The 54,468-nt window shown below is 69.4% G+C and carries 50 protein-coding genes and 3 pseudogenes (1 of these 53 cut by a window edge); 30 read left to right on the forward strand and 23 right to left on the reverse strand.

What is annotated here, in order from left to right; genetic code table 11:
• The 4 genes in view from dgoD to manD are tightly spaced (at most 14 nt apart) and all read left to right on the forward strand, a layout consistent with a single transcriptional unit that may run on beyond the window.
• Nucleotides 1-302, forward strand: partial view of a galactonate dehydratase gene (gene dgoD / locus ACX80F_RS08055; RefSeq protein WP_459335862.1) — the 3' end only. 844 nt of this gene lie to the left of the window's left edge; 302 of the gene's 1,146 nt are visible here — the last part of the coding sequence; its start codon lies beyond the left edge, outside the window; its stop codon occupies nucleotides 300-302.
• Between the two features lie 14 nt (nucleotides 303-316).
• A complete protein-coding gene (locus tag ACX80F_RS08060) occupies nucleotides 317-955 on the forward strand; it encodes a bifunctional 4-hydroxy-2-oxoglutarate aldolase/2-dehydro-3-deoxy-phosphogluconate aldolase (protein WP_459335863.1) in 639 nt (212 codons plus the stop codon).
• The gene (locus tag ACX80F_RS08065) at nucleotides 952-1,923 is read left to right on the forward strand and encodes a sugar kinase (RefSeq protein WP_459335864.1); all 972 of its coding nucleotides are present in this window, start codon (nucleotides 952-954) and stop codon (nucleotides 1,921-1,923) included. The genes ACX80F_RS08060 and ACX80F_RS08065 overlap by 4 nt, the downstream gene beginning before the upstream one ends.
• A gap of 14 nt (nucleotides 1,924-1,937) precedes the next feature.
• The gene (gene manD, locus ACX80F_RS08070; protein ID WP_459335865.1) at nucleotides 1,938-3,167 is read left to right on the forward strand and encodes a D-mannonate dehydratase ManD; all 1,230 of its coding nucleotides are present in this window, start codon (nucleotides 1,938-1,940) and stop codon (nucleotides 3,165-3,167) included.
• Between the two features lie 69 nt (nucleotides 3,168-3,236).
• Here the strand turns inward: manD and glgA are convergent, their stop codons facing one another.
• A complete protein-coding gene (gene glgA / locus ACX80F_RS08075; protein WP_459335866.1) occupies nucleotides 3,237-4,430 on the reverse strand; it encodes a glycogen synthase in 1,194 nt (397 codons plus the stop codon).
• A gap of 132 nt (nucleotides 4,431-4,562) precedes the next feature.
• Between glgA and glgC the strand changes: the two genes are divergently transcribed.
• Nucleotides 4,563-5,807: a glucose-1-phosphate adenylyltransferase gene (glgC, locus tag ACX80F_RS08080; protein WP_459335867.1), complete on the forward strand. Its 1,245-nt coding sequence runs from the start codon at nucleotides 4,563-4,565 to the stop codon at nucleotides 5,805-5,807.
• Nucleotides 5,808-5,910: 103 nt separating this feature from the next.
• Complete coding sequence (pepN, locus tag ACX80F_RS08085; RefSeq protein WP_459335868.1) at nucleotides 5,911-8,526, forward strand: aminopeptidase N; 2,616 nt, start codon at nucleotides 5,911-5,913, stop codon at nucleotides 8,524-8,526.
• On the opposite strand, the gene ACX80F_RS08090 is transcribed toward pepN, so the two are convergent.
• The 4 genes from ACX80F_RS08090 to ACX80F_RS08105 form a co-directional block, all read right to left on the reverse strand.
• Complete coding sequence (locus ACX80F_RS08090; protein ID WP_459335869.1) at nucleotides 8,511-9,593, reverse strand: lipoate--protein ligase family protein; 1,083 nt, start codon at nucleotides 9,591-9,593, stop codon at nucleotides 8,511-8,513. The two genes, pepN and ACX80F_RS08090, sit on opposite strands and share 16 nt — an antisense overlap.
• Nucleotides 9,594-9,690: 97 nt before the next feature.
• Nucleotides 9,691-9,948 (reverse strand): type B 50S ribosomal protein L31, encoded by a 258-nt coding sequence (locus ACX80F_RS08095; RefSeq protein WP_043445237.1) that lies wholly within the window; start codon nucleotides 9,946-9,948, stop codon nucleotides 9,691-9,693.
• Between the two features lie 101 nt (nucleotides 9,949-10,049).
• Entirely contained in the window at nucleotides 10,050-10,877 is an 828-nt protein-coding gene (locus ACX80F_RS08100) for a TrmH family RNA methyltransferase (RefSeq protein ID WP_459335870.1), read from the reverse strand.
• A gap of 40 nt (nucleotides 10,878-10,917) precedes the next feature.
• The gene (locus ACX80F_RS08105) at nucleotides 10,918-11,703 is read right to left on the reverse strand and encodes an ABC transporter ATP-binding protein (protein WP_459335871.1); all 786 of its coding nucleotides are present in this window, start codon (nucleotides 11,701-11,703) and stop codon (nucleotides 10,918-10,920) included.
• A gap of 200 nt (nucleotides 11,704-11,903) precedes the next feature.
• Here ACX80F_RS08105 and serB point away from each other — a divergent pair, with 200 nt between their 5' ends.
• A complete protein-coding gene (gene serB, locus ACX80F_RS08110) occupies nucleotides 11,904-12,788 on the forward strand; it encodes a phosphoserine phosphatase SerB (RefSeq protein ID WP_459335872.1) in 885 nt (294 codons plus the stop codon).
• 19 nt (nucleotides 12,789-12,807) lie between these two features.
• On the opposite strand, the gene ACX80F_RS08115 is transcribed toward serB, so the two are convergent.
• Together ACX80F_RS08115 and fabG are read right to left on the reverse strand one after the other, a co-directional pair.
• Entirely contained in the window at nucleotides 12,808-13,557 is a 750-nt protein-coding gene (locus ACX80F_RS08115) for an SDR family oxidoreductase (RefSeq protein ID WP_459335873.1), read from the reverse strand.
• Between the two features lie 60 nt (nucleotides 13,558-13,617).
• Complete coding sequence (gene fabG / locus ACX80F_RS08120) at nucleotides 13,618-14,355, reverse strand: 3-oxoacyl-ACP reductase FabG (RefSeq protein WP_459335874.1); 738 nt, start codon at nucleotides 14,353-14,355, stop codon at nucleotides 13,618-13,620.
• 205 nt (nucleotides 14,356-14,560) lie between these two features.
• Between fabG and ACX80F_RS08125 the strand changes: the two genes are divergently transcribed.
• The 8 genes from ACX80F_RS08125 to ACX80F_RS08160 all read left to right on the forward strand — a co-directional run bounded on the left by ACX80F_RS08125 (nucleotide 14,561) and on the right by ACX80F_RS08160 (nucleotide 22,670).
• Nucleotides 14,561-14,986 (forward strand): DUF3099 domain-containing protein, encoded by a 426-nt coding sequence (locus ACX80F_RS08125; RefSeq protein ID WP_459335875.1) that lies wholly within the window; start codon nucleotides 14,561-14,563, stop codon nucleotides 14,984-14,986.
• Nucleotide 14,987: 1 nt separating this feature from the next.
• Entirely contained in the window at nucleotides 14,988-15,278 is a 291-nt protein-coding gene (locus tag ACX80F_RS08130) for a hypothetical protein (RefSeq protein ID WP_459335916.1), read from the forward strand.
• On the forward strand, nucleotides 15,279-16,106 hold the full coding sequence (locus ACX80F_RS08135; protein WP_459335876.1) for an SURF1 family cytochrome oxidase biogenesis protein: 828 nt from the start codon (nucleotides 15,279-15,281) through the stop codon (nucleotides 16,104-16,106).
• 396 nt (nucleotides 16,107-16,502) lie between these two features.
• Nucleotides 16,503-17,873: a nucleotide sugar dehydrogenase gene (locus ACX80F_RS08140; protein ID WP_459335877.1), complete on the forward strand. Its 1,371-nt coding sequence runs from the start codon at nucleotides 16,503-16,505 to the stop codon at nucleotides 17,871-17,873.
• Between the two features lie 25 nt (nucleotides 17,874-17,898).
• Nucleotides 17,899-18,894 (forward strand): NAD-dependent epimerase/dehydratase family protein, encoded by a 996-nt coding sequence (locus ACX80F_RS08145; RefSeq protein ID WP_459335878.1) that lies wholly within the window; start codon nucleotides 17,899-17,901, stop codon nucleotides 18,892-18,894.
• Between the two features lie 20 nt (nucleotides 18,895-18,914).
• Complete coding sequence (locus ACX80F_RS08150; protein WP_459335879.1) at nucleotides 18,915-20,453, forward strand: polysaccharide deacetylase family protein; 1,539 nt, start codon at nucleotides 18,915-18,917, stop codon at nucleotides 20,451-20,453.
• Nucleotides 20,454-20,524: 71 nt separating this feature from the next.
• Entirely contained in the window at nucleotides 20,525-21,286 is a 762-nt protein-coding gene (locus tag ACX80F_RS08155; protein ID WP_459335880.1) for a hypothetical protein, read from the forward strand.
• A 46-nt stretch (nucleotides 21,287-21,332) separates the two neighbouring features.
• Nucleotides 21,333-22,670 carry a glycosyltransferase family 2 protein gene (locus ACX80F_RS08160; RefSeq protein WP_459335881.1) on the forward strand — a complete coding sequence of 446 codons (1,338 nt, stop codon included), beginning with the start codon at nucleotides 21,333-21,335 and terminating at the stop codon, nucleotides 22,668-22,670.
• Between the two features lie 45 nt (nucleotides 22,671-22,715).
• Here ACX80F_RS08160 and ACX80F_RS08165 read toward each other — a convergent pair whose 3' ends face one another.
• Entirely contained in the window at nucleotides 22,716-24,314 is a 1,599-nt protein-coding gene (locus ACX80F_RS08165; protein WP_459335882.1) for an ABC-F family ATP-binding cassette domain-containing protein, read from the reverse strand.
• Between the two features lie 167 nt (nucleotides 24,315-24,481).
• On the opposite strand from ACX80F_RS08165, the gene ACX80F_RS08170 reads away from it, so the two are divergent.
• From ACX80F_RS08170 to ACX80F_RS08180, 3 genes are all read left to right on the forward strand, one after another.
• Nucleotides 24,482-25,123: a biotin transporter BioY gene (locus ACX80F_RS08170; RefSeq protein ID WP_459335883.1), complete on the forward strand. Its 642-nt coding sequence runs from the start codon at nucleotides 24,482-24,484 to the stop codon at nucleotides 25,121-25,123.
• Nucleotides 25,116-25,808 (forward strand): energy-coupling factor ABC transporter ATP-binding protein, encoded by a 693-nt coding sequence (locus ACX80F_RS08175; protein WP_459335884.1) that lies wholly within the window; start codon nucleotides 25,116-25,118, stop codon nucleotides 25,806-25,808. The genes ACX80F_RS08170 and ACX80F_RS08175 overlap by 8 nt, the downstream gene beginning before the upstream one ends.
• Nucleotides 25,809-25,876: 68 nt before the next feature.
• The gene (locus ACX80F_RS08180) at nucleotides 25,877-26,485 is read left to right on the forward strand and encodes an energy-coupling factor transporter transmembrane component T family protein (RefSeq protein WP_459335917.1); all 609 of its coding nucleotides are present in this window, start codon (nucleotides 25,877-25,879) and stop codon (nucleotides 26,483-26,485) included.
• Between the two features lie 569 nt (nucleotides 26,486-27,054).
• On the opposite strand, the pseudogene ACX80F_RS08185 reads toward ACX80F_RS08180, so the two are convergent.
• From ACX80F_RS08185 to ACX80F_RS08225, 9 genes and pseudogenes are all read right to left on the reverse strand, one after another.
• A pseudogene (locus ACX80F_RS08185) lies at nucleotides 27,055-28,968 on the reverse strand (HAD-IC family P-type ATPase); the annotation flags it as partial.
• A 42-nt stretch (nucleotides 28,969-29,010) separates the two neighbouring features.
• Entirely contained in the window at nucleotides 29,011-30,678 is a 1,668-nt protein-coding gene (locus ACX80F_RS08190) for an ABC transporter permease (protein ID WP_459335885.1), read from the reverse strand.
• Nucleotides 30,678-31,619, reverse strand: coding sequence for an ABC transporter ATP-binding protein (locus ACX80F_RS08195; RefSeq protein ID WP_459335886.1), 942 nt, complete (start codon nucleotides 31,617-31,619; stop codon nucleotides 30,678-30,680). Before ACX80F_RS08195 ends, ACX80F_RS08190 begins: the two co-directional genes overlap by 1 nt.
• A gap of 140 nt (nucleotides 31,620-31,759) precedes the next feature.
• Nucleotides 31,760-32,089, reverse strand: a complete 330-nt coding sequence (locus ACX80F_RS08200; RefSeq protein WP_104120512.1) for a metal-sulfur cluster assembly factor — start codon at nucleotides 32,087-32,089, stop codon at nucleotides 31,760-31,762.
• A 42-nt stretch (nucleotides 32,090-32,131) separates the two neighbouring features.
• On the reverse strand, nucleotides 32,132-32,899 hold the full coding sequence (gene sufC, locus ACX80F_RS08205; protein ID WP_459335887.1) for a Fe-S cluster assembly ATPase SufC: 768 nt from the start codon (nucleotides 32,897-32,899) through the stop codon (nucleotides 32,132-32,134).
• 69 nt (nucleotides 32,900-32,968) lie between these two features.
• Nucleotides 32,969-33,328, reverse strand: coding sequence for a non-heme iron oxygenase ferredoxin subunit (locus ACX80F_RS08210; protein ID WP_459335888.1), 360 nt, complete (start codon nucleotides 33,326-33,328; stop codon nucleotides 32,969-32,971).
• Complete coding sequence (gene sufD / locus ACX80F_RS08215) at nucleotides 33,328-34,665, reverse strand: Fe-S cluster assembly protein SufD (RefSeq protein ID WP_459335889.1); 1,338 nt, start codon at nucleotides 34,663-34,665, stop codon at nucleotides 33,328-33,330. The genes ACX80F_RS08210 and sufD overlap by 1 nt, the downstream gene beginning before the upstream one ends.
• Nucleotides 34,666-34,667: 2 nt before the next feature.
• Complete coding sequence (gene sufB / locus ACX80F_RS08220) at nucleotides 34,668-36,137, reverse strand: Fe-S cluster assembly protein SufB (protein ID WP_459335890.1); 1,470 nt, start codon at nucleotides 36,135-36,137, stop codon at nucleotides 34,668-34,670.
• The gene (locus ACX80F_RS08225; protein ID WP_459335918.1) at nucleotides 36,137-36,970 is read right to left on the reverse strand and encodes a helix-turn-helix transcriptional regulator; all 834 of its coding nucleotides are present in this window, start codon (nucleotides 36,968-36,970) and stop codon (nucleotides 36,137-36,139) included. The genes sufB and ACX80F_RS08225 overlap by 1 nt, the downstream gene beginning before the upstream one ends.
• A 188-nt stretch (nucleotides 36,971-37,158) precedes the next feature.
• On the opposite strand from ACX80F_RS08225, the gene ACX80F_RS08230 reads away from it, so the two are divergent.
• The 3 genes from ACX80F_RS08230 to ACX80F_RS08240 are packed head-to-tail and all read left to right on the forward strand — an operon-like array spanning nucleotide 37,159 to nucleotide 39,876.
• A complete protein-coding gene (locus tag ACX80F_RS08230; protein WP_459335891.1) occupies nucleotides 37,159-38,109 on the forward strand; it encodes an ABC transporter ATP-binding protein in 951 nt (316 codons plus the stop codon).
• On the forward strand, nucleotides 38,106-38,900 hold the full coding sequence (locus tag ACX80F_RS08235) for an ABC transporter permease (protein WP_459335892.1): 795 nt from the start codon (nucleotides 38,106-38,108) through the stop codon (nucleotides 38,898-38,900). The genes ACX80F_RS08230 and ACX80F_RS08235 overlap by 4 nt, the downstream gene beginning before the upstream one ends.
• A 4-nt stretch (nucleotides 38,901-38,904) precedes the next feature.
• Nucleotides 38,905-39,876 carry a COX15/CtaA family protein gene (locus tag ACX80F_RS08240; RefSeq protein ID WP_459335893.1) on the forward strand — a complete coding sequence of 324 codons (972 nt, stop codon included), beginning with the start codon at nucleotides 38,905-38,907 and terminating at the stop codon, nucleotides 39,874-39,876.
• A 50-nt stretch (nucleotides 39,877-39,926) separates the two neighbouring features.
• On the opposite strand, the gene ACX80F_RS08245 is transcribed toward ACX80F_RS08240, so the two are convergent.
• Both ACX80F_RS08245 and ACX80F_RS08250 read right to left on the reverse strand, forming a co-directional pair.
• The gene (locus tag ACX80F_RS08245; RefSeq protein WP_459335894.1) at nucleotides 39,927-40,826 is read right to left on the reverse strand and encodes a dihydrodipicolinate synthase family protein; all 900 of its coding nucleotides are present in this window, start codon (nucleotides 40,824-40,826) and stop codon (nucleotides 39,927-39,929) included.
• A 90-nt stretch (nucleotides 40,827-40,916) separates the two neighbouring features.
• Complete coding sequence (locus ACX80F_RS08250) at nucleotides 40,917-41,861, reverse strand: heme o synthase (RefSeq protein WP_459335895.1); 945 nt, start codon at nucleotides 41,859-41,861, stop codon at nucleotides 40,917-40,919.
• Between the two features lie 342 nt (nucleotides 41,862-42,203).
• Between ACX80F_RS08250 and tkt the strand changes: the two genes are divergently transcribed.
• The 6 genes from tkt to pgl all read left to right on the forward strand — a co-directional run bounded on the left by tkt (nucleotide 42,204) and on the right by pgl (nucleotide 50,518).
• Nucleotides 42,204-44,390, forward strand: a complete 2,187-nt coding sequence (gene tkt / locus ACX80F_RS08255; RefSeq protein ID WP_459335896.1) for a transketolase — start codon at nucleotides 42,204-42,206, stop codon at nucleotides 44,388-44,390.
• A gap of 70 nt (nucleotides 44,391-44,460) precedes the next feature.
• Nucleotides 44,461-45,570, forward strand: coding sequence for a transaldolase (gene tal / locus ACX80F_RS08260; protein WP_459335897.1), 1,110 nt, complete (start codon nucleotides 44,461-44,463; stop codon nucleotides 45,568-45,570).
• Nucleotides 45,571-45,575: 5 nt separating this feature from the next.
• Nucleotides 45,576-47,225: a glucose-6-phosphate isomerase gene (locus ACX80F_RS08265; protein WP_459335898.1), complete on the forward strand. Its 1,650-nt coding sequence runs from the start codon at nucleotides 45,576-45,578 to the stop codon at nucleotides 47,223-47,225.
• Nucleotides 47,226-47,227: 2 nt separating this feature from the next.
• The gene (gene zwf / locus ACX80F_RS08270) at nucleotides 47,228-48,772 is read left to right on the forward strand and encodes a glucose-6-phosphate dehydrogenase (RefSeq protein ID WP_459335899.1); all 1,545 of its coding nucleotides are present in this window, start codon (nucleotides 47,228-47,230) and stop codon (nucleotides 48,770-48,772) included.
• A complete protein-coding gene (locus ACX80F_RS08275) occupies nucleotides 48,769-49,713 on the forward strand; it encodes a glucose-6-phosphate dehydrogenase assembly protein OpcA (protein ID WP_459335900.1) in 945 nt (314 codons plus the stop codon). The genes zwf and ACX80F_RS08275 overlap by 4 nt, the downstream gene beginning before the upstream one ends.
• Nucleotides 49,703-50,518: a 6-phosphogluconolactonase gene (gene pgl, locus ACX80F_RS08280; RefSeq protein ID WP_459335901.1), complete on the forward strand. Its 816-nt coding sequence runs from the start codon at nucleotides 49,703-49,705 to the stop codon at nucleotides 50,516-50,518. Before ACX80F_RS08275 ends, pgl begins: the two co-directional genes overlap by 11 nt.
• 155 nt (nucleotides 50,519-50,673) lie before the next feature.
• Here pgl and ACX80F_RS08285 read toward each other — a convergent pair whose 3' ends face one another.
• Nucleotides 50,674-51,105: an anthrone oxygenase family protein gene (locus ACX80F_RS08285; RefSeq protein WP_459335902.1), complete on the reverse strand. Its 432-nt coding sequence runs from the start codon at nucleotides 51,103-51,105 to the stop codon at nucleotides 50,674-50,676.
• On the reverse strand, nucleotides 51,102-51,908 hold the full coding sequence (locus tag ACX80F_RS08290) for a Rossmann-fold NAD(P)-binding domain-containing protein (protein ID WP_459335903.1): 807 nt from the start codon (nucleotides 51,906-51,908) through the stop codon (nucleotides 51,102-51,104). Before ACX80F_RS08290 ends, ACX80F_RS08285 begins: the two co-directional genes overlap by 4 nt.
• Nucleotides 51,909-51,989: 81 nt before the next feature.
• Here ACX80F_RS08290 and ACX80F_RS08295 point away from each other — a divergent pair, with 81 nt between their 5' ends.
• The 3 genes and pseudogenes from ACX80F_RS08295 (at nucleotide 51,990) to ACX80F_RS08305 (ending at nucleotide 53,774) form a co-directional block, all read left to right on the forward strand.
• Nucleotides 51,990-52,928 carry an AraC family transcriptional regulator gene (locus tag ACX80F_RS08295; protein ID WP_459335904.1) on the forward strand — a complete coding sequence of 313 codons (939 nt, stop codon included), beginning with the start codon at nucleotides 51,990-51,992 and terminating at the stop codon, nucleotides 52,926-52,928.
• 244 nt (nucleotides 52,929-53,172) lie between these two features.
• Nucleotides 53,173-53,235: pseudogene (locus ACX80F_RS08300) on the forward strand (hypothetical protein); the annotation flags it as partial.
• 62 nt (nucleotides 53,236-53,297) lie between these two features.
• Complete coding sequence (locus tag ACX80F_RS08305) at nucleotides 53,298-53,774, forward strand: DNA/RNA non-specific endonuclease (protein WP_459335905.1); 477 nt, start codon at nucleotides 53,298-53,300, stop codon at nucleotides 53,772-53,774.
• Here ACX80F_RS08305 and ACX80F_RS08310 read toward each other — a convergent pair.
• Both ACX80F_RS08310 and ACX80F_RS08315 read right to left on the reverse strand, forming a co-directional pair.
• Nucleotides 53,665-54,045 (reverse strand): helix-turn-helix transcriptional regulator, encoded by a 381-nt coding sequence (locus tag ACX80F_RS08310; protein ID WP_459335906.1) that lies wholly within the window; start codon nucleotides 54,043-54,045, stop codon nucleotides 53,665-53,667. The two genes, ACX80F_RS08305 and ACX80F_RS08310, sit on opposite strands and share 110 nt — an antisense overlap.
• Before the next feature lie 67 nt (nucleotides 54,046-54,112).
• Nucleotides 54,113-54,468: pseudogene (locus tag ACX80F_RS08315) on the reverse strand (hypothetical protein); the annotation flags it as partial.

The raw sequence follows: 54,468 nt of genomic DNA on the forward strand, positions 1-54,468 counted from the left end.
CCCCGCACTGCCCGCTCGGCCCGCTGGCGCTCGCGGCCTGCCTGCAGGTCGGGTTCGCCACCCCGAACTTCCTCATCCAGGAGCAGAGCATCGGGATCCATTACAACCGGGGTGCGGAGGTGCTCGACTACGTTCTGGACAAGACACCCCTCAGGTTCATCGACGGCTCCGTAGAACGTCTCACCGGCCCGGGGCTCGGCATCGACATCGACGAAGCCGCCGTCCGGCGCGCCGACAAGAGCGGCCACGCGTGGCGCTCCCCCGTCTGGCGGCACGACGACGGCGCATTCGCGGAATGGTAAGGAAAGGACCCCCTATGGACACCTCCAGCTTCCTGGACGGACTCCGGAGCTCCCGCCTCCTGGCGATCATCCGGGGCACCGACCCCGACGCCTGCCTTCGTGCAGCCATGACACTGATGGACGAGGGCGTCCGGTACCTCGAGGTCTCCCTGACCTCGACCGATGCCGTGGACGTCATCGCGCGCATCGTGAAGCAGGCGGACGGTCGTGCCCACATCGGGGCGGGAACAGTCCTCACCGCTGACGACGTCCGACGGGTTGCCGGTGCCGGCGCCGAATTCGTCGTCACGCCGGCGTCCAGCCCCTCGCTCGCCGCCGCTACCGAAGCCGGGCTCCCGGTCCTCGCCGGGGCACTGACGCCCTCCGAGGCGTTCGCGGCGATGGACCAGGGCGCCGCGGCGGTCAAACTGTTCCCCGCCTCCCTCGGGGGACCGGGTTACCTCGCGGCACTCCGTGACCCCCTTCCCGACATCCCGTTCGTGCCCGTCGGAGGCGTCGATGAAGAGGCTGCAGTCGCCTACCTCGAGAAGGGTGCGCTTGCCGTCGGAGTCGGCTCACCCCTGATCGGCGATGCTGCAACGGGCGGGAACCTCGACGCCCTGCGCCTCCGCGCCCAACGCTTCCTCATCGCGGTGAAGGGCGCGGTTCCGTGACCTCGCAGACCGTGGATGTCCTCACCTTCGGCGAGACCATGGGTTCCATCCGCACCCCGCGTCCACTGCGGATGGGCGGAGCGATGGCGATGTCGCTCGGTGGTGCCGAGACGAACGTCGCGATCGGGCTGGCGCGCCTGGGCCACTCGGTCCGGTGGGCCGGGCGCCTGGGCGACGACGGCATCGGGCAGTACGCGCTCCGAACCCTTCGCGGGGAGGGCGTTCTGACCGACGCCGTGTCCATCGACCCCGGGCGTCCGACCGGTCTGATGATCCTGGAGTCGCAGGGCGCAGGCGTCTCACAGGCCGCCTACTACCGATCCGGTTCTGCCGCATCAGCAATGGGGCACGACGACCTCGACGGCGCCGTACGGTCCGGAAGTCGCATCCTGCATCTCACGGGCATCACTCCTGCTCTGTCCGACAGTGCGGCCGCCGCCAGTCTGGCTGCCGTCCGCCAGGCCCGGGCCGCCGGGATCACGGTGTCCTTCGATGTGAACTACCGCTCGAAGCTCTGGGGGAAGGACGATGCCTCGGAGGTCCTGGCACGACTCGCGGCCTACGCCGATCTCGTCATCGCGTCGGAGGACGAACTGCTCCTGCTCGGTCCGTCGGGCTGCGGCGAGGAGGACGCGGTGCAGCATCTGGGCGGGCTGGGCGTGCAGGAGGTCGTCGTGAAGCGGGGCGCCGCGGGCGCGACGGGGTGGGACCTCGCTGGGGGTACCCCGAGCTCCGTCGAGCACCGGGACGCGCTGGACGTGCCCGTCGTCGACACGGTGGGTGCCGGTGATGCCTTCACCGCCGGCTACCTGTCGGCATCCCTGGACGGGCGACCGCTGGGCCAACGCCTCGACCGCGGTGTGGCGCTCGGGGCTTTCGCCGTCTCCGACAGCACCGACTGGGAGTGCCTCCCGACCAGGAAAGAACTGGCCCTGCTGGGCCAGCCGTCCGGAACAACAATCCGCTAGTCAGAAGGACGACCATGAAGATCCGTTCCGCAGAAGTCATCGTGTCCAGTCCGGACCGCAACTTCGTCACCCTGAAGATCACTACGGACGAGGGCCTGACGGGACTCGGCGACGCCACCCTGAACGGCAGGGAGCTGGCCGCGGCCTCCTACCTCGAGAACCATGTGGTGCCACTGCTCATCGGGCGCGACGCCCACCAGATCGAAGACACCTGGCAGTTCCTCTATCGCGGATCCTACTGGCGGCGCGGACCAGTGACGATGGCGGCGATCGCCGCGGTCGACGTCGCTCTCTGGGACATCAAGGCGAAGGCAGCCGGCATGCCGCTCTACCAGCTCCTGGGCGGGGCGAGCCGGACCGCGGTGCGGGCCTACGGTCACGCGAGCGGTCGGGACATACCGGAGATCATCGACTCGGTGCACGAGCACCTCGAGCTCGGCTACAAGTCCATCCGCATCCAGACCGCAGTGCCAGGCATCGACGCGGTGTACGGTGTGGCCGCCCAGCCCACGTCGGGCGGCGCCCGGTACGACTACGAGCCGGCCCAGCGCGCGGCGCTGCCCGCCGAGGAGGACTGGGACACACGAGCGTATCTCCGCCACATTCCCACCGTCTTCGAAGCGGTCCGCAACGAGTTCGGACCCGACCTGCCGCTTCTCCACGACGGGCACCACCGGATGACTCCCATCGAGGCGGCCCGTCTCGGCAAGTCACTCGAGCCCTTCGATCTCTTCTGGCTCGAGGACTGCACGCCCGCCGAGAACCAGGCCGCCCTCAGGCTCGTCCGGCAGCACACCACCACTCCCCTGGCCATCGGCGAAGTCTTCAACACCGTATGGGACTACCAGACGCTCATCCAGGAACAGCTCATCGACTACGTCCGTTCCGCCGTGACCCACACCGGCGGAATCAGTGCGATGAAGAAGATCCTCGACTTCGCCGCCCAGTACCAGATCAAGTCGGGCATCCATGGTCCGACGGATATCTCTCCGGTGGGCATGGCGGCCGCACTGCATCTCGATCTGGCCATCCACAACTTCGGAATCCAGGAGTACATGCGCCACGGTGACCTGACGAACACGGTCTTCGAGCAGTCGTTCACCTTCTCCGACGGCCACCTGCATCCCGGCGACCAGCCGGGTCTGGGCGTGGAACTGAACATGGAGGCGGCGGCGATGCACCCTTACACGCCCGCCTACCTCCCCTTCAACCGGCTGAAGGACGGGACGATCCACGACTGGTGACGGAGGACGAAAGCCTCTGATCACAGCCATGGTCCCGATCGAGGATCAAGCCCGCCCCTGAGGATCGGGTCAGAGGACGCTGCGGTACACCCCGAGGGTCGTCTCGGCGATCGAGCCCCAGTCGAAGTGCCGTTCCGCGCGCCGGCGACCCGCGGCGCCCATGGCCGATGCCCGCGCAGGATCGCCCACGAGGGCATTCAGCGCGGCGGCGAAGTCCTGGACGAACCGTTCCGGGTCCAGGGGCGTCCCGGTGCCGTCCTGCACCTGGTCGAGGGGCACGAGGGTGCCGGTCACGCCGTCGTCGATCACTTCCGGGATGCCACCGGTCGCCGACGCGACGACGGCGGCGCCGCAGGCCATCGCCTCGAGGTTGACGATCCCGAGCGGCTCATAGATGGACGGGCACGCGAAGACGGTGGCGTGGCTCAGGATCTGCACGACGTCCCGGCGCGGGAGCATCTTCTCGATGAGCACCACCGAGCCGCGCTCCTCCCGCAGCGCGGAGATGAGCACCTCGGTCTCCGCGGCCAGTTCGGGCGTGTCCGCGGCTCCGAGGCAGAGCACGAGCTGGACGTCCGGCGGCAGGTGCGCGGCCGCACGGAGCAGATACGGGACGCCCTTCTGCCGCGTGTTGCGCCCTACGAAGACCACGCTCGGGCGGTCGGGGTCGATCCCGTGGGCGCGGAGGGCGTCGTCGTCCTCGTCGCGGGACCACTGGGCGACGTCGATCCCGTTGTGGACCACGTGGACCTTGCCGGGGTCGACGTCGGGGTAGCTCCGGAGGATGTCCGCCCGCATACCCGCGGACACGGCGATGACGGCGGCCGCCGCCTCGTAGGACGTCTTCTCCACCCAGGAGGACACCGCGTAGCCGCCGCCGAGCTGCTCGGCCTTCCACGGGCGCAACGGCTCGAGGCTGTGCGCGCTGAGCACGTGCGGGATGCCGTGCAGGAGCGACACCAGGTGCCCTGCCATGTTGGCGTACCAGGTGTGGGAGTGGACGAGGTCCGCGCCCGCCATCGCGTCCAGCATCTGCAGGTCCGTGCCGAGGGTCTGGACGGCAGGGTTGGCTGCGACGAGGCCCTCCGGCACGCCGTAGGAGAGCACGGAGGCACCGTGGTACTCGGCCGGCCGGGGCGCCCCGAACGCGTGGACCCGGAGGTCGACCTGCGGGGCGAGGACCCTGCTGAGCTCGGCGACGTGCACCCCCGCGCCACCGTAGATCTCGGGCGGGAACTCCTTGGTCACAATGTCTACTCGCACCCACCCAACGTAGTGCAGTGTGTCCCCTGTCCTCTAGTGTGAAGAGACCGGAAGGGTTCCGGTGTGTGTACCAACGCTGATCGACCACCCATCGAGCAGACAGAACACTCAACGAAGAGCGGGGGGTCTGAAGTGGCACCGAAGAAAGTACTGGCCGTGGTCCTGGCGGGCGGGGAAGGCAAGCGCCTGATGCCGCTCACGGCGGACCGGGCCAAGCCGGCCGTACCGTTCGCGGGCAGCTATCGGCTCATCGACTTCGCACTGTCGAATCTGGTCAACTCCGGCTACCTCCAGATCGTGGTGCTGACGCAGTACAAGTCGCACAGCCTGGACCGGCACATCTCGGAGACGTGGCGGATGTCCACGCAGCTCCAGCAGTACATCGCCTCCGTCCCCGCGCAGCAGCGCCGGGGCAAGAGCTGGTTCCTCGGCAGCGCGAACGCGATCTACCAGTCACTGAACCTGATCCACGACGCCCGGCCGGACATCGTCGTCGTGATCGGCGCGGACCACGTGTACCGGATGGACTTCGAACAGATGGTCGACGCCCATGTGAAGAGCGGGGCCTCGGTCAGCGTCGCAGCCGTCCGCCAGCCGATGGACCTCGTCGACCAGTTCGGCGTCATCGAGGTGGACCAGGACGATCCCGGGCGCATCGCCGCGTTCGTCGAGAAGCCGAAGACCACCCCCGGCCTCCCGGACGATCCCAACAGCTTCCTCGCCTCCATGGGCAACTACGTCTTCACCACCGACGCCCTGCTGAAGGCCCTCGAGGACGACGCCGCGCGGCTGGACACCAACCACGACATGGGCGGGGACATCATCCCCTACTTCGTGGAACGCAACGACGCCGCGGTCTACGACTTCACAACCAACGACATCGCCGGCTCCACCGACCGCGACCGCCAGTACTGGCGCGACGTGGGCACCATGGACTCGTACTACGACGCCAACATGGACCTCATCTCACCCCTGCCGCTGTTCAACCTGTACAACCTGCAGTGGCCCATCTACACGCGGCAGAGCGTCTCCCCGCCGGCCAAGTTCGTGCGCAGCGCCTCCGGGCGGTCCGGCGAGGCCCACGACTCGATCGTCTCCGCCGGTGTCGTCGTCTCCGGCGGTGCCGTGAACAGCTCCGTCATCGCGACCGACGTGTTCGTCGACGAAGCCGCCGAGGTGACCGGCAGCGTGCTCCTCGACAAGGTCAATGTCGGCGCCGGGGCCGTGGTGCGCCGGGCCATCATCGACAAGAACGTGCGGATCCCCGCCGGCGCGAGGATCGGCGTCGACCCCGACCTGGACCGCAGCCGCGGCTTTGCCGTCACGGACTCGGGGCTCACGATCGTCAGCAAGAACCAGGTCATCACACCGGACTGATCGACCCTCAGTCCCGACGGACGACGCCCCCGGCAGCCGCCGGGGGCGTCGTCGTCCGCCGCTCCCCCGCGGCGGCGCGGCAGCCCCGTGATTGAATGACCGGATGGAGAACGAGAACCTGACCCGGGACGAGGCTTCCGCCCGCTCGGCGCTGTTGCGGACCGAGAGCTACACCGTCCACCTGGATCTCTCCCAGGCCCGGGACGCCGCCTGCGCCACGTACCCCACGACGACGACGGTGGTGTTCTCCTGCCGGGAGGCGGGGGCGTCCACGTTCCTCGACTTCATCGGGGAGGTCACCGGTCTCGAGGTGAACGGGGAGGTGCTCGACCCGGCCGCGGCGCGCGACGGCGCCCGCGTGCGGCTGCACGACCTCGCCGAACACAACACGGTGTCGGTCACGGGCCGCGCCCGCTACAGCACCAGCGGGGAGGGACTCCACCGGTTCGTCGACCCCGCCGACGGCGAAACCTACCTGTACACGCAGTACGAGCCGGCGGACGCACGCCGGGTCTTCGCGACCTTCGAACAGCCGGACCTGAAGGCCACGTTCACGTTCAGCGTCGTCGCGCCCGCCGACTGGACGGTCGCCTCCAACGGAGCGCAGACCGTCGTCGAACCGCAGGCCGACGCACCGGACGGTGCGCCGACGACCCGCTGGACGTTCGCGCCCACGCGACGCATCTCCACCTACATCACCACCGTGCTGGCGGGCCCCTACCACCGGGAGACCGATACCTGGACCGGGACGGCGGGCACGGCCGGCGAGGCCCTCGAGGTGCCGCTGGCCCTGTACTGCCGCCGCTCCCTGGCCCCGTCCTTCGACGCCGCCGAGATCTTCGACACGACCCGGCGCGGACTGGACTTCTTCCACGACCTGTTCGATTACCCGTACCCCTTCGGCAAGTACGACCAGGCGTTCGTCCCCGAGTACAACCTGGGGGCGATGGAGAACCCCGGGCTCGTGACCTTCACCGAGAACTACGTGTTCCGGTCCGCGGCCACGGAGGCCCAGCGCGAGGCCAGGGCCAACACGATCCTGCACGAGATGGCGCACATGTGGTTCGGCGACCTCGTGACGATGTCCTGGTGGGACGACCTCTGGCTCAAAGAGTCCTTCGCCGACTACATGGGAGCCCTCGCGGTGGCGGAGGCCACCCGCTGGAGCACGTCCTGGGTGAGTTTCGCGAACCGCCGGAAATCATGGGCCTACGTGCAGGACCAGCTCCCGACGACGCACCCGATCGTCGCTGACATCCCCGACCTCGAGGCCGCCAAGCAGAACTTCGACGGGATCACTTATGCGAAGGGCGCCTCCGTGCTCAAGCAGCTCGTGGCGTTCGTGGGCCGCGAGGACTTCATCAGCGCCGCCCGCCAGTACTTCCGGAAGCACGAGTACGGGAACACGACGCTCGCCGACCTGCTCGACGTGCTGGCCGTCGCGACGGGCCAGGACCTCGCCGCGTGGTCACGCTCCTGGCTCCGGACCTCCGGCGTCCCCGCCCTCACCGCAGAGGTCACGGTCGACGACGGCATCCTCACCGGGGTCACGATCGTCCAGACCGCCGTGGATCCGGTGACCGGCCGGGACGAGCCCCGGCCGCACCGCATCCGGGTGGGCCTGTACTCCTTCGACAGCGAAGGGTGGCTCGTGCGGACGCGGGCGGAGGCCGTGAAGGTCGACGCCGGCCGGACGGACGTGCCCGTGCTCGTCGGGGTCACCCAGCCGGACCTGCTGCTGGTCAATGACGACGACCTGACCTACGCGTTGCTCTCCTTCGACGAGCGGTCCCTCGCCACGCTCCTGACCTCGATCCACCGGATTCAGGACCCCCTGGCCCGGGCCACGTGCCTCACGGCCCTGTGGTCCAGCGTGCGGGACGCGCGCCTTCCGGTCGGCTCCTACCTGTCCGCCGTGATGCTCGCCGCCCCGACGGAGAGCGGCGTGGGCGTGCTGCAGGTCCTGCTGGCCAACGCCGGCACCGCGATCGAGCGCTTCGCCCCTGCCGCGGAGCGCCCGGCGCTCCGCGACCGGCTGAGCGATGTCCTGGCGGAGGGCCTGCGCGCCGCGGCGCCGGGATCCGACCTGCAGCTCGCCTGGGCGAGGGCCCTGGCCATCACCTCCCGCACTGCCGGGCGGGCCGCCGACGTCGTGCGTGCCGTGCTCGACGGCGACGAGCGGATCGACGGCCTGGCCCTCGACGCCGACCTCCGCTGGTTCCTCCTGCAGGGGCTCGCAGCGCAGCAGCGCGTCCTGCCCGGGGAGCTGGAGGCCGAGCGGGCGGCGGACCCGACGGCGTCGGGCCGGGTGCGCTTCACCCTCGCCTCCGCCGCGCTTCCCGACGCGGCCATCAAGAAGGCCACGTGGGGCGAAGCCGTGCACGGCGACCGGCTGTCCAACGACCTGCTCAGCGCGGCGATCGAGGGCTTCACACTCGGCCCGCACGAGCTCCTGGACCAGTACCGCGAGCCCTACTTCGAGGCGCTCCGCGGCGTCTGGGCAGGCCGGGGCATCGAGATGGCGACCAGGATCGTGCGGGGCCTGTTCCCGGGACACCAGGACCTGGACGGCGAGCCCGGACGGCACCCGGTGGTCCTGCGGACCGATGCGTGGCTGGACGGGAACCGCGACGCCCCGGCGGCCCTGCGCCGCATCGTCGTCGAGGAACGCGACCATCTCCTGCGGTCACTGCGGGCGCAGGCTCAGGGCACCCGGTAGAGCCAGTCCTCGGTGCCGAACTTGGTCTCCACCAGGTCCCCGGCGCGGCGGAGGTCGTCCTCGGAGAGGGAGCCCTCCACGGCGCCGTAGCGTTCGCGGAAGGTGTCCATCATGACGCCGATGATCTCCTCGCGGGCCAGTCCGGTCTGGCGGCGGAGGGGGTCCACGCGCTTCTTGGCGCTCGTCGTCCCCTTGTCCGACATCTTCTCCCGGCCGATGCGCAGCACCTCGAGCATCTTGTCGGCGTCGATGTCGTAGCTCATGGTCACGTGGTGCAGCATCCCGCCGTTGGCGAGGCGCTTCTGGGCCGCGCCGCCGATCTTGCCGACCTCCGTGGCGATGTCGTTCAGGGGCTGGTACCAGGCCCTGATGCCGAGTCGCTGGAGGGCCTCCATGACCCACGCATCGAGGAACGGATAGGAGTCGGCGAAACTCATGCCGTCCACGAGGGACTGCGGCACGTAGAGGGAGTAGGTGATGGCGTTGCCGTGCTCCATGAACATCGCCCCGCCGCCGCTGATCCTCCGCACCACGGTGACCCCGTGCCGGTCGGCGCCTGCCGGGTCCACCTCGTTGCGCACCGACTGGAAGCTGCCGATCACCACCGACGGCGCCTGCCACTCCCAGAAGCGCAGGGTCGGGTTGCGGGAGCCCGCGCCGACGTCTCGCGTGAGGACCTCGTCCATCGCGACGTGCGTGGCCGTGGGCAGCGGTGTGGGAGGGATGATCTCCCACTGGTGGTCCGCGAAGCTCGAGGCGCGCCCCAGGGCGCGGCGCACCGCGGTGGCGATGGCGGCCGGAGAAAACCCGAAGAGCACGGCCGAGGGGTCGAGGCGCTGGGTGATCGCGGCCGCGAGCTCACCGGGCGCCGTGTCCGCGGGGAGGCCCTCCAGGGCTGCGTTGATGTCGAGCAGCGCCTCGTCGGGTTCGAGGAAGAAGTCCCCGTTGACCGAGACATGCGTGAGGCGCCCGCCCTGCACGGAAAGGTCCACCGCGGTGAGCTTGCCGCCCGGGGTCTTGAATTCGCCGTGCAGGCGCTCTGCGTCCGGTGTGTGTGCCTGGTCCATGGGTGCCTTCCTGGTGTGCGTTAACCCAGAAGAAGCCACGCCGGATGGGCGTGGCTTCTTCGCCGGACCGGAGGTCCGTTGCGCGGGAGGAGCTGGATTACTTCTTGGTGCCGAAGCCCTTGAAGCGGGCGTTGAAGCGCTCCACTCGGCCGGCGGAGTCCATGATGCGCTGCTTGCCCGTGTAGAACGGGTGGGACTCCGAGGAGATCTCGACCTCGATGAGGGGGTAGGTGTTGCCGTCTTCCCACTCGATGGTCTTGGGCGAACCGACCGTCGACTTGGTCAGGAACGCCTTGTCGGAGGCCAGGTCGCGGAATACGACCGACTGGTACTTGGGGTGGATATCAGACTTCACAGGACTACCTTCTCTGGTTGCCTGGATTTTGCCAGGCACGGGAACTTGAAAGGATGGCGACAGCGCCAGCTGTCCATACTAGCGCAGGAGCACCGGCGAGGCTAAAGCGCGGGCCGCGCGCCATCGTCGTACCGGCACTCCCAGAAGGCCACCGCCGCGGCCGCGGCGACGTTCAGCGAATCCACGCCGCCGTACATGGGGATGGTCAGGGCGATGTCAGCCTCCACGAGTGCGGCGTCGCTCAGCCCGTCCCCCTCGGTGCCGAGCAGGAGGGCGAGCCGCTCGTGACTCCGCGCAGGGAACGCACCGAGCGGGACCGACCCGGGACCCAGGGCGAGGGCGGCGAGGGTGAAGCCTGCGGCGCGGACGGCGGCGAGGTCCCCGGGCCAGGAGCCGAGTCTGGCCCAGGGGACCTGGAAGACGCTGCCCATGCTGACCCGCACGGCCCTCCGGTAGAGCGGATCCGCACTGCGGGGGCTGAGCAGCACGGCGTCGACGCCGAGCGCGGCAGCGGAGCGGAAGACCGCTCCCAGGTTCGTGTGGTCCACCATGTCCTCGATGATCGCGACGCGCCGGGCGGCGCCCAGCAGGTCGCCGAGGGGCCGGGGTGCAGGCCTGTGCATCGCGGCGAGGGCACCCCGGTGGAGATGGAAGCCCGTGATGGCCTCGAGCGTGGCATCGGGGGCGACGAACGCGGGCACGGACGGGAAACGTGCGACGACGTCCGCGAGGTCGGGAAGCCACTTGGGCGCCAGGAGGAAGGACCGCGGGACGTGTCCGGCGTCGATGGCGCGCCGGAGCACCTTCGAGCTCTCCGCGATGTAGAGCCCCTCCGCGGGTTCCTTGGCGAGGCGCAGCTGGACGTCGGTGAGGTTGCGGTAGTCCGCGAGCCGGGGGTCGTCGGCCGCGTCGAGGGGGACGACGGGCATCAGGGAGCAGGCCGGGACGTGCGAGGGACCGTGCGGCAGGTCACGCCCGCGCAACGGCGCTGTAGCGGCCGTTCTCCTCGGTCACCTTGAGGGCGACGTCGAACGCGCCGCTCAGGTTCTCCTCGGTCAGCACGTCCCCGATGGGTCCGGTGGCGACGACGACGCCGTCACGCAGCAGCAGCGCGTGCGTGAAGCCCGGCGGGACCTCCTCGAGGTGGTGGGTCACGAGCACCATGGCCGGTGCCGCGGGATCGCGCGCGAACTCGGTCAGGCGGCGCACGAGGTCCTCGCGCCCGGCGAGGTCGAGGCCGGCCGCCGGCTCGTCGAGGAGCAGGAGTTCCGGGTCCGCCATGAGCGCGCGGGCGATCTGGACGCGCTTGCGCTCGCCTTCGCTGAGGGAGCCGAACGGGCGGTTCATGAAGCGGGACATGCCCCATGTGTCGAGCAGGAAGAAGGCGCGGCGCTCGTCGAGGCGCTCGTACTGCTCGCGCCACCGCCCCGTGACCCCGTACGACGCGGTCACGACGACGTTCAGGACGGTCTCGTGATCAGGGACCTGGGTGGCCAGGGCTGCCGACGCGAGGCCGATGCGCGGTCGCAGGTCGAAGACGTCGACCGCCCCCATGACCTCGTCCAGGATCCCGACGACGCCACGGGTGGGGTGGAGCCGGGCCCCGGCGAGCTGCAGGAGGGTGGTCTTGCCCGCTCCGTTGGGGCCCATGACCACCCAGCGCTCACCCTCATGAACCTGCCAGTCGATCCCATCGAGCAGGGTCTTGCCACCCCTGACGAGGCTTACTCCCGCCAGTTCCAGAACGTCACTCATGGTCCTAGACACTAGGCTAAGGAGCGGCCCCGTGGCGAAACCACGGAACTGCCTCCGATTCCCGTGTCCTCCGCGTGGGGGCGGGACGGCCGGGCCCGCCTGCCGGCTTCCGCCGCGGGCAGGACGCCACGGGCAGGAGTTCCGGGCGGGACCTCACGAAACGACGGACGCCGGCACCGGCGCGGACAAGGAGCGGCAGCATGCGCGACACGGCACGGGTGGTCGCCTATGCAGGACGGCTCGACGACGCACAGCGGGAGGACCTGCTCGTGGCCCTGCGAGGGCTCGGCGCCCGGGTGACGGACACCTCCTCCGCCAGGACCCCGACCTACGCGGTGCTGACCCTCGACGTCGAGCTCGACGCCCCCGCGCCGGAACTGCGCGCCGGCCTGTCCCGGTGGACGGCTGCCTCCGGGATCGGCGCCGCCCTGGTACCGGCGACCATCTACTCCCCCGGGCCGAAACTGCTGATCATGGACGTCGACTCGACGCTCATCCGGCAGGAGGTCATCGAACTGCTCGCCGCGCACGCGGGCCGTGAGGCGGAGGTCGCGGCCGTGACCGAGGCGGCCATGCGGGGCGAACTCGACTTCGCGCAGTCCCTCCACCACCGGGTCCGCGCGCTGGAGGGGCTCCCCGCCGCCGTGATCGGCGAGGTCGTGGACCACGTCCTGCTGAGCGACGGCGCCGAGGACCTCGTGTCGGCGTACCTCGCCGCGGGCCACCGCGTCGGCGTCGTCTCCGGCGGCTTCTCGCAGGTCCTGGCTCCCCTCGCCGAACGACTCCGCCTGTCCTTCGCGAAGGCGAACGACCTCGAGATCCTCGACGGGTCGCTGACCGGGAAGGTGGCGGGCGCCGTCGTCGACCGTCGTGAGAAGGAGCGCACCCTGCGCTCCGAGGCGGAGCGCGCCGGCGTCCCGGTCGAGGCCGTGATCGCCGTCGGCGACGGGGCGAACGACCTCGACATGCTCGGGGCAGCGGGACTCGGGGTGGCGTTCAACGCGAAACCGGCCGTCCGTGCGACGGCGGACGTCGCCCTGGACCTTCCGGACCTCGACGTCGTCCGCCACTTCGCAGGACTGTGACCGTCCCCGGCCCGGTGGGTCAGCTCTTGGCGAGGAAGTCCTCGGCGCCGCCCACGTACTCGGTGTGGCCCGTCGGGACATCCGCCGTGACCATCCGGACGATCTCGGTCGCGAACTCGGCGACCGAGTACAGGCGGCCCGCCTCCCGGCGGCGTGCCTCGATGGCCCCGGGGGTTGCGCGGTCCAGCAGCGTCGCCGTGACGGTGCCCTCGATCATGTCGCCGGACACGACGACGAGGGAGATCCCCTTCTCGTCGAGCTGAGGGACGCGGGCGCGCAGGGCGTCCTCGCCCGCACGCTTGCTGCGGGCGACGGGCTCGTAGGCGTCCATCGTCTCCACCTTCTCGATGAAGTGCGCCTGGTGGCTCGTGATGAAGACCACGCGCGAGCCCGCGGGCATCACCTCCGTGGCGGCCTCGAGCATGGCCACCTGCGCGTCGCGATTGAGCTTCAGCGCGTAGTCCTCCCCCAGGCCCGTCTCCATGCCGCCGGACGCGTTGAGGACCAGCAGGTTCAGCCCGCCGAACGTCGAGACCGCGGCATCGACCAGCGCTGCCGGGCCCTCGGGCGCCGTCAGGTCCGCGCCGACCGCGACGGCCCGGCCGCCTGCCGCCTCGATCCCGGCGACCACCTTGTTCGCGCGCGGCGCCTTCTGGCGGTAGTTCACGACGACGGCGGCACCCTGCGTGGCGAGCTGCTGCGCGACGTCGGCGCCGATGCCGCGGGACGATCCGGTGACGATTGCTGTGGTTCCCTCGAGGGTGGCCATGGTGCTCCTTCTGGTGGGCGGTGTAAGCGGTGTAAGTGGGGGGATGACGGCCGGTGGTGCCTAGTGGCCCATGCCGAGTCCGCCGTCCACGGGGATGACGGCACCGGAGATGTACCCGGCGGCGTCGCCGGCCAGGAAGGACACCACACCTGCCACCTCGTCGGGCGACGCGAAGCGGCCGGCTGGGATCGTGGCCAGGTAGCTCTTGCGCGTGTCCTCGGGCAACTCGGCCGTCATGTCGGTATCGATGAACCCCGGGGCGACGACATTGGCCGTGATGCCCCGGGAGCCGAGCTCACGCGTCAGGGAGCGGGCGATACCGACCAGCCCGGCCTTCGAGGCGGAATAGTTGATCTGGCCCGGCGCCCCGTAGAGGCCCGTGACGCTCGAGATCAGGATGACGCGGCCGCGCCGTAGGCGGATCATGCCGCGCGAGGCCCGCTTGACGACGCGGAACGCTCCGGTGAGGTTCGTGTCGATGACGTCCGTGAAATCGCTCTCCGTCATCCTCATGAGCAGGGTGTCGCGGGTGATGCCGGCGTTGGCGACCAGCACCTCCACCGGCCCGTGCTCGGCTTCGACCTGCGTGAACGCGGCGTCGATCTGTTCCTCGCTGGTGACGTCGGCGCGTACACCGAGCATTCCCTCGGGAATCTCACCACTTCGGTAGGTGATGGCAACCTTGTCGCCGTTGGCTACGAATACCTTGGCGATGGCAAGGCCGATCCCACGGTTTCCTCCGGTTACGAGGACGCTGCGGCCGGTCGCCGTCGTAGCGGTATCTGCATCACGTGCCAAGGGGGTAACTCCTCTGTCTGCGGACCGAAGAAGGTCCACGTTGTTCCTGCCGACCACCACGGGGTCGCTCCGGACGGGCGTTCCGGCCCGATCGGAGCTCCTCGTGGCCGTCGGTCGGGCTGTCCCGACGATCCTAGCGGCGCATCCCTCGACTTCGGGAACGGGGCCCGGAATGAGACAATAGAGGGAGTCTTTTTGGAGTGTGATGAGCAAGCAAACGAAGCACAATACGGATGTCCACAGCATCTCCGACGCGCGGGAATCACACAGCGACGAGATGCGGACGCGCATGATCCGGTACTCGGTGTCGATGAGCATCCGGCTCGTCTGCTTCGTCCTGGTGTTCGTGGTCCCTTACGTGTGGCTGCAGTGGGTGATGATCGCCGGGGCGGTGTTCCTGCCCTACTTCGCGGTGATCGTCGCGAACGGCGGCAGCGACACCAGCAGCATCCGCCACAGCGACGCCCTGATCGATCGCGCCCCGGTGCGCGAGATCGAGGCGAAGGTCGTCGACGCCGGCCCTGACGCCGGCGACGAGATCCTCAGCGGCGAGATCATCGACGACGCCGCAGAACCGGTGCGTCACGGCTCGCACGAGGCAGGGCGTGGCGGGCCCGAGTCCCGTGGCTGACCTGCCGTCCACCCCCCGGCCCGTGGCCGCCCCGGCGGTCGCGGGCCTCGGGCTGTTCGGTGAGCCACGGGCGGCCGAGGCGGGGCCTCCCGTCTGCTCCCGCAAGGGGTGCCGGAACGACGCCGGGTGGCAGCTGCTGTGGAACAACCCGCGCATCCACACCCCGGAGCGCCGGAAGGCCTGGGCGTCGTGCCCCGACCACGTGGAGTGGTTCGAGGAATACCTCCGGAATCGTGGGCTCTGGAAGGAGACCCTTCCCCTGACCGCAGACCGACCGATGGAGACCCGCTAGGTGTTCCGCTACTTCTTCTCCGCCCGTTGGCTCGGCTGGCTCGCCATGGTCGTGGTGCTGGCCGCCGGCTGCGTCGGACTCGGACGATGGCAGCTGGAGCGGCGGGAGGCCGTCGTGGAGGACATCCAGCGCATCGAGGCGAACTACGACGCGGCACCGGAGCGCTACGTGCCGGGAGTGAACGGCTTCGACGCGTTCGACCCCGCCCGCGAATGGACGCCGGTGACCTTCAGCGGGACGTACGACGTCGAGCACCAGGTCGTCGTGCGCAACCGGCCGCTCAACGGCCAGCCGGGGTACGAGGTGCTCACCCCCCTGCGGCTCGAGGACGGCACGGCCGTCATCATCGACCGCGGGTGGCTGCCCATCGGGAACATCGAAGCGGGCCGGCCCGACGCGGTGCCGGCCCCGCCCGCGGGGGAGGTCGAGGTCACCGCACGGATCAGGCCCGGCGAGCCCGAGGTGAACCGGGGCGCGCCCGACGGACAGGTCGCATCGGTCCATCTTCCCTCGCTCGCGGAACGGCTGGACTATCCCCTGCAGGACGCGGCCTACGGCCTGCTGGCGCTGGAGCGGCCGGCGGCGGCCGAGACGCCGATCGCGGCACCCAAGCCGTCCATCGACGAAGGACCGCACCTCTCCTACTCCCTGCAGTGGTTCGCCTTCGGTGTCCTTGCCTTCGTAGGCCTCGGTTATGCGGCGCGCCAGCAACGCAGGAGTGACGCCGAACGGGACGGGACCGCTCCCGACCGCCCGGTCCGCCGGCGTCGCCGCCCCTCCTCGGAGGAGGAAGAGGACGCCATTCTCGACGCACGGGGCATCCGCTAGGTCCGTTCCGCGGTGTCGCCCTGCGCCCGGACAGCCTCCCCGGGATCCCTGCGGCCGGGCCGTGCACTGCGCCCCTGGGACAACCCCTGCGTCCACTCCTGTGCTTACTCCTGCGAGGACCCCGCGGGGGCCGCGTGGCGCACTACCGACGTCTCAGTAGTCGGATGCAGTACCCGGGTAGCCGGACACCGATCCCAAGTGGTACGTGCGAGTGTTCGCCGCTGGAGTCGCGTGGAATGCACTCGTGCGCAGGGTGACGCCCCTTCATAGAGTGACGACTGCGGCGATCACACCACTGCAGCCGCGCAGTTCCCTGTGGCTCCGGGCTGGGAAACCGAGCACCTGATCCGAAAGTCGTCTGGCGCCGGGATCCACGCTAGTTCAAAGGATGTGACGATGACTGGAAATCTGGTTGCTGGTCCGAAGCTGTGGAGCAGGCGAAAGGCGACGGAACTCCTCGAACCCCCCACCGCGACGACAGAGCCGGCGCAGGATCGCTCCGCGCACGACTTCGAGTTCGACGTCGCCATCGTGGGGATGGGCTACGTGGGGCTGCCTACCTCCCTCGCCTTCAGTGCAGCGGGCGCACGGGTCCTGGGCCTCGACGCGAGTCCCGCCCGCCTCGACGTCATCCGGAGCGGACGGGCGGACCTGGTGCCCTCCGACCGCGAGCGCCTGGCGCGGTCCCTCGCGGACCCGTCCTTCGAGCTGACCAACGATCCCGCGCGGCTGTCCCGCGCGGCGGCGGTCATCATCTGCGTGCCCACTCCCGTGGACGCATACCTCGTGCCCGACCTGCGCATCCTGGGCCAGGCCTGCCACACCGTGGTGGAGAACGCGGTCAGTGGCCAACTGCTGCTCCTGACCTCGACCACCTACGTCGGCAGCACCCGCGATCTCCTGGCGACCCCGCTGGCCAAGCGCGGCCTGATCGCGGGGAGCAATATCCATGTGGCGTTCAGTCCCGAACGCATCAACCCTGGCACGGACAGTTTCGCGCACGAGGACGTTCCCCGCGTCGTCGGCGGGATCACGAACGGCTGCACGGAAGCCGCGCAGGCACTCATCGGCACCTACACCCGGCTCGTGCACACGGTGAGCTCCGCGGACGCCGCGGAGATGACGAAGCTCGTGGAGAACACCTTCCGCGCCGTGAACATCGGCCTGGCCAACGAGTTCGCCGACATGGCGAATTCGCTGAAGCTCGACGTCATGGAAGTGATCGACGCGGCAGCAACCAAGCCCTACGGATTCATGGCCTTCACGCCGGGGCCGGGGGTCGGCGGCCATTGCATCCCCTGCGATCCCCACTATCTGCTCTGGCAGATGCGGCGGCTGAGGCTTTCCACACCGGTGATCGAGCAGGCGATGAATGCGATCGCCGCCCGGCCGGGCAGGGTGGTGGACCGTATCCGCAAGATCCTCTCGGACCGCGACAAGGGCCTGCATTCCTCGCGTGTCCTGGTGGTGGGCGTCGCCTACAAGCCGGATGTGGAGGACGTGCGCGAGTCCCCGGCGCTCGAGATACTCGAGGGCCTCATCGACGAAGGCGCCGTCGTCGCGTACCACGACCACCTGATCCCGAGTCTGCGCCTCGGTGACGGGACGGTGCTGGAACACGAGGCGGACCCTGCGGCGTTCGACGCCGATCTGGTGCTCCTGCACACCGCGCACAGCACCGCCGACGTCGGCTGGATCACCCCGGAGGTCAATGTTCTCGACTCGACCTTCCGCCTTCCGCACGCCTCCAACATCGTCCACCTGTAACCGAACCGGCTGGGAGTACCGAACCATGAGAACTGTCATCACAGGAGGCGCCGGGTTCATCGGCAGCCACCTCACCGAGTACCTGCTCCTCGCCGGAGACAGCGTGACGGTCCTGGACAACCTGTCCACGGGTGCGAGCGAGAATTTGAAGGGCAGCTGGGACCATCCAGCCTTCACCTTCCGGGAAGGCAGCATCCTCGATCGGGACGTCGTCCGTGAGGTCATCGGTGCATCCGACCGCGTCTTCCACCTGGCTGCCGCCGTCGGCGTGCACCTGATCGTGGATCACCCGCTCGAGAGCCTCCGCACCAATATCCATGGGACCGAGGTGGTACTGGACGCCTGCCTGGAGTCGGGGGCGGACCTGCTCCTGGCATCGACGAGCGAGATCTACGGCAAGAACACGGCGGACCGCCTGTCCGAGGACGCCGACCGCATCCTGGGCTCCGCCCTGAAGTCACGGTGGACCTACGCAGCCGCGAAGGGCATCGACGAGGCCTTCGCCCACGCCTACTGGCGGGAGTTCGGCCTGAACGTGTCGATCGTCAGGCTGTTCAACACGGTGGGACCACGCCAGACCGGCCGCTACGGGATGGTCGTGCCGAACCTCGTGGGCCAGGCGCTGAGGGGTGAACCGCTCACCGTGTACGGCGACGGACGCCAGACGCGCTGCTTCTCCTACGTGGGCGACGTCGTTCCGGCGATGGTCCGCATCGCCGAGGAGCCAGCGACCCGGGGGCTCGCCGTCAATCTCGGGGGTCTGCAGGAGATCTCGATCCTGGAGCTGGCCGAGCGGACCATCAAGCTGCTCGGAAGCAGCAGCGTGATCAACCTGGTCCCCTACGAGCAGGCCTACGGACCGGGCTACGAGGACATGCGCCGTCGGGTACCGGACAATTCCCTTGCCGGCAGCCTCGTGAAATTCAAGCCGACGACGTCCGTGGACACGATCATCCTGAAGGTCGCCAAGGCGATGCTGTCCGCGTCCGAGGGCGGGGTCGCCGCGGGGGCCACGCGGTGAGGAGAAGCGGCGTCGGAAGGATGCACGATCCCCCCTTCCGGGGATGGGTGAACGGCGAGCCGGGGCGGGTCCGCGGCTACTCCTCGCCGCGCCCGTCGGATGGTGCCGCCGCACTCGCCATCATGGTCCTTCTGCTCTGCGCGGCCATCGCGGGGGCTTCGCCTGCGCACACTGCGGTGCTCGGCGAACCCGTGGTCGAAGCGCAGGTACCGGCCCCGCGGACGATCGTCAGCCTCACCTTCGACGACGGGAACGACGATCAGTTCGCGGCCGCGCGGATCATGAAGGACCACGGCCTCAACGGCACGTTCTTCGTGTCGTCGGGCCTGCTCGCGGACGAACCGGCGCCCGGGGATCCTGCCCCGACCACCCTGACGGTTGAGCAGGTCCGCTCGCTGCAGGCCGACGGTCACGAGATCGGCGGCCACACGGTCACCCACAGCAAACTGACGAACCTGGTGCCGGAGGAATCCCGTCGCCAGATCTGCAGGGACAGGGCAAACCTGATCGACCTCGGGCTGAAGGTCACCAGCTTCGCCTATCCGTTCGGTTCCTCGACCGCTGACACCGAACGCCTCGCTGCCGAGTGCGGTTACAACAGCGCTCGCGCCTTGGGCGACCTCCGGAGCCCCGACGTGCCGGGCGCGTCCAGCCTCTGCGCCGCCTGCCCGGTGACGGAGACGATGCCCCCGGCCAACCCCTTCCGGACCAGGGCACCGAACCAGGTGGAGAACACCTGGACGTTGGCCGACCTTCAGAAGGCGGTCACCACGGCCGAAACCACCGGCGGGTGGCTTCAACTGACCTTCCATCTTGTCGACGACAGCGGTAACAGGCTCTCGGTCCCGCCGTCCCTGTTCGAAGCCTTCGTCGTGTGGCTCGCTGACCGCGCCACCGCCGGCACGGTGGTGAGAACCGTCGATGAAGTGGTCGGGGGGCCCGAGAAGGCCCCCGTGGACACCGCGACACCGCCCCGCACCGGCAATCTGATCCGTAATCCCGGGCTCGAGACACCGAACCCCGACGGGTCGCTCCCCTCGTGCTGGCAAGTGGCCGGCTTCGGAGAAAACGAACGGTCGATAGAGCTGCAGGAGAGCTCCGGCACGGGCGACGCTGCCGCGCGGCTCTCCCTGACCGACTACGTGAACGGGGACGCCAAGCTGGTCCCCACCATGGACCTGGGTACCTGTTCCCCCACGGTGGACCCGACCAGGGCCTACGACCTCGGCGCCTGGTACCGATCGAGTGGGGAGACGCAGTTCGAGATCTACATCCGGGATCTGGAGGGTACCTGGCGGTACTGGGCGTCCAGTCCGCCGTTCCCGGCCTCTGATGAATGGGCCCACGCGAGGTTCACCACGGATGCCGTTCCCGAGGGGGTCGACGGGATCAGCTTCGGCCTGAACGTCATGGACGCCGGCACCCTGGAGACGGACGACTACAGCCTGGAGTGGAGCATCGGGTGGTCCGACTATCTGGGCCTCGGCATCGGAGCCATGTGGGCCCAGGTGTCCGGCACGATGGTCGGGCCGCTGCAGCAACTGGGTCGCATGCGATGAGCACCGACCTACGCGAAGGGCACGGGGACCCCCGGCCCGGGCACCGACGGGCGGCAAGGGAGGACACCCGCGTGGCGATCCGGCATCGCGCGCCTCGACGTGCAATCGTGCTGGGGGTGGCAGCCGCGGCACTGCTCCTCGTCGGGACGATGTCGCTCGTCACGTCCCGGGCGGAGGAAAAGTACCCGTGGCACACGAACATCGTGGCCACGACCTTTTGGGTGGGCGAGATCCACGACCCCGAGACCTCCGACGGCAGTCAGGAGTTGTCGACCTACGACTCGCGCTGGATGGAGAGCTATGGCGGGTGCGACGGCGTGCAGACGGACGAGGGCTGCCAGACGGAGAAGCGGGTCGCCGAGAACGACTACTTCCCCAGCAGCATGACGCCGCTGGAAAATCCGTTCTACCTCGACCTGCCGTTCGACGACATCAACGACCCGGACGCGTTCGCGGACCGCGGGACGGTGATCCCCTGGGCTGCCGAAGACGCTGCCGGCAACCCGTCGCTCCTGACGGACCGGAAGTACAGCTTCATGAAGAACCGCTGGGTGAAGCTCAGGAAGGGGTCGTCGGTGTGTTACGGGCAGATCCAGGACGCCGGGCCGGCACTGTACAACGACCGCGAGTACGTCTTCGGCCACGGCGATCGGCGTCCCGCGAGCACCAAGTACAACGGAGCCGGCCTCGACGTGTCACCGGCTCTGAACGGCTGTCTCGGCTTCGACGGACTCGACGACAAGAACGACCGCGTGGACTGGCAGTTCATCGACGCGGCGGATGTGCCGGACGGGCCCTGGAAGCGGATCGTCACCACGAGCCAGGTCCGATGACCGGGCGATGCAACCGATGCAGCCGCGCGAGGAGTAATGGAGAACCATGGACTTCCTGACAGTTCTGCTGGTGGTGCTGCTGGTCGTCGGTCTCAGCACCACCTTCTGGGGTCTCGTCGGCGTGGGCCGCGGCCTGGGGGAGGCACTGCGCCGCACCTCCGGCGCACCCCATGCCCACCCGCCGGCCGGCACTCCCCCGGTGAGCGGCGTGGCGGTGCTCATCGCCGCCCACAACGAGGCCGCGACCATCGAGCAGTCGATCCACGCGGCGGCGGACCTCGTGCCCCCGACCAACATCCACGTCGTGTCCGACAAGTCGACCGACGCGACCGTCCCGATCGCCCGGCAGCTGGGCGCCAACGTCCTCGACCTGCAGGTCAACCGCGGCAAGGCGGGAGCCCTCGCCGAGGGCATCCGATACTTCGAGTTGTGTGAGCGCTTCGAGGTCGTCCTGATCCTCGACGCCGACACGCGGCCGACCAGGGACTACCTGACGACCGGACTCCCGCTCTTCGCCGACCCGGGGGTCGCCGCGGTGGCAGGCCGGGCGAAGTCGATCGTGGGGACCGGCAAACGACCGTTGCTGGGCCGGTTCCTCGTCGCGTACCGCGACAGGCTCTACCTGGTGGTCCAGCTCCTGCTGAAGTACGGCCAGGCGGCCAAGCCCGCCAACGTGGTGAACATCGTCCCGGGCTTCGCCAGCATGTACCGCACCTCCGTCCTCGAGCACATCGACGTCGCGGGTCGTGGGCTCGTGATCGAGGACTTCAACATGACGTTCGACGTCCATGCCCGGAAGCTCGGACGTATCGCCTTCCACCCGTCAGCCGCGGTCGCCTACACGGAGGACCCGGACAATCTCGGGGACTACATACGCCAGATCAGGCGCTGGAACCTGGGCTTCTGGCAGACCGTACGGCGGCACCGGTTCCGGTTCACCAAGTTCTGGGTCAACCTGTGGATCCATATCGTCGAGCTCGTCGTCAGCGGGATCCTCCTGCTGACCCTGCTCCCGCTCGTGGCTCTCTCCCTGATCGCGGACGCCATCCCGGGAACGCTGATGCAGCAGGCGCCGCCGGTCCTGGAGTGGCTGAGCGAAGCCATACCCCTCGGGGCCGTCCTGCTGGGTGTCCTGCTCCCCGACTTCCTGCTCTCGATCTTCGCCGCGATCGTCCTCAAGCGGCCCGTGTACCTGCTCTTCGGCTTGCTGTTCCCCCTGATGAGGATGCTCGACGCCGGCATCTGCCTGAGCCAGATCCCGAGGGCCTGGCTGCCCGACCGGACGAGCGGGGTCTGGACGAGCCCCCGGCGGCGCGCGGACGGTATTGATCCCCCGACGCGCACCGTCCGCGGGCTGGACACCGAGACCGTCGATGCAGCGTGAGGACGGCGGGGCGCCCGAGGGTCGGGGCTGCCCGTCCCGGGACGTCTAGGCGAGGGTGACGAGCTCCAGGTAGTCGTCGTTCCAGAGGTCCTCGACGCCGTCCGGCAGGAGGACCACCCGCTCGGGATCGAGCGCGTCGACGGCGCCCTCGTCGTGGCTGACCATGACCACGGCGCCGCTGTAGTTCTTCAGGGCGCCGAGGATCTCGGCGCGGCTGGCCGGGTCGAGGTTGTTCGTCGGTTCGTCCAGCAGGAGCACGTTCGCCGAGGACGCCACGATGGTCGCCAGCGCCAGGCGGGTCTTCTCGCCGCCCGAGAGCACACCGGCGGGCTTGTCGACGTCGTCGCCGGAGAAGAGGAAGGACCCGAGGATGCCGCGGACCTCCGCATCCTGCATGTCCGGGGCGGAGGACTTCATGTTCTCGAGTACCGTGCGCTGCGTGTCGAGTGTCTCGTGCTCCTGCGCGTAGTACCCGACCTTGAGGCCGTGACCTGCGACGACCTTGCCCGTGTCCGGCGTGTCGACGCCGGCGAGCATCCGTAGCAGGGTGGTCTTCCCCGCACCGTTGAGTCCGAGGATCACCACCTTCGACCCGCGGTCGATCGCGAGGTCCACATCGGTGAAGATCTCGAGCGAACCGTAGGACTTGCTCAGCCCCTCCGCCGTCATCGGCGTCCTGCCGCAGGGCGACGGTTCGGGGAAGCGCAGGGCGGCCACGCGGTCGGAGGTGCGGACGGCGTCGAGGTTGCCGAGCAGCCGTTCGGCGCGCTTGGCCATGTTCTGGGCGGCGACGGCCTTGGAGGCCTTCGCCCGCATCTTGTTGGCCTGGTCCATGAGGACCTGCGCCTTCTTCTCCGCGTTGGCCCGCTCGCGCTTCCGCGCGCGCTCGTCGGTCTCACGCTGGAGCTGGAAACGCTTCCAGCCCATGTTGTAGATGTCGATCGTCGCGCGGTTGGCGTCGAGCTGGAAGACCTTGTTCACGGTCGCCTCGAGTAGTTCCACGTCGTGGCTGATGACGATGAGGCCGCCCTGGTGGTTCTTCAGGAATTCCCGGAGCCAGGTGATGGAGTCGGCGTCGAGGTGGTTGGTGGGCTCGTCGAGGAGCATGGTCTCGGCACCGGAGAAGAGGATGCGGGCAAGTTCCACGCGCCGGCGCTGGCCGCCGGAGAGCGTCTTGAGGGGCTGGTTGAGGATCCGCTCGGGCAGCGCGAGGTTCGAGGAGATCGACGCCGCCTCGGCCTCGGCCGCGTACCCGCCGCCGGCGAGGAACGCAGACTCGATGCGGTCGTAGCGTGCCATGGCCTTGTTGCGCACCGACGTCTTGTCGCTGGCCATGTCCTCCTGCGCCAGGCGCAGCTCGCTGACCACCTCGTCCAGGTTGCGGGCCGAGAGGATGCGGTCACGGGCGAGCTGCTCCATGTTCGGCGTCCGCGGGTCTTGGGGCAGGTAGCCGATCTGCCCGGACCGGGTCACCGTGCCGCCCGCCGGGAGCGCCTCCCCCGCCAGCACCTTCGTGAGCGTCGTCTTGCCGGCACCGTTGCGCCCCACGAAGCCGATCTTGTCGCCCTTGTCCACGCGGAAGGACACCCCGTCCATGAGCAGGCGGGCACCCGCCCGCAACTCCAGGTTCGATACGTTGATCACGGTGTGGCCTTTCTCTGGTGCCGGAGACGGCGTTGTTGTAGGAATCCCACAAAGGATCCCCTGATGACCGGCGCTAGTCTCGGTACAGAAGCAGTCACGGCTGGAGGAAGTCGACAAAATCACCGGAGCAGCCGGTGCGACTCCGGCCCGCTGAAGGAGTGTGTGCCATGCAGCCAGCCGAACAGACCGCCGCCGAACCGGTCCGCAGCCGCCCGTCAGCCGGACGACGGTCCGGACAACGGTGGGATGCCACCGATCTCTCACTGATCGCGGTCTTCGCCGCCCTCATTGCCGCTCTCGCAATCCTACCCGGTATCCCGGTGGGCCCGCTCGGCGTGCCGATCACGCTGCAGACCCTCGGAGTCATGCTCGCGGGAATCGTGCTCGGACCGGCGCGCGGAAGTGCCGCCGTCCTGCTCTACCTGGTCGCGGGGCTGATCGGGCTGCCGGTCTTCAGCGGGTTCAGCGGAGGGTTCGGCGTCCTGGCAGGGCCGTCCGCGGGCTACCTTCTGGCGTTCCCCCTGGCGGCCCTCGTCGCCGGGCTCCTCGCCGTCGTCGTCCTGCGCCGGACGCGGTTCCGGGCTCCTTTCCTCTTCCTCGCGTGCCTCGCGGCGAGCCTGCTGACCATCCACCCGCTCGGCATCGCGGGTCTCATGGTCAACGCGGGCCTGCCCCTGCGGGATGCCGTGATCGTCGACGCCGCCTACCTGCCGGGCGATGTGCTCAAGAACATCCTGGCCGCGGTCATCGCCGTATCGGTGCACCGCGCCTTCCCCCGGCTCCTGGCCGGACGCGCACCCCGTGATTGAGTTCCTGGCGGCGCAGGTCCGCGTCGACGGCGACCGGACGATCCTCGAGGCGAGCCTGACCCTCCGCGAGCGGCGGGTCTCGGTGATCGGCGCGAACGGGTCCGGCAAGTCGACCCTGCTGCGCCTCATCAACGGACTGCTCGTCCCGTCCACGGGTTCGGTCAGTGTCTTCGGCCAGGACACACGGACGGCCGGGCGGGAGGTCCGGCGCGCCGTCGGCTTCGTGTTCACGGATCCGCTGTCGCAGCTCGTCATGCCGACGGGCCGCGAGGACGTGGAGCTGTCCCTGCGCACCCGGAAGCTCCCGTCGGCGGAGCGCCGCCGCCAGGCGGAGGAGGTCCTGCGGCGCTTCGGCGTGGACCACCTCGCAGACCGGAGCATCTACGACCTCTCCGGCGGTGAACGGCAGATCCTGGCCCTCGCCGTCGTGCTCGCCGTGGAGCCGCGCATCCTCGTGGCCGACGAGCCGACGACGCTCCTGGACCTGCGCAACGACGCCCGGGTCCGAGCGATCATCGCCGGGCTGGAGCAGCAGGTCGTCTTCACGACCCACAACCTGGACTTCGCCCTCGAGGCCGAGCGGACACTCGTCGTCGACGGCGGCGCGGTCGTCTTCGACGGGAGACCCGCTGACGCCGTGGCACACTACCGCTCGTTCGCCGGACGGCCGGTGCACGGACCGTGAGGGGGTTCGGCAGCACGATCGGCCTCTACGAGCCCGGCCGCGGATTCCTGTACCGCACGCCGCTGCCCGTGAAGGCTGCAGGATCCCTCGCCTGCGCCGGGCTCGTCCTCGCCTGGCGCTCCCCGTCCGTCACCGGCATCGTGCTCGTCCTGACCGTCACCGCGCTGGTGCTCGGGGCGCGCCTGTCCCCCGCGCGCATCCTCCGGATGCTCCTGCCTGCGGCGCCCGTCCTCGTGGTCCTCGCGCTCTACCAGGGGTGGCTGCACGGATTCTCCGCCGCGTTCGCCGTCGTGGGCGGGATCATCGCCTGCCTGCTCGCAGCGCGGGCCCTGACCCTCACGACCCCCGTGCAGGACATCCTCGACGGCGTGGTCCGGCTGGCCGATCCGTTCCGCGTCCTGGGCGCGCAGCCGGAGCGCTTCGCCCTCGCGCTGTCCGTCATGCTGCGCAGCATCCCGTACCTGGCCGGGCTGTTCGTCGACGTCAGGGAGGCCGCGAAGGCTCGGGGGCTCGAACGCAACCCGCGGGTCGCGGTGACCCCCCTCGTGATCGGCGCCGTCGCGTACGCGCACCGCACGGGTGAGGCCCTCGCGGCGCGGGGCCTCGGGGACCACGACGACGGGAGCGATGACGCGAGCGACGATGGCGGAAACGCGCGGTCGGCGCCGGGCGTGTAGGCACCGACCGCCCCCGCACGACGGGCGCCCCGCAACGCCCCGGGACGCCGGTCAGGACCGGATCCGGCGGTACAGGACCTCGAGTACCAGGCCGGCGGCGGCGGATGTGGCGACCGCGACGAGCACCAGCTCCGGCGAGGGGATCTCGAGCTGCAGGAAGTCCCGGCGGCGGGCAGCCCCAGGATCAGGGGCAGGCCGGCGTAGGCGGCGGCGACGATGCCCGCGGTGGTCCGGGTGAACGGCCGGGCGAGCGCGGCGAGCACCCAGAGGGCGCTGAGCGTCAGGGTGATGACAGCGGCGGTCTGGATCTCCGCCGTGGGTGCATCGGCCGGACCTTGCGCGTACACGACGACGCCGATCACCGCGAGCGCCACCACGATCCCTGACGGGATGCACCACCGGCCCACGCGCCCCAGGAAGCCCGGTCTGTAGCGCCGCGTGTTCGGCAGGAGTCCGAGCACCAGGGCGGGAAGGCCGATGGTGAGTCCGTCCACCACCGCCAGTTGCCGCGGCAGGAACGGGAAGGGCCACAGCAGCACTCCGAAGAACAGGGCCAGCAGGACCGCGTACACGGTCTTCGACAGGAACAGCTTCGCGAGCCGCTCGACGTTCGCGATCACACGCCGGCCCTCCGCCACGATCCCCGGGAGCCGCGAGAAGCCGCCGTCGAGCAGCACGACGTTCGCGACCGCCCTCGCGGCGGGCGCCCCGGAGCCCATCGCGATGCCCAGATCCGCATGCTTGAGGGCCAGGGCGTCGTTGATTCCGTCACCGGTCATCGCCACGGTGTGCCCGAGCGACTGCAGCGCGAGCACCATGGCCTTCTTCTGCTCCGGCGAGACGCGGCCGAAGACACTTTCGGTCCGGAGCACTTCGGCAAGCTCTTCGGGCTCGTCCGGGAGCCCGCGGGCATCCACGCCGGACAGGGCGCCGGGCAGATGCACCTCCCGGGCGACCGCGAGCACGGTGCCCGGATCGTCGCCGGAGAGGACGATCACGCGGACGCCCTGCTCGCCGAAGTAGCGGATCGTGTCGGCGGCATCCGGGCGGACACGCTCTCGCAGCACGGCCATCGCGACGGGCCGCAGGCCATCCGGCAGGGGTGGTGCCGTCGTCCCTCCGTTCGGTGGCAGCGGCCGGGGCGAATGGGCGAGGATCAGGGTCCTGGTCCCGGAGGCGGCGATCGCCGCGGCCCGTGCCACGGTGCTGCTCCCCGGGCCGGCCGCGCCGAGCACGACGTCCGCGCCGCCGAGGACCCAGGAGCCCTGCAGGCTGCCCCCGGTGAAGCAGGCGCCGCTCCACCGGCGGCGGCTCGAGAACGGCACGGTCGCATCGGGGAAGGCACTATCCGCCCCGGCGTCGGGGACACCGGCGCCGATGGCCAGCGCCGTCGTGTTCGCCGCCCGGTCCGCCGCGAACCAGGCGAGGGCTCGCTGCCACCCGGCGGGCGCGTCGTCCACGGGTTCCAGCCGGTCCAGGGCGAACGAGCCGTCCGTCAGCGTCCCGGTCTTGTCGACGCACAGGACGTCCACGCGGGCCAGGCCCTCCACTGCGGCGAGTTCGTTGATCAGCACCCGCTGCCGGGCCAGCCGGGCCGCACCGACGGCGAGGGCGACCGAGGTCATGAACACCAGGCCGGCTGGCACCATCGCGTTGATGCTCGCCACCGCGGTGACTGTCGCGTCGCTCCAGGCGCCGCTCTCCCACGCCGCCTGCCATCCGCCCGCCGCCTGCATCTGGCCGTTGACCACGACCACCGAGAGCGGAACCAGGCCGAGGGAGATCCAGCCGATGACGCGGCCGATCGAGCGTCGCAGCTCGCTGTCGACGAGCGAGAACTGGCGGGCTTCCGACGTGATCCTCGCGGCATAGGACGAGGCCCCTACGCCGGTGACCCGGGCCAGCCCCGCGCCGGCGACGATCGTCGAGCCGCTCATGAGTGCGCGCCCGACCGTCACGGCCACGGGGACCGCCTCCCCGGTGAGGAGCGATTCATCGACCTCCAGTTCGCGGCAATCGACGATCTCCGCGTCCGCGGGCACCTGCTCGCCGGGACGGAGCACGAGCAGGTCGTCGAGGACGACGGCGTCGACGGCGCACTCGACGTCGACGCCGTCGCGGCGTACGAACGCCCGCGGTGCGTTGAGGACGGCCAGGCGCGCCAGGGCGCGTTTGGCCGTGAACTCCTGCACGACGCCGATGAGCGTGTTCGCGACGATGAAGAACCCGAACAGGGCGTCCTGCCAGGCGCCGAGCAGCAGCAGGGCCAGGAAGCACCCGCCGACGACTGCGTTGAAGAGGGTCAGGACATTGGCCCGCAGGATACCGGCGAAGGAGCGCCCGGTGGAGTCCGGGCTGGTGTTGACGAGCCCCCGCTCCGTCCGGTCCAGCACCTCGGCGGAGCTCAGCCCGGGCCATGCGCTGCGGCCCGAAAGCCGGCTCCCTCCGGTTGCCGGCGCCCGACCGGTCCGGTCAGCAGCCATGCGCCCGGCGGGGACCGCGCTGCGGGCCGGTGGTCCGCGGGGTCATGGCCTGCCCGCGTACCTGCGGAACCGGCTGACGGCCAGCCCTCCTGCGGCCGCGGCCCATCCGGCCAGCACGAGGAGGTCCAGCCACGGAGTTGTCGACCCGGAGGCATCCCACGCCGCTACCAGCCCGTTCTGCAGGTGCTTGAGGGGGAACAGCGAGCCGACGGTGTCCATCCACGCCGGTCCGTCGTTCAGGAACACGTCCGAGAAGAAGGAGAGGAGGAAGAGGACGGCCAGGCCCACGGTGCCGACCGCCCGCGCACTGGGCACCAGCGTGGTCAGCAGGAACCCGCAGGCGGCCAGGCTCAGCGCGCCGACCAGGAGCACCACCAGCCCGGGCAGCAGCCCGGCCGGGCCGATCCTGAGGCCGTATGCGACCGCCCCGAGCAGGAGGATCGCGGCGAGGATCACGAGGGTGAGCGTGAACCCCGCGACGGCCCTCCCGGCGAGATAGGCGAGGACCGGCAGCGGTGTTCCCCGCAGGCGCTTGAGCAGGCCCGTGTCACGTGCCCTGGCAACCCCCTCCGCGAGATTCATGAACAGGGCGACGCCCGCGCCCCAGGTGACCATGCTGGCGCCGATGACCAGGGCGGCGGGCCGGCCGTCGGCGAGTGTGTCACCCGGCTGGACGGTGACCAGGAGTGCGAAGAGGCCCACCGGCATGACGACCGAGAAGAACACGTCGCCGGGCCGGCGGGCGGCGCCGCGGAGCGCCGCCCGGGATTGGCCTGCGAGCAGGGCGAGGGCGGAGGGCCGACGGACCGCCACGGCGTCGAGCCTCCCCCGGGCCGGTCCCCCGGACGTCCGCGGCGTCGGCAGGCCCGGCCGCCGGTGGGCAGGCCCGGCGGACGGCGCCCGGTACCGATCCCACCGGAAGGCAGCGAGGCTGACCAGCGTGCCCGCGACGAGCCACGTCGCGATGACCGCGAGCTCTGCGGGGTGCCACCCGCCCCCGGGCAGGTAGGGATCGAACTGGCCCCGCAGGGAGTCCGTGTAGGGCTTCAGCGGAAACACGGACGCGACCGTGTCGAGCCAGGCCGGCAGCGCGGCTCCGACGAAGAAAAGACCCGAGATGAAGGAGAGCACCACCGCGGATCCGATCGATGCCGCCTCCGCGATGGAGGCGGTCCGGCTCAGCGACCCGATCGCGAGGCCCACGGCCGCGAACGTCGTGGTCCCGAGGACCAGCGTCACTGCGGTGGCGAGGAGCGTCTCCATGCGCAGGCGGACCTCGTAGAGCAGGACACTGAGCAGTACCGTCACCAGGAGGGATCCGAGGGCGAACAGCAGGGCCGCGCCGATCTGCCCGAAGAAGTAGACCCAGGCCGGCAGGGGGGTCCCCCGCAGGCGCTTCAGAACGCCGGTCTCCCTGGCTTCCGCCACCGCGATCGCCACCGGCGGCAGGGTGGCGAAGAATGTGCCCATCGCGATGGCGATCGGTGCGGCGAACTGCATGACCCGGACGCCGTCGGGCCCGACGGCGTCGTTCCCGGCGAGCAGGCCGAGCACGAAGAGCCAGAGCAGCGGCATGACGAAGGTGAAGATCAGCACCACCTGCGTCCGCCACAGTGCGAGGACGGCATGCACCAGCTGGGCGCGGGCCATCGAGGCGGCACTCACCGGGACGGCCTGTACCCGGACGGCGCCTCCGACGCCCACGCCCATCACGCCCTCCCCGGGGGTGCGGCGGCGCCCTCCAGCCCGGCCGTCGTCGCCGAGCCCACGAGGCTCAGGTAGGCGTCCTCAAGGGAGGGACGGCGGACCTCGAGTGCCGGGAGTTCGAACCGGCGTTCGAGCGCCCAGCCGGAGAGGGCGTGCAGCACCGCCGCCGGGTGCATCGTGGACAGCGTCCATCCCGCCCCGTCGGGGAGGGGCGTGCCGCCCAGCTCGGGGAGACTCGTCACGGGGAGCCCGTGCGGCAGGCGGAACGACACCACGACGCTGCGCTGCCCGGCGGTCAGTTCCGCCGGCGTCCCGAGCGCCACGATACGGCCCTCGACCATGACGGCCACGCGATCGGCGAGGTGTTCCGCCTCGTCGAGGTAGTGCGTCGTCAGGAGCACGGTCTTCCCCAGGTCGCGGAGGCCTTCCACCAGTCCCCACGCCTGGTGCCGTGCGGAGGGGTCGAACCCGGTGGTGGGTTCGTCGAGGAAGAGCATCTCCGGGTCTCCGACCAGGCCCAGGGCGAGGTCGAGCCGGCGACGCTGGCCCCCCGACAGGGTCTTCACCCGCGCCTTCCGCTTGTCCGTGAGCCCCACCTGCTCGATCAGGGCGTCCGTCCCCAGCCGGCGCGGGTAGAGCCCGCGCTGCAGGTTCACGAGTTCCAGGACCGTGAAGTCGTCCTCGAATCCGGCGTCCTGCAGGACGATCCCGATGCGCTCGAGGAACGCGCGGTCGTGCGTCGCCGGATCGAATCCCAGGACCGACACGGTGCCGGAATCGCCGCGCCGATGTCCCTCCAGGATCTCGACGGTCGTCGTCTTCCCGGCCCCGTTCGGTCCGAGCAGGGCGAACACCTCCCCGGCGTCCATGCTGAAGGACACGCCGTCGACGACGACGAGGTCGCCGTAGGACTTCCGGAGATCCCGTACCTCTACCGCCGCCATCCCGTTTCCCCTTGTCGGTCGTCTGCGACCAAGGCTAGGACCGTCAGGACATGCCGGTCAGGGCCGAAGGGCCCGCCGGAACGACGGAGGGCGGTCCCAGCCGCTGCTGGAACCGCCCTCCTGTCTCGCCGTCGTTCCGGTCAGATGTTGAAGCCGAGGGCCCGCATCTGGTCGCGACCGTCCTCGGTGATCTTCTCGGGACCCCACGGCGGCATCCATACCCAGTTCAGGCGCCATTCGTCCACGACGCCGTCGAGCGCCTGACCGACCTGCTCCTCGAGCACGTCGGTCAGCGGGCAGGCCGCCGTGGTCAGGGTCATGTCGATCAGGAGGGCGCCGTCCTCCGCGTACTTCAGGCCGTACAGGAGACCGAGGTCGACGATGTTCACGCCGAGCTCCGGATCGATCACGTCCCGCAGCGCTTCCTCGATGTCATCCAGCGCGGTCTGCGCCTGCTGCACATCACTCATCGAACTGTTCCTCTCAGGCTGGTGTCCTAGGGTGCGGTGGTTCTACGCCTCGACCGCGGTCTGGGCCGTGAACCGATCGTAGCCCTCTTCCTCGAGGCGGTCCGCGAGTTCCGGCCCGCCCTGTTCGGCGATCCGGCCCGCGACGAACACGTGCACGAAGTCCGGCTTGATGTAGCGCAGGATCCGCGTGTAGTGGGTGATGAGCAGCGTGCCCATTTCACCCTTGGCGTGCTCGCGGTTGACGCCCTCGGACACGACCTTCAGGGCGTCGACGTCGAGGCCGGAATCGGTCTCGTCGAGGATCGCGAACCGGGGACGGAAGAGTTCCAGCTGCAGGATCTCCACGCGCTTCTTCTCGCCGCCCGAGAACCCCTCGTTGACGTTGCGCTGGGCGAAGTCCGCGTCGATGCGCAGCTGCGCCATGGCGGTCTTGACGTCCTTCGTCCAGTGGCGCAGGCTCGGCGCTTCGCCGTCGAGGGCTGTCTTGGCGGTCCGAAGGAAGTTCGTCATCGTGACGCCGGGCACCTCGACCGGGTACTGCATCGCCAGGAACAGCCCGGCGCGGGCGCGCTCGTCGACGCTCATCGACAGCACGTCCTCACCGTCGAGGGTGATCGTGCCGCTGTCGACCGTGTAGCGGGGGTGCCCGGCGATGGTCGACGCGAGGGTCGACTTGCCGGAGCCGTTGGGGCCCATGATCGCGTGGGTCTCGCCGGTGTTGATGGTCAGCGTGACACCGTTGAGGATGGGGACGTTGCCCTGGTCGGTGTCGATGCTGACGTGCAGGTCCTTGATTTCAAGTGTTGACATCGTGTTCTGTTCTCCTTCGCCTGGCTGTGCAGGAGGTGTGCAGGAAGTAGGTGGGTGGTGCCGCGGCCGCTAGCCGAACTGCGGTGCGGCTGCTCCGTTGGTGACCGTCGTGACGTCGACGTAGACGTTGCCCTCGTGGATCTCCAGCGCGAAGACCGGCACCGGTTCGTACGCCGGCAGCTGCAGGGGGGCGCCGCTGCGGAGGTCGAACTGCGAGCCGTGGCCCCAGCATTCGATGGCGCACCCCTCGACGTCGCCCTCGGACAGGGAGATGTCCGCGTGGGAGCAGGTGTCGCCGAGGGCGTGGATCTCGCCTTCGGAGTCACGGACGATGACCACGGGGTAGTCGTCGATGAGGACGCGCAGGGCCTGCTTGACCTGGATGTCGTCGACGTTGCAGATCAGTTCACCGCGGGGTGCCTCGGACATCAGAGGTTTCCTGCCGCGAGTTCGCGTTCGACCGACTCCGAGAGCCGCTCCTCGAGCGCGGGGACCTTGATCTGCTGGATGACCTCGGTGAGGAACCCCCGCACCACGAGGCGGCGGGCAGCCTTCTCGGGGATGCCGCGTGCCATCAGGTAGAAGAGGTGCTCGTCGTCGAACCGGCCCGTGGCACTGGCATGGCCTGCACCCTCGATCAGGCCCGTCTCGATCTCGAGGTTGGGGACCGAGTCCGAGCGTGCGCCGTCCGTGAGGATCAGGTTGCGGTTCGTCTCGTAGGTGTCCGTGCCCTCGGCCGCCTTGCGGATGAGGACGTCGCCGACCCAGACGGTGTGCGCGTCCTGGCCCTGCAGTGCGCCCTTGTAGGTCACGCGGGACTTGCAGTTGGGGACGGCGTGGTCCACCAGGAGGCGCTGTTCGAGGTGCTGGCCGGCGTCTGCGAAGTAGAGGCCGTACATCTCGACCTCCGCGCCGGTCGCGGTGAAGATCGACGACGGCGTGAGGCGCACGAGGTCCCCGCCGAGGCTGACGACGACGTGCTTGTACCGGGCGTCGCGCCCGACCTTCGCCTGCTGCGAGGACACGTGCACGGCGTCGTCGTCCCATTCCTGGACGCTGACGACCGTGAGTTCCGCGCCGTCGCCCACCACGATCTCGACGTTCTGCGCGAGCGTGACCGAGCCGGTGTGGTCGAGGACCACGACGGCCTTCGAGAACGCCTCCGCCTGGATGAGGATGTGCTGTGCGGCGGCGGCGGGCGAGGTGCCCGTGACGCTGACCATCACTTCGCCGTCGGCCACGGTCTCACGCGGGACGGTGATGACGGTCGCCTCGCTGAAGGAGTTCCAGGCGGCGGCCGAGACGCGGTCCTCCGGCGTGGCGGCCGACCCGAGCCGGGCGTCGCTGCGGTCCACGGTCTCCACCGTGACGTTTCCGGCCCCGGTGACCGCGACGGCGGGCGCCGCACCGGTGAGTGCGTCGGTGTGCAGGCCGCGGAGGCGCTTGAGCGGCGTGAACCGCCAGTCCTCCTCGAGCCCCGTGAGGGTCGGGAAGTCCGCGAGGTCGAAGGACCTGCGCCGCTCACCGCGTGAGGCCTCGGGGATGACCGGTGCGTTGCCGTGGCTGTGCTTCTTGAAGCCCAGCTGCTCCACGCCGTCATCCCCACCGGGCAGGCTCTCGCCCTCCTCGGTGAAGCCGTCGATGACGGCGCGGTCGTCAGCGGTACCGGAGGCCGCGCCGAGGCGCGCTTTCTCGGCGAACCGGCCGTGCTCGGTCAGTTCGCCGTCGGACGTGGTGTCGGGTGAGATCTGTGAGGTTTCAGTCATTGCTAGCCCACCGCCCCTTCCATCTGGAGTTCGATCAAACGGTTCAGCTCGAGGGCGTACTCCATGGGCAGCTCACGCGCGATGGGCTCGATGAACCCGCGCACGATCATGGCCATGGCCTCGTCCTCGGGCAGCCCGCGGGACATCAGGTAGAACAGCTGCTCCTCGCTGACGCGCGACACGGTGGCCTCGTGGCCCATGGTGACGTCGTCCTCGCGGATGTCCACGTACGGATACGTGTCCGAGCGCGAGATGGTGTCCACCAGCAGCGCATCGCAACGCACCGTGTTGGCGGAGTGCTTGGCGCCGTCGCGCACCTGGACCAGGCCACGGTAGGCCGCCCTGCCGCCACCACGCGCCACGGACTTCGAGATGATCGAGGACTTGGTGTTGGGCGCGATGTGGACCATCTTCGACCCGGTGTCCTGGTGCTGTCCCTCACCGGCGAAGGCGATGGAGAGCGTCTCCCCCTTGGCGTGCTCGCCGACGAGGTACACGGCCGGGTACTTCATGGTGACCTTGGAACCGATATTGCCGTCGATCCACTCCATGGTGGCGCCCTCGTGGGCGATGGCGCGCTTGGTCACGAGGTTGTACACGTTGTTCGACCAGTTCTGGATCGTGGTGTAGCGGACGCGGGCGCCCTTCTTCACCACGATCTCGACGACGGCCGAGTGCAGGGAGTCCGAGGTGTAGATCGGAGCGGTGCAACCCTCGATGTAGTGCACGTAGGAGTCCTCGTCGGCGATGATCAGCGTCCGCTCGAACTGGCCCATGTTCTCCGTGTTGATGCGGAAGTAGGCCTGCAGTGGGATCTCCACGTGGACGCCCTTGGGCACGTAGACGAACGAGCCGCCCGACCAGACAGCCGTGTTGAGCGACGCGAACTTGTTGTCGCCCACGGGGATGATCGTCCCGAAGTACTCCTTGAAGATCTCGGGGTGCTCACGCAGCGCGGTGTCAGTGTCGAGGAAGAGCACGCCCTGGCGTTCGAGGTCCTCGCGCAGCTGGTGGTAGACCACCTCGGACTCGTACTGGGCGGCGACGCCGGAGACCAGGCGCGCACGCTCCGCCTCGGGGATGCCGAGCTTCTCGTACGTGTTCCGGATGTCCTCGGGGAGGTCCTCCCACGTGTTCGCCTGCTTCTCCGTGGAGCGCACGAAGTACTTGATGTTGTCGAAGTCGATGCCGGAGAGGTCTGCACCCCAGGCGGGCATGGGCTTGCGGTCGAAGTACTTGAGGCCCTTCAGGCGGAGATCGAGCATCCACTGGGGTTCGTTCTTCTTGGCGGAGATGTCGCGGACGACTTCCTCGCTCAGGCCGCGGCGCGCGTTGTCGCTCGCCTCGTTCTTGTCCGCCCACCCGTACTGGTAGGTCCCGATGCCCTCGAGCTCCGGGTTCTTCTCGAGGATGTCGCTGATCACCGACTCCGGCACTGCCGATGCTGGCTTGCGGTCTACTTGATCCGTCATCATGGCCTTCCTTGCTGATGGATGGATAACGTTGCTGGGCTGCTGGGCGGAACGGTGCCGGGATCCGTGTGCGCGGGTTCCGGGGTGTCCGGGCCGACGGGCGCGGCCGGAGCCGCCGTCGTCCGTCCCAGGGGAATGTGGGTGGTGCAGACGTGCCCGCCGCCCGCCAGGGTGGACAGCCGCCGGACGTCGACGCCGAGCAGGCGGGCGAAAACGCCGGTCTCCTGCTCGCAGAACGCCGGGAAGGCCGAGGCCAGTCCCTGGATGGGGCAGTGTCCCTGGCACAGCTGCACGCTGAGCATCACCGGTCGGGTCGTCGAGCCGGTCCGCGGTCCGTCGGCCTTCGGCAGGCCCACCGTCTTGGTGGAGCCGACGAAGCCGTCGCTGGTGAGTGCGCCGGCAAGGGCGTGGGCGCGCGCGGCGAGATCGGGGCCTGCGGCCTCGACGATCGGCCGGTACCGCTCCTCCATGCCGGAGAACCGTGTGCGGGCGAATTCCTCGATGGCTTCCGGGCCCGCGGTCTCCCCGAGCTGCGTGAGCGCCGCGACGGCGATGTCGAGGTAGTCGTTGCCGAGCCTCGACTGGCCACGCCGGCTCAGCACGTAGCGTCGCGCCGGGCGGCCCGCACCGGTGGCCGACCCGCGGACGCGCTTGACCTCGATGAGGCCGTCGGAGGAGAGGGCGTCGAGGTGGCGCCGCATGGCGGCAGGCGTGAACCCGAGGCCGTCGCCGAGCTCGGTGGCGCTGACCGGGCCGCGTTCCAGCACGGCCGCGAGGACCCGGTCCCGGGTGCGCTCGTCGGGGTCCGGGGAGACGATCTGCGCCGTGCGCAGAGGTGTCCGGGCATCGAGAGAGGCCGCCGCCGGAACGGTGGCGCGGGGTGGTGCGGTCACGATCCATTCCCTCCGTCGGCGACACAATACACAACACAAGCATGACCTAATGTATTCCGTGCCACCACTTAGGCGAGGCTACCCATCGGCGCCGTCCCCGCGCTTACTACCTGCCGTAGAATAAGCGGGTGCCGACATCTTCCCCAGCCCTCGAGATCGACGGTCTCGTCAAGGACTTCGGCCCGGTCGGCGCCCTCGACGGCCGGATGGTCCGCGTGCTCGACGGCGTCAGCCTGCGGGCCGAGCACGGCGCCGTGACGGTCCTCCTGGGTGCCAACGGTGCCGGCAAGACGACGACCCTCGAATGCGCGCAGGGGCTGCAACGCGCCGACGGCGGCCGGGTCCGCCTGCTCGGCGAGGATCCGTCCCGTGCCACGCCGCACCTGCGGGCGCGGGTCGGGGTGATGCTGCAGGACGGCGGGCTCCCGCCGTCGGTGCGCCCCCTCGCCCTCCTGCGCCATGTCGCGTCCATGTACGCTGACCCCCTGCCCGTCGCCGCCCTCGCGGAGCACCTGGGCCTCGACGAGTTCGGGGCCGTGTCCATCCGGCGGCTCTCCGGCGGGCAGAAGCAGCGCCTCGCCCTCGCCTGTGCACTGGTGGGACGGCCCGAGGTGGTCTTCCTCGACGAACCGAGCGCCGGTCTCGACCCTCAGTCCCGCACCATCGTGTTCGACCTCATCCGGGAACTCCGCGCCGACGGCCTGGCCGTCATCCTCACCACGCACCTGCTCGACGACGCCCAGAAGCTCGCGGACTACGTGTACATCCTCGAGGGGGGCCGCACCGTCGCCGAGGGTACGGTCGCCGAGCTCACGGCGGACACCGAGGCCGACGGCACCCGCGAACTGCGCTTCGAGACCGTACCCGGCCTCTCGTTCCCGCCCGACCTCCTCCCCCACCTGCTCCAGCGGGAGACGGAACCGGGACAGTACGTCCTCCGCGGACCGCTCACGGCAGACGACGTCGCCCGGCTGGCACGGTGGTGGCACGCCTGCGGCGTGATGCCGACGGCGATCTCCATGGCACCGCGTTCGCTCGAGGACGTCTTCCTCGACATCTCCGGACGGAGCATCCGATGACCCTCCACGCACCGGTCCCCGCCGGCACACCGGCGGTCCCGGCGACCGGCGGCGCCGCGGCCTCGCTGCCCGCGCGGGTCCTGCGCCATGGGGCGTACGAGGCCCTCACGATGCTCCGCAACGGAGAGCAACTCGTCCTCGCGATCGTGCTGCCGCTCCTCGCGCTCACGGCGCTCGTCCTGACCCCGCTGCTGGACGCCTACGGCTCGAGCAGGATCGACGTGGCCGCTCCCGGTGTCCTCGCCCTCTGCACCATGTCCACCGCCTTCACGGGCCAGGGAATCGCGACGGGGTTCGACCGCCGCTACGGCGTGCTGCGCTTCCTGTCGACGACGCCACTCGGCCGGTCGGGGCTGATCCTCGGCAAAGCGGTCGCCGTCGCGGTAGTGCTCGCCGTCCAGCTCGTGGTGATCGGCGGGGCCGCCGCGCTCATGGGCTGGACGCCGGACCCGGCGGGCATCCTGCCCGCGGCCGTGCTGCTGCTGCTCGGCTCGGCGGCCTTCACTGCGCTCGGGCTCCTCGTGGCCGGAACGCTCCGCCCAGAGGCGACGCTCGCGGTGACCAACCTCGTGTGGATCCTGCTCGCGGCCGCGGGCGGCGTGATCATCCCGGCGGCGAGCCTTCCTGCCGCCGCTGAACCGTTCATCTCGGTGCTCCCCTCCGCCGCCCTGGGCGACGGTCTCCGGAGCGCCCTGATGGGCGGCGTGTTCGACCCCATCGCGTGCCTGATCCTCCTGGCCTGGGCCGCCTTCGCCAGCCTGGCGGCCATCCGCTGGTTCAAATGGAGCTGACAGCATGACTCTTCCCGCGCTCTCCCGCCTCATCGACGGACTCCCCCGCACCACCACGCCGCTGGTGCGGCGCCTGGCCGTCGCCTCCCTCGTCTCGCAGATCGCCATCGTGGTGACCGGCGGGGCCGTGCGCCTCACCGCATCGGGGCTCGGCTGCCCGGAGTGGCCCCGCTGCACGGCGGACTCCATCGTCACCACGCCTGAGATGGGCTTCCACGGCGTCATCGAGTTCGGCAACCGGCTCCTGACCTTCGTTCTCGTCGCCATCGCCCTGGCCATGATCGTCGCCGTGCTCGGCATGCGCCGAGAGCGCAAGGACCTGTTCCGCCTGTCGATCGGACTCTTCCTCGGCATCCCCGCGCAGGCAGTCATCGGAGGCATCACGGTGTGGACGGGACTCAACCCCTGGGTGGTGGGCCTGCACTTCGTCGTGTCCATGATGCTCGTCGCCGTCGCGACGGTGCTCGTCAACCGTGCGCGCCTCGACGCCGGGCAGTACCGGACCGGGCGCGCTCCCGCCGCTCCGCCGCTGCTGCGCCAGCTGCTCCTGACCTCGACCGTGCTCACGTCCATCACCATCCTGCTCGGCGTCGTCGTCACCGGGTCCGGGCCGCACGCGGGCGATCACGGCGCCGCCCGGAACGGGCTCGACTCGGACCTGATGACGCGGATGCACGCCCTCCCGGTGTACCTGCTGGTCGCCACGGTCGCCCTCGCCGTCGTGGTCGCCTACCGGGCCGGGGTCCACGCCAAGCTGCGCAAGGCGCTGGTGCTGCTGGCCGTGATCGTGCTGGCGCAGGGGGCCATCGGGTACGCCCAGCACTTCCTCCACCTGCCCATCGCGCTCGTGGCGCTGCACATGCTCGGCGCGTCACTGCTCATGGCCGCGGCCATCCACGCGCAGTACACCGGGAGCACGAGGAGAACCCTGCCGGGGACACCGGCCGCGACCCGGACGCCGCAGGCCGTCTCCTAGACACGCCCGGCACCCGGGTCGGGCCCGCCCCGGGCCGCGCGCCGGAACGGTCAGTCGGCGCCGAGCTCGCCCTCGAGGACGTCGAGGAGCCGCCCGAGTTCACGCAGTTCGGAGCCCGGACTCGGCAGCAGGGGCGGGCGGGGGTCGCCTGCGGCGACGCCGCAGGCCCGGGCCAGGAGGTGCAGACCGCTGATCCTGCGCAGGCCCGCGACGTGGTCGACGAGGGGCGCGAGCACGTGCCGGATCCGCTCGGTCTCCGCCCGGTTCCCGGCGACGACGGACCTGCGAAGCTGTGCGTAGTAGGCCGGCAGGAGCGCGGCCGGCCCGCTGTGCCAGGCATCGGCCGCCACGTCCCCGGTCATCATCAGGAGGTCGCCGCTCACGCCGTGGCTGAACGGTGCCTGGACGAGTCCGGCCAGTTCGGCGTAGCGGGCGTTGAACGTCAGGGCGTCCGCTGCCGTGTCCTTGAACGCGACGACGTCCGGGAGTGACGACAGTTCGGCCACCACCTGCAGCGAATAGTCGAACTGCGTGGTACCCGGGTTGTTGTACAGGCAGATCGGCAGGTCCGTCGCCTCGTCGACTGCCCGCACCTGCGCCAGGACCTCGTCGTCGGTGAGGGGCACGTAGGAGACCGGGGAGAGCACCAGGCCGGCCGCCCCGGCCTCCTGCGCGTCGGTCGCGGACTCCAGCACCTCGCGCGTCCCCACCGAGCTGATGCCCACGGCCACGGGAAGGCGGCCGTCGACGGCCTCGATGGCGGTGCGTGCCACCCGCGCCCGTTCGCTGCGGTCCAGGTAGGCGAAGCTCCCGGAGGAGCCGAGGACCGTGACGGCGTCGACATCCGAGGCCGCGAGTCCGTCCACGAGGCTCCGCAGGTCCGTGAGGGAGACGGAGCCGTCCGGCAGGAACGGGGTGAGGGGGTAGGCGATCAGCCCGGTGAAGTCCATGGTTGCAAGCCTAGGGCCAGCAGCGCCGGAAGAGGCTGCGGATTCAGGGCGCGCGGTTCAGGGTCCTGCCCGACGATCGTGCCCTGCCGGTCAGGCCAGGACGGCGGGGCCGACGAAGGGATCGATGGCCAGGGCCAGGAAGAGCACGGTGAGGTAGCTGATCGAGCCGTGGAAGACCTTCATCGCGGCCTTCGGGTGCAGCTCCCCGCGGTGGGCGAGCGTGTACAGCCGGTGGGACTCGCGGAGGAACCAGGCGCCGCCCGCGACCGCGGCGACCGTGTACACCCAGCCCGCGCCGGCCGGGACCAGCAGGAGCGAGCAGGCCACCATGGCCCAGGCGTACAGGACCACCTGGACGGAGACCGCGCGGGCCCCGGCGATCGCCCCGAGCATCGGCACGTTGGCGGCGTTGTAGTCGTCGCTGTACTTCATGGACAGGGGCCAGTAATGCGGGGGCGTCCAGAGGAAGATGATCAGGAACAGCACGACGGCGGGCCACTCGACCGAGTTGGTGACCGCGGCCCAGGCGATGAGGACGGGCATGCAGCCCGCGGCGCCGCCCCAGACGATGTTCTGCGACGTGCGGCGCTTGAGGACGAGGGTGTAGACCACCACATAGAGGAAGATCGCCGCGACGCCCAGCAGGCCGGCGAGCGGATTGGCCCCGAACCAGAGCACCGCGATCGCCACGACGCCGAGGACCCAGGAGAAGACGAGTGCCTCCCGCGGGGTGACCTCACCGGTGACGAGGGGCCGGTTCTCGGTGCGGTGCATCAGTTTGTCGATGTCACGGTCGATGTAGCAGTTGAAGGCACCGGCGCTTCCCGCCGCGAAGGCGCCGCCGATCATGGTCGCCAGGATGAGCCCGACCGGGGGGAACCCTCCCTGCGCGAAGATCATGGTGGGAAGGGTGGTCACCAGGAGAAGTTCGATCACGCGGGGCTTGGTCAGCGCGAAATAGGCTTTCGCTTTGCGGCCGAAACCCTGACGGGCCTGCGGGGGACGTGCCGGAGCAGGAGCCTGCTGGGTCTTCACGTGGCAACACTTTCGTTTCTTCCGGAGTAAAAGACAAGGCCCATCATACCCTTTTACGCCCTGTAGAAATCGGGAGCGGGATCCCGCCCCGGCGCCCGGTCGTACGATCACGGACTGTGATCCAGGACATTGTTCGACTCGCACGTCCCCGCGCAGGCCGGACGGGATAGTGTGGGCTGGAAAGCCCGCTGAGGAAGCATGCCCGGAATAAGTGGTCCCGGTCACGTGCTGTTCTCGGTCGGAGTGGAAATTCGCAGCATTCAATGGTGAACGGCCAGTCCGACGGCGTGCCCGAGCACGACCCCGTCGCCGGCCGTTCCGGACAGGAAGGGGCCCGGAAACGTGCTACAGACGCAGGAGCAGGAACTGACATGGACCGAACTCGACCAGAAGGCGGTCGACACGGTCCGCATCCTGGCGGCGGACGCCGTCGAGAAGGTGGGCAACGGACACCCGGGAACCGCGATGAGCCTGGCGCCCGCGGCGTACCTCCTGTTCCAGAAGCTCATGCGGCACGATCCGTCGGACCCCGAGTGGACAGGACGCGACCGGTTCGTCCTCTCCCCCGGCCACACCTCGCTCACCCTCTACATCCAGCTCTTCCTCTCGGGCTACGGCCTGGAACTCGATGACCTGAAGGCCCTGCGCACCTGGGGCTCCCAGACCCCGGGCCACCCGGAGTACCGCCACACCAAGGGCGTCGAAATCACCACCGGCCCTCTCGGCCAGGGCCTCGCGACCTCGGTCGGCTTCGCCTACGGCCAGCGCCGCCAGCGCGGCATGTTCGACGCCGACGCCCCCGCGGGTACCAGCCCCTTCGACCACACCATCTGGGTCATCGCCTCCGACGGCGACCTGCAGGAGGGCGTGACGTCCGAGGCGTCCTCGCTCGCGGGCCACCAGGAGCTCGGCAACCTCGTGGTGCTGTACGACGAGAACCACATCTCCATCGAGGACGACACCGACGTCGCCTTCACCGAGGACGTCCTGAAGCGCTACGAGTCCTACGGCTGGCACACGCAGCGCGTGGACTGGACGAAGACCGGCGAGTACGTCGAGGACGTCGCGGAACTGTACTCCGCGCTCCTGGTGGCGAAGAACGAGACCTCCCGGCCCAGCATCGTGTCGCTGCGGACCATCATCGGGTACCCGGCGCCGAACAAGCAGAACACCGGAAAGATCCACGGCTCGGCTCTCGGCGCGGACGAGGTGGCCGCCCTCAAGGAAGCCCTCGGCTTCGACCCCGAGAAGCACTTCGACGTCGACCCCGAAGTCCTCGAGCACGCCCGCGGCGTCGTGGGGCGCGGCTCCGAGGCGCACAGCGCCTGGCAGGAAGGCTTCGACGCGTGGAAGGCCGCGCACGCCGACGAGGCCGCCCTGCTCGAGCGCATCCAGGCACGCACGCTGCCCGAGGGCTGGGAGGCGAGCCTTCCGACGTTCGAGGCGGGTAAGGACATGTCCACGCGTGCCGCGTCCGGCAAGGTCCTCACCGCGATCGGCCCGGTACTGCCCGAGCTGTGGGGTGGCAGCGCCGACCTCGCCGAATCGAACAACACGACCATCGAGGGTTCGCCGTCGTTCATCCCGGAGAGCCGCCAGACGAAGTCCTGGTCCGGCAACCAGTACGGGCGCGTCCTGCACTTCGGCATCCGCGAGCACGCAGCCGCTGCGATCGTCAACGGCATCGTGATGCACAGCAGCACGCGTGCCTTCTCCGGCACCTTCCTCATCTTCAGCGACTACCAGCGGCCCGCCGTGCGCCTCGGCGCCCTCATGGGCGTCCCGGCGATCTACGTCTGGACGCACGACTCCATCGGCCTCGGCGAGGACGGCCCGACGCACCAGCCGGTCGAGCAGCTCTCCTCGCTGCGCACCATCCCCGGGCTCGACGTCGTCCGCCCGGCCGACGCGAACGAGGTCGCCGTCGCCTGGCGCACCATCCTGGAGAACACCCAGAATCCCGCGGGCCTCGTCCTCACGCGCCAGAACATCCCCACCTACGAGCGGGGCGACGGCGCGGCCGAGGGTGACACGTTCGGTTCGGCGGAGGGTGTCGCGAAGGGCGGCTACGTGCTCGCGGAAGCGACCGGCGGCTCGCCCGACGTCATCCTCATCGGCACGGGCTCCGAGGTGCAGCTCGCCGTGGAGGCCCGCGCCACCCTCGAGGCCCAGGGGATCACGGCGCGCGTCGTCTCCATGCCGTGCCTGGAATGGTTCAACGCCCAGGACGCCGGCTACCGCGAGAGCGTCCTGCCCCGCACCGTCCGGGCACGCGTGTCCGTCGAGGCGGGCGTCGCGCAGAGCTGGCACGGGATCGTCGGCGACGCCGGGCGCATCGTGTCCCTCGAGCACTTCGGTGCCTCGGCCGACTACAAGACCCTGTACCGCGAGTTCGGCATCACGGCGGACGCCGTCGTCGCGGCCGCGAAGGACTCCCTCGAAGCGGCCGCCGCCGATCCGCTGGCACCCAACGGCTCCCCGGCCCTGCCGTCGGGCCACCGGGCCACCGAGACCGGCGACCAGCAGTAGCCCATCCGTTCTACCCCTCCAGACCCCTCCAGCACCCATCTTCCGCGGAAGCGGACAAGGAGCATTCATCATGACTACCCCCACAGCTGATCTCTCGGCCGCCGGCGTCTCCATCTGGCTGGACGACCTCTCACGCGAGCGCATCAACTCCGGTGCCTTCAAGCACCTCATCGAGGACCTGAACGTCGTCGGCGTCACCACCAACCCGAGCATCTTCGCGGCGGCCCTGAAGCAGGGCGAGTCCTACGCCTCCCAGGTGGGCGCCCTCGCCGAGGCCGGCGCGGACGTCGATCAGGCCGTCTTCGACATCACCACCCACGACGTCGCCCAGGCCTGCGACATCTTCGCGGCAGAGGCCAAGCGCACCAACGGTGCCGACGGCCGCGTCTCCATCGAGGTCGACCCGCGGCTCTCCCGCGACACCCAGGGCACGATCGCCGAGGCCAAGCGTCTGCACGCGAAGGTGCAGCGCACCAACGTCCTCATCAAGATCCCCGCGACGGTGGCGGGCCTGGAGGCGATCTCCTCGACCCTTGCCGCCGGGATCAGCGTCAACGTCACTCTGATCTTCTCCCTCGAGCGCTACCGCGCGGTCATCAACGCGTTCATGATCGGGCTGGAGCAGGCGAAGGAGAACGGCCACGATCTGACCAAGATCACGTCCGTCGCCTCGTTCTTCGTCTCCCGCGTCGACGCCGAGATCGATGGACGGCTCGACGCGATCGGTACGGACGAGGCGACGGCGCTCAAGGGCAAGGCAGGGCTCGCCAACGCCCGCCTCGCCTACCAGGTCTTCCAGGAGCAGTTCTCCTCGGAGCGCTGGCAGGTCCTGAAGAGTGCCGGGGCGAATGCACAGCGCCCCCTCTGGGCCTCCACCGGCGTCAAGGACCCGAACCTTCCGGACACGCTCTACGTCACCGGGCTCGTCGCGCCGAACGTCGTCAACACCATGCCCGAGAAGACCCTGGAGGCCACCGCGGACCACGGCGTCATCGAGGGCGATACCGTCACCGGCACCTACGACGAGTCCAACGAGATCCTGAACGGGCTCGACGCGCTCGGCATCTCCTACGACGAGGTCGTCGAGCAGCTCGAGACCGAAGGCCTCGACAAGTTCGTCGCCAGCTGGACCGAGCTCCTGGAGACCGTCCAGGGCGCCCTCGACGCGGCGAAGGGCTGATCCCGATGGGCTCATTCGCACTGACCGCGACCGGCGCCGCCCTCGCAGCGGTCGAATCGGCCGTGCCGGCACTCGTGAAGGAACGCTTCGCCTCCCGCCTGATGGCGAAGGACGCCACGCTCTGGGGCGCCGACGCCGAAGCGGAGGCGTCCGTGCGTCTCGGCTGGATCGACCTCTTCGACCGCTCGCGCGCGCTCCTGCCGGAGATCACGGCACTCCGCGCAGACCTCGCGGCGGAGGGTGTCGACCGGATCGTGCTCTGCGGCATGGGCGGATCCTCGCTCGCCCCGGAGGTCATCACCAAGGCCGCGGGTGTGCCGCTCGTGGTCCTGGACGCCACCGACCCCGACCAGGTGCGCGCCGCCCTCGGGGAAGATCTTGAGCGCACCGCGATCGTCGTGTCCTCGAAGTCCGGATCCACGGTCGAGACCGACTCGCAGCGCCGGGTGTTCGAACAGGCGTTCACGGACGCCGGCCTCGACGCCGCCTCGCGGATCGTCATCGTGACCGACCCCGGGTCGCCGCTGGACGAGGCGTCGAGGAAGGCCGGCTACCGGAAGGTGTTCAACGCCGACCCGAACGTCGGCGGCCGCTACTCTGCCCTCACCGCGTTCGGGCTGGTGCCGTCCGGCCTCGCCGGTGCGGACCTCGAGACGCTGCTGACCGACGCGGAGGACAGCGCGGAATTCCTGGCCGACGACGTCGAGGACAACGTGGGCCTGCAGCTCGGTGCCGTCCTGGGCGGCACCCTCCCGCTACGGGACAAGATCGTCTTCGCGGATGCCGGTTCGGGTCTGCCGGGCTTCGCCGACTGGGCCGAACAGCTCATCGCCGAATCGACCGGGAAGCTCGGCACCGGCCTGCTTCCCGTCGTCGCCGCCGTCGAAGCACCGGAGCTGGCCGATGTGGCGGAGGACGTCCTGCCCGTGCTCCTCGCCCCGCTCGACGAGGCCGCCGGCGACGAGCCGGCAGAAGGCACGCGCCTCACCGTCAGCGGCACCCTCGGCAGCCAGCTGTTCGTCTGGGAGTACGCCGTCGCCGTCGCCGGCCGGCTGCTGGGCATCAACCCCTTCGACCAGCCCGACGTCGAGGCCGCCAAGACGGCCGCACGGGGACTGCTCGACGCGCAGCCGGAGCCGGCTCCGGCCGCCTTCGTCGACGGCGCGGTCGAGGTGCGCGGCGATGCCGGACTCCTCGGCTCCTCGCGGACGGTCGCCGGGGCGCTCAGCGCGCTGCTGGCCACCCTGCCGGAGAACGGCTATCTCTCCGTGCAGGCCTACCTCGACCGCCACGCCCAGGCGGACCTCGAAGCGGTCCGTTCCCCGCTTGCCGCGGTCACGGGCCGGCCGGTCACCTTCGGCTGGGGGCCGCGCTTCCTGCACTCCACCGGCCAGTACCACAAGGGCGGCTCCCCCATCGGGGTGTACCTGCAGCTGACGGGTGCGGCCGGCGGCGACCTCGCGATCCCCGAGCGCCCCTTCACCTTCGGGGAGCTCATCGCCGCACAGGCCGCCGGGGACGCCCAGGTGCTCGCGGACCACGGGCGCCCCGTGCTCCGACTGCACCTGACGGACCGTGCGGCGGGCGTCGCCCAGCTGCGGGACGTCATCTCCGCCCTCGCCGCACCCGGCGAGGGCCACCACGGGAACGGGTGAGCATGCCGAAGAGCACCACGGCGAGAACCGCCAACCCCCTGCGCGATTCTCGCGACCGGCGACTGAGCCGGATCGCCGGTCCCTCGTCCCTCGTCCTGTTCGGGGTGACGGGGGACCTCGCCCGCAAGAAACTCCTGCCCGCCGTCTACGACCTCGCCAACCGGGGGCTCCTGCCGCCGAGCTTCGGCCTGGTGGGGTTCGGTCGCCGCGAGTGGTCCGACGAGGAGTTCGTGGAGCAGGTCCGGGAGTCCGTGACCCAGTACGCCAGGACGCCGTTCAATGAGACGGTCTGGGAACAGCTCTCGGCCGGCATCCGCTTCGTCCAGGGCAACTTCGACGACGACGACGCGTTCAAGAACCTCCGTGAGACCATCGAGGAGCTGGAACAGAGCAGGGGGACGCGCGGTAACCACGCGTTCTACCTGTCCGTCCCCCCGAACGCGTTCGAGACGGTGTGCCAGAAACTCTCCGAGCACGGCCTGGCCCAGCCCGACGACGGACAGTGGCGCCGCGTGGTCATCGAGAAGCCCTTCGGGCACGACCTCGAGTCCGCCCGCGAGCTGAACGCCATCGTCGAGGAGGTGTTCCCCCCGGACTCGGTGTTCAGGATCGACCACTACCTCGGCAAGGAGACGGTCCAGAACATCCTCGCGCTGCGCTTCGCGAACCAGCTCTTCGAACCGCTCTGGAACTCCAAGTACGTCGACCACGTGCAGATCACCATGGCGGAGGACATCGGGATCGGCAGCCGCGCCGGGTACTACGACGGCGTCGGAGCGGCTCGCGACGTCATCCAGAACCACCTGCTCCAGCTCCTCGCGCTCACAGCGATGGAGGAGCCGATCTCCTTCGACGCGGACCACCTGCGCGCCGAGAAGGAGAAGGTGCTCGCCGCCGTCGTCCTGCCCTCCGACCTCTCCGGCCGGTCGGCCCGCGGCCAGTACCAGGCCGGCTGGCAGGGCGGGGAGCGCGTGAACGGGTTCCTCGAGGAGGACGGCATCCCCGCCGATTCGGCGACCGAGAGCTTCGCAGCCCTCCGCCTGGACATCCACACGCGGCGCTGGTCCGGCGTCCCGTTCTACCTGCGGGCGGGCAAGCGGCTCGGCCGCCGGGTCACGGAGATCGCCGTCGTGTTCAAGCGGGCACCCAACCTGTTGTTCCAGGACCACAACGAGGAGGACTTCGGGCAGAACGCCGTCGTCATCCGCGTGCAGCCGGACGAGGGCGTGACCATCCGCTTCGGGTCGAAGGTCCCGGGGACGCAGACCGAGGTCCGCGACGTGACCATGGACTTCGGTTACGGGCACTCCTTCACGGAGTCCAGCCCGGAAGCCTACGAGCGGCTCATCCTCGACGTCCTGCTCGGCGAGCCTCCGCTCTTCCCGCGCCAGCAGGAGGTGGAGCTGTCCTGGAAGATCCTCGACCCGTTCGAGGAGCACTGGGCATCGCTCGGTACCCAGCCCGAGCCGTACGTGCCGGGTAGCTGGGGACCCGCCTCCGCCGACGAGCTGCTCGCAGCCGATGGACGAACCTGGAGAAGGCCATGATCGTGGAACTGCCCGACACCACCACCTCGAAGGTGTCGAAGGAACTCGCGGCGCTACGGGACCGCGGAGGCGTCGTCGCCCTCGGGCGCGTGCTGACGCTGGTCGTGATCACGCGCTCCGGGTACGAGGAGGAGGCGATCGACGCCGCGAACCAGGCGAGCCGGGAGCATCCCTGCCGCATCATCGTCCTGGCCGGCGAGTCTCCGGACGAGCCGACGCGGCTCGACGCGCAGATCCGGGTCGGCGGCGATGCCGGGGCCTCGGAGGTCGTCGTCCTGCGCGGGTACGGAGAACTCTCGGAGGAGAACGAGTCCCTCGTCGCAGGCCTCCTCCTGCCCGACGCGCCGATCGTCGCCTGGTGGCCCCACGGCATGCCCGATGCCGCGTCGCGGACCTCGATCGGCGGCATCGCCCGCCGCCGGATCACCGACTCGGCGAACGAGAAGGACCCGACGGCGGCGCTGTTCAACATCAGCAGCACCTACGCGGCCGGGGACACCGACCTCGCCTGGACGCGCCTGACCAACTGGCGCATCCAGCTCGCGGCGGTCGTGGACCAACTGCAGGGCGACCAACCCATCACCGCGGTCACCGTGGAGGGGGCCTCCGACTCCCCCAGCACCGTGCTGCTCGCCGCCTGGCTGACGAAGGCCCTGGACGCCCCTGTCACGATCGTCGCCGGCCCCACCGGGACCGGCTTGAGGCGCGTGCGCCTGACGCGGCGCGGCGGGGACATCGAACTGCACCGCCCCGACCAGGACGTCGCCGAGCTGTACCAGCCGCATCAGCCCGTGCAGCGCATCTCCCTGCCACGCCGCGGACTGCGCGACTGCCTCGCCGAGGAGCTGCGGCGCCTCGACCCCGACGAGGTGTTCGGCGAAGTCGTCACGGAGGGCCTTGCCCGGACCAACCTAAGGAGTGTGCGCACCAGTGAGCGCTGAACCGAAAGTCAGCATCCATCCAGGCCAGGGTTCGCTCGCGGCCGCCGTCGCCGCCCGGCTGATCACCCGGCTCGTGGACGTACAGAACGAGCGGGGCACCGCGACCGTGGTCCTCACGGGTGGCTCGATCGGCACGGCTGCCCTCGAGGCCGTGGTGGAGTCCCCGGCGCACACCGCGGTGGACTGGGCCAACGTCCACTTCTGGTGGGGCGACGAGCGGTTCCTGCGGGCCGAGGACCCGGAGCGCAACGCCGTCCAGGCGCGTGCGGCCCTCCTGGACCGCATCGCCGTCGACCCCGTGAAGATCCACGAGTTCGGGTCCAAGGACGAGTTCAGCGACGAGGACGCGGCGGCCGTCGACTACGCCGGGCAGCTCGCGGCCGCCGCGCAGGCGGAGCTCGCCGCGGACGAGGACATCGAGCAGCCCGATCCCCGGCTGCCCCGCTTCGACGTCCTCCTCCTGGGCGTCGGACCGGACGCGCACGTCGCGTCGCTCTTCCCCGAGATGGCGGGGATCCGTACACGCGGCACGACGACGGTCGGGGTCCCCGATGCGCCGAAGCCTCCGCCGCAGCGCATCTCGTTGACCCTCGAGGCGATCAACACGGCGCAGGAGGTGTGGCTGGCGGTGAGCGGCAGCGACAAGGCCGGCGCTGTGGGCCTGGCGCTGGCAGGGGCCGGGCACGTCCAGGTTCCCGCCGCCGGCGCCAGGGGCCTGAAGAGGACCCGCTGGCTGATCGACCAGGACGCGGCCCAGAAGCTGCCCGGGCGCCTCATCGACCACGACGACGAGACGACCGACTGACCGCATCGCGGCTCTTTCTGAGGATGCAGTCGGGTCAGAGCTGCCAGGGAAGCTGTCTTCATCGAGTGACACGACGACTGAGACGTTTCACAGGGGGACGACTCTCCGAGACGAACGTCTCCGCAGAAGGCCGGGCGCTTCTGGGTGTTACCGGTTCAGGTGCGGGACCAGTGTGTGGCAGCAGCGAGTACAGCGGTAGCGGCGAGTGTGGCGCGCACTGTATTCGCGGTGGTCCAGCGGTGGCTGTATTCGTTCCAGAAGGTTGAACCGTCTCGTTCGAGCCGCCGGTTAAGTGGAACGTTGACGGCCACCGTGACGATTGTGCTCGCCAGGGATGCCCCCGCGACGACCAGTTCGATGATATTTCCTCGGGGTGCTGCGGTGATGGCCAAGCCCGTGGCTGCCACGGCGGCGGATCCAAAGATCACGATGAAGGGTCCACGTTCTGCCTTCCTGTTGATCTGGATCATTGCGGCGGTGGCGCTTTTGTCGTCGAGGCGCCGTAGCGCGGGAATGACCATTGCGGAGAAAGCTGCGTATACGCCGCTGAGGAGACCTGCGCCCACGACTGTGGCGACCTGGATCACGACCAACCTCCGGCTTCAACGGTGCGCTGCGCGTATGTCTGCAGGGATGAGGGCTGACGATCGAGGAGGGTCTGGATTCCATCAGTAAGTGAAGCGTTGCGGCCGTCGAGGATGTCCGTGAAGAGGTGTGCCAGTGGTTCGGCTTCTTGGGCTGGTATCCCGTCGGCGGCGAGATCTTCCACGAAGGTCGGCACATCGACCGATTCGAAGGTCACCGGCCTGCGACATACTTCAGTGAGGATTTCAGCTGCCTGAGCGAAGGTCAGCAGCTCCGGGCCCGATAGCTCGTAGGTAGCATCCAGTGGGGCTGAGCGCGTAAGGGCCAGCACCGCGGCGTCGGCGACGTCGTCGAGATCAACAAAGGCTTCTGGTACATCAGGTGCTGGCAGCCGCAGCCGACCGCGACGAACGGGTCCAGCAAGGAAGTGTTCGGAGAAGTTCTGCTGGAACCAGGAACAGCGCAACACGGTGGTTGGCACCCCGCCCGCGCGCAGGGCTCCCTCGCTCGCTCTCGCGCCTTCCTCGCCTCGGCCCGAGAGCAGCACGAGCCGCTTGAGTCCTTCCTCTGCTGCCAGAACACCGAGGGCTTCCATCTTTGCGGGAACTCCGGGAAAAGCGAGGTCGGGAGTGAAGCAGACATAGGCTGCCGTGGTGCCACGGACGGTGCTCACCCAGGTCTCACGGTTCTCCCAGTCGAAACCAGTTCTACGTGATGCGAATCGGACCGGCACAGCGGTAGCGGTCAGACGGTCGAAGACGCGGGAACCGGAACGTCCGGGCCCGCCGAGAATGAGAGTAGTCATAACCCAAGTACATACGCGCGTGGCTAGACGTGGAATGGTTCAGGCTATGGATTTGCTTCGTCATCGTCTAGGTTTCTGAGCATGGACCCCTTGACGCATTTCCTGGACGGCCCTCGCGCTATGGGTGCTTTCGCCCTGGCAATGCACATGAGTGCCCCTTGGGGTGTCCGCGTCGACGATCGCGCCGCCCTGACCATCGTTGCTGTCACTCGGGGCCGGGCTCGGGTCGATGAGATGCTGTTGACCGTAGGTGACGTCGCCCTGATTCGCGGGCCAGAGCCATACAGTGTGACTGACGACGTCGCGAGCGTGCCCTCCATCAGGATCGGTCCCGGTCAGCAGTGCACCACTGTTGATGGCCGCGACCTCCGGGATGAATTCCGACACGGGGTCAGGCGCTGGGGCAACACCTCGGATGGAGAGACATCGCTTCTGGTTGGCACGTATGAGCGTCCGGACGAGGCTGGTGGCCTCATCAATCGCGCCCTTCCCCGACTGCTCGTTGTGCCGCAGGAAAGGGCCGACGGCGCTCTCCTTGCTCTGCTCGAGCGCGAAGTTGCTAATGATGACCCCGCGTCTCAGGTGGTGATTGATCGTCTTCTCGATATCCTCGTGGTCAGTACCATCCGGAGCTGGATCGACGACTCAGACCGCCCTCGGACACCGACCTGGCTCACGTGCAAGGACCCTTTGGTGAAGCATGCCCTCGAGTGTCTTCATGCCGAACCCGAAGCACCATGGACCGTAGAACTCCTTGCCCGCCAAGTGAACACTTCCCGCGCATCCCTTGCCGCCCGCTTCCGCTCCGATGTAGGCGAACCACCCATGACCTATCTCACCCGCTGGCGCCTCACCTTAGCCGGAGACCTACTCCATTCCCTCGACACCACGGTCGAGGACGTCGCCCGCAGCGTTGGATACAACAACGCTTACGCCTTCAGCACTGCCTTCAAACGTCAAGTGGGCGCAACACCATCAGAGTTCCGTCGACACCGCCCCACGCTATCCCCGAACTACTGACCGGATACCTCACATGATCACCAACAACCACTGACATCACGCACGTGAGGGGATCCCTGGGTTCTTGCGATGATTGCAACACTTAGTGAATGGGTGTTGATATGGCGGGCTATTCGATCTTTACGAGGCCGGATCTGCTGCCGGTGTTCTGGGCGGGCATGCAGGCTGGTGATTCCACCACGGATGCTGTCATTCCCGGGATCAACGGTGAGAAGCTCATGAACCTTGACAGGTCAGGAATCGAGTGGCGACGGACCCGCGACTGCCGGAGGATCAACGAACCGGCGAGAGGGTCTACGCCCGCAACGACATCGACCGCGGGCACCTCGTCCGCCGGGCCTCAGCCGTCTGGGCGACACCCGAGCCGAAGTGGCGACCGCGAACGAGGACACCTTCCACCACACCAACGCTGCCCCGCAGGCGGCAAAGTTCAACCAGGGCCTTGAGCTGTGGCTGGACCTGGAAACCTACCTGCTGGAAAACGCAGCCGACCACGGTCGGCGCCACCTCCGTCGCCTGGCCCTGATCCCCGCTCTCGTCGTGGGTAGTCAGGCTCGAACAGGCGGCTCCCATCGGTCATGCCTCTCCTCCGTTTCCATTGTCCATATCTACGTGCCTATATCTAGGTGCCCATCGAAGACAGGGGTTCCCGGGGGCCGTGGGTCATCGCGACCTGTCAGAATCCGGCTTCCGATTAGCAGCAACCCGGCCCCACGGAATGCAGTCGGGCGCGTTCTTATGAGTTGTCCTTCCGTGGGGCATCGGGCGCCGGTCCGAAGATCGACAGGAGTGCGTCGATTTCCTGGTGCGCGAGGCTCGGGTGGCGGAAGTGCTGGTGCGCGTTGATGACGTACCGGGTGCGCCGTCCTTCCTTGATGCGCTGCAGGTACCCTGCGTCCTCGAGGTCTTTGAGGATGTGCAGGGTGGCCCTTCCTGATATCCCGACCCTGGTGGCGATGTCGTGAACCAGAGCGGTGGGGTCCGCGGCCACCACGATCAGGACGTGCCCGTGATTGGTGAGGAACGTCCACGGGTGGGCGCCAGCCCCCAGTCGGGACGGTGCCGGCAGGGACGGCGCATCCTGGTTCCCGTCGCCGTTCTCGAATGAAGTGCTCATCTGATCCTCCCGGTTCCGCCTCACTCTGTCTGATCTCACTCTGTCTGATCCTGCGCGCCGGGTACTGCTAGGAGCGCTTCCGCGGGGGTTTACCGCCGCCGGTGAGCTCGTCGGAGTCGAGGTCGCGCATCGGGTGAGGCGTCCGGCGTGCGACCACCTCAACTTCGTCGTCGATCACGTCGTGGTCTCTGTTGGTCGAGGGCCGGCGCCTGCTCCGGAGGGGTTGGAGGGCGGCGATCTCCTCCGCCCCGGCCGTCCGGAAGGGCGCGACGGCCGGTGCCGGCGGTGCGTGGCGTTCCTGGCCGCGGGTCGTGATGAGGCTCGCGACGACGGCGATGGTGAGGATGGTGGTGATGACCGCGAGGGAGATCGGCGTCGGGATGTAGTAGAGATCGATCTTGAGGGCCATCTTGATGCCCACCC

Source organism: Arthrobacter sp. TMS2-4, from assembly GCF_054511075.1.

What these genes read in the sequence shown, in the direction of transcription:
- ACX80F_RS08060 (WP_459335863.1), top strand. Translation starts at nt 317, where the DNA reads ATGGACACCTCCAGCTTCCTGGACGGACTCCGGAGCTCCCGCCTCCTG.
- manD (WP_459335865.1), top strand. Translation starts at nt 1,938, where the DNA reads ATGAAGATCCGTTCCGCAGAAGTCATCGTGTCCAGTCCGGACCGCAAC.
- pepN (WP_459335868.1), top strand. Translation starts at nt 5,911, where the DNA reads ATGGAGAACGAGAACCTGACCCGGGACGAGGCTTCCGCCCGCTCGGCG.
- ACX80F_RS08090 (WP_459335869.1), bottom strand. Translation starts at nt 9,593, where the DNA reads ATGGACCAGGCACACACACCGGACGCAGAGCGCCTGCACGGCGAATTC.
- ACX80F_RS08100 (WP_459335870.1), bottom strand. Translation starts at nt 10,877, where the DNA reads ATGCCCGTCGTCCCCCTCGACGCGGCCGACGACCCCCGGCTCGCGGAC.
- ACX80F_RS08105 (WP_459335871.1), bottom strand. Translation starts at nt 11,703, where the DNA reads ATGAGTGACGTTCTGGAACTGGCGGGAGTAAGCCTCGTCAGGGGTGGC.
- serB (WP_459335872.1), top strand. Translation starts at nt 11,904, where the DNA reads ATGCGCGACACGGCACGGGTGGTCGCCTATGCAGGACGGCTCGACGAC.
- ACX80F_RS08115 (WP_459335873.1), bottom strand. Translation starts at nt 13,557, where the DNA reads ATGGCCACCCTCGAGGGAACCACAGCAATCGTCACCGGATCGTCCCGC.
- ACX80F_RS08125 (WP_459335875.1), top strand. Translation starts at nt 14,561, where the DNA reads ATGAGCAAGCAAACGAAGCACAATACGGATGTCCACAGCATCTCCGAC.
- ACX80F_RS08140 (WP_459335877.1), top strand. Translation starts at nt 16,503, where the DNA reads ATGACTGGAAATCTGGTTGCTGGTCCGAAGCTGTGGAGCAGGCGAAAG.
- ACX80F_RS08145 (WP_459335878.1), top strand. Translation starts at nt 17,899, where the DNA reads ATGAGAACTGTCATCACAGGAGGCGCCGGGTTCATCGGCAGCCACCTC.
- ACX80F_RS08150 (WP_459335879.1), top strand. Translation starts at nt 18,915, where the DNA reads ATGCACGATCCCCCCTTCCGGGGATGGGTGAACGGCGAGCCGGGGCGG.
- ACX80F_RS08160 (WP_459335881.1), top strand. Translation starts at nt 21,333, where the DNA reads ATGGACTTCCTGACAGTTCTGCTGGTGGTGCTGCTGGTCGTCGGTCTC.
- ACX80F_RS08170 (WP_459335883.1), top strand. Translation starts at nt 24,482, where the DNA reads ATGCAGCCAGCCGAACAGACCGCCGCCGAACCGGTCCGCAGCCGCCCG.
- ACX80F_RS08190 (WP_459335885.1), bottom strand. Translation starts at nt 30,678, where the DNA reads ATGGGCGTGGGCGTCGGAGGCGCCGTCCGGGTACAGGCCGTCCCGGTG.
- ACX80F_RS08195 (WP_459335886.1), bottom strand. Translation starts at nt 31,619, where the DNA reads ATGGCGGCGGTAGAGGTACGGGATCTCCGGAAGTCCTACGGCGACCTC.
- ACX80F_RS08200 (WP_104120512.1), bottom strand. Translation starts at nt 32,089, where the DNA reads ATGAGTGATGTGCAGCAGGCGCAGACCGCGCTGGATGACATCGAGGAA.
- sufC (WP_459335887.1), bottom strand. Translation starts at nt 32,899, where the DNA reads ATGTCAACACTTGAAATCAAGGACCTGCACGTCAGCATCGACACCGAC.
- ACX80F_RS08210 (WP_459335888.1), bottom strand. Translation starts at nt 33,328, where the DNA reads ATGTCCGAGGCACCCCGCGGTGAACTGATCTGCAACGTCGACGACATC.
- sufD (WP_459335889.1), bottom strand. Translation starts at nt 34,665, where the DNA reads ATGACTGAAACCTCACAGATCTCACCCGACACCACGTCCGACGGCGAA.
- sufB (WP_459335890.1), bottom strand. Translation starts at nt 36,137, where the DNA reads ATGACGGATCAAGTAGACCGCAAGCCAGCATCGGCAGTGCCGGAGTCG.
- ACX80F_RS08235 (WP_459335892.1), top strand. Translation starts at nt 38,106, where the DNA reads ATGACCCTCCACGCACCGGTCCCCGCCGGCACACCGGCGGTCCCGGCG.
- ACX80F_RS08240 (WP_459335893.1), top strand. Translation starts at nt 38,905, where the DNA reads ATGACTCTTCCCGCGCTCTCCCGCCTCATCGACGGACTCCCCCGCACC.
- ACX80F_RS08245 (WP_459335894.1), bottom strand. Translation starts at nt 40,826, where the DNA reads ATGGACTTCACCGGGCTGATCGCCTACCCCCTCACCCCGTTCCTGCCG.
- tal (WP_459335897.1), top strand. Translation starts at nt 44,461, where the DNA reads ATGACTACCCCCACAGCTGATCTCTCGGCCGCCGGCGTCTCCATCTGG.
- ACX80F_RS08265 (WP_459335898.1), top strand. Translation starts at nt 45,576, where the DNA reads ATGGGCTCATTCGCACTGACCGCGACCGGCGCCGCCCTCGCAGCGGTC.
- zwf (WP_459335899.1), top strand. Translation starts at nt 47,228, where the DNA reads ATGCCGAAGAGCACCACGGCGAGAACCGCCAACCCCCTGCGCGATTCT.
- ACX80F_RS08275 (WP_459335900.1), top strand. Translation starts at nt 48,769, where the DNA reads ATGATCGTGGAACTGCCCGACACCACCACCTCGAAGGTGTCGAAGGAA.
- ACX80F_RS08290 (WP_459335903.1), bottom strand. Translation starts at nt 51,908, where the DNA reads ATGACTACTCTCATTCTCGGCGGGCCCGGACGTTCCGGTTCCCGCGTC.
- ACX80F_RS08295 (WP_459335904.1), top strand. Translation starts at nt 51,990, where the DNA reads ATGGACCCCTTGACGCATTTCCTGGACGGCCCTCGCGCTATGGGTGCT.
- ACX80F_RS08310 (WP_459335906.1), bottom strand. Translation starts at nt 54,045, where the DNA reads ATGAGCACTTCATTCGAGAACGGCGACGGGAACCAGGATGCGCCGTCC.